The sequence below is a fragment of the Variovorax monticola genome (genome assembly GCF_051216855.1).
In the GTDB taxonomy this organism is placed as follows: Bacteria; Pseudomonadota; Gammaproteobacteria; order Burkholderiales; family Burkholderiaceae_C; genus Variovorax.
In genome coordinates, this window is sequence record NZ_JBPJZP010000004.1 from 616729 (window position 1) to 674399 (window position 57671).

Annotated in this window: 40 protein-coding genes (2 of these 40 only partly in view); 30 read left to right on the forward strand and 10 right to left on the reverse strand. The window is 70.6% G+C overall.

Annotated features, from left to right (window positions below):
- The 6 genes in view from ACSFA5_RS17450 to ACSFA5_RS17475 are tightly spaced (at most 29 nt apart) and all read left to right on the forward strand, a layout consistent with a single transcriptional unit that may run on beyond the window.
- Positions 1-111: the end of a PhzF family phenazine biosynthesis protein gene (locus ACSFA5_RS17450; RefSeq protein WP_435445299.1), read on the forward strand. The gene continues 723 nt to the left of window position 1, outside the view; 111 of the gene's 834 nt are visible here — the last part of the coding sequence; the start codon falls outside the window, past its left edge; it ends in the stop codon at positions 109-111.
- A gap of 29 nt (positions 112-140) precedes the next feature.
- Positions 141-782: a glutathione S-transferase family protein gene (locus ACSFA5_RS17455; protein WP_435445300.1), complete on the forward strand. Its 642-nt coding sequence runs from the start codon at positions 141-143 to the stop codon at positions 780-782.
- Between the two features lie 5 nt (positions 783-787).
- Positions 788-1711, forward strand: a complete 924-nt coding sequence (locus ACSFA5_RS17460) for a PhzF family phenazine biosynthesis protein (protein WP_435445301.1) — start codon at positions 788-790, stop codon at positions 1709-1711.
- Positions 1712-1739: 28 nt separating this feature from the next.
- Complete coding sequence (locus tag ACSFA5_RS17465) at positions 1740-2432, forward strand: VOC family protein (RefSeq protein ID WP_435445302.1); 693 nt, start codon at positions 1740-1742, stop codon at positions 2430-2432.
- Between the two features lie 2 nt (positions 2433-2434).
- Positions 2435-3067 (forward strand): LysE family translocator, encoded by a 633-nt coding sequence (locus tag ACSFA5_RS17470; RefSeq protein ID WP_435445303.1) that lies wholly within the window; start codon positions 2435-2437, stop codon positions 3065-3067.
- 19 nt (positions 3068-3086) lie between these two features.
- Positions 3087-4055, forward strand: a complete 969-nt coding sequence (locus ACSFA5_RS17475) for a threonine dehydratase (RefSeq protein WP_435445304.1) — start codon at positions 3087-3089, stop codon at positions 4053-4055.
- Here ACSFA5_RS17475 and ACSFA5_RS17480 read toward each other — a convergent pair.
- Positions 4052-4879: a creatininase family protein gene (locus tag ACSFA5_RS17480; protein WP_435445305.1), complete on the reverse strand. Its 828-nt coding sequence runs from the start codon at positions 4877-4879 to the stop codon at positions 4052-4054. The two genes, ACSFA5_RS17475 and ACSFA5_RS17480, sit on opposite strands and share 4 nt — an antisense overlap.
- Positions 4880-5141: 262 nt before the next feature.
- On the opposite strand from ACSFA5_RS17480, the gene pgaA reads away from it, so the two are divergent.
- The 5 genes from pgaA (at position 5142) to ACSFA5_RS17505 (ending at position 12595) form a co-directional block, all read left to right on the forward strand.
- The gene (pgaA, locus tag ACSFA5_RS17485) at positions 5142-7769 is read left to right on the forward strand and encodes a poly-beta-1,6 N-acetyl-D-glucosamine export porin PgaA (protein ID WP_435445306.1); all 2628 of its coding nucleotides are present in this window, start codon (positions 5142-5144) and stop codon (positions 7767-7769) included.
- A gap of 8 nt (positions 7770-7777) precedes the next feature.
- Positions 7778-9838, forward strand: a complete 2061-nt coding sequence (gene pgaB / locus ACSFA5_RS17490; protein ID WP_435445307.1) for a poly-beta-1,6-N-acetyl-D-glucosamine N-deacetylase PgaB — start codon at positions 7778-7780, stop codon at positions 9836-9838.
- Complete coding sequence (gene pgaC, locus ACSFA5_RS17495; protein ID WP_435445308.1) at positions 9835-11112, forward strand: poly-beta-1,6-N-acetyl-D-glucosamine synthase; 1278 nt, start codon at positions 9835-9837, stop codon at positions 11110-11112. The genes pgaB and pgaC overlap by 4 nt, the downstream gene beginning before the upstream one ends.
- Complete coding sequence (locus tag ACSFA5_RS17500; protein WP_435445309.1) at positions 11102-11689, forward strand: PgaD family protein; 588 nt, start codon at positions 11102-11104, stop codon at positions 11687-11689. The genes pgaC and ACSFA5_RS17500 overlap by 11 nt, the downstream gene beginning before the upstream one ends.
- Positions 11690-11797: 108 nt before the next feature.
- On the forward strand, positions 11798-12595 hold the full coding sequence (locus ACSFA5_RS17505) for an SDR family oxidoreductase (RefSeq protein ID WP_435445310.1): 798 nt from the start codon (positions 11798-11800) through the stop codon (positions 12593-12595).
- A gap of 415 nt (positions 12596-13010) precedes the next feature.
- Here ACSFA5_RS17505 and ACSFA5_RS17510 read toward each other — a convergent pair whose 3' ends face one another.
- Complete coding sequence (locus ACSFA5_RS17510) at positions 13011-13916, reverse strand: LysR family transcriptional regulator (protein WP_435445311.1); 906 nt, start codon at positions 13914-13916, stop codon at positions 13011-13013.
- Between the two features lie 85 nt (positions 13917-14001).
- Between ACSFA5_RS17510 and ACSFA5_RS17515 the strand changes: the two genes are divergently transcribed.
- Positions 14002-15012: a zinc-binding alcohol dehydrogenase family protein gene (locus ACSFA5_RS17515; protein WP_435445312.1), complete on the forward strand. Its 1011-nt coding sequence runs from the start codon at positions 14002-14004 to the stop codon at positions 15010-15012.
- A 33-nt stretch (positions 15013-15045) separates the two neighbouring features.
- On the opposite strand, the gene ACSFA5_RS17520 is transcribed toward ACSFA5_RS17515, so the two are convergent.
- Positions 15046-16425: a PQQ-dependent sugar dehydrogenase gene (locus ACSFA5_RS17520; RefSeq protein ID WP_435445313.1), complete on the reverse strand. Its 1380-nt coding sequence runs from the start codon at positions 16423-16425 to the stop codon at positions 15046-15048.
- Between the two features lie 132 nt (positions 16426-16557).
- Here ACSFA5_RS17520 and ACSFA5_RS17525 point away from each other — a divergent pair, with 132 nt between their 5' ends.
- The 7 genes from ACSFA5_RS17525 to ACSFA5_RS17555 all read left to right on the forward strand — a co-directional run bounded on the left by ACSFA5_RS17525 (position 16558) and on the right by ACSFA5_RS17555 (position 26515).
- The gene (locus ACSFA5_RS17525) at positions 16558-17325 is read left to right on the forward strand and encodes an alanyl-tRNA editing protein (RefSeq protein WP_435445365.1); all 768 of its coding nucleotides are present in this window, start codon (positions 16558-16560) and stop codon (positions 17323-17325) included.
- Positions 17326-17425: 100 nt separating this feature from the next.
- Complete coding sequence (locus ACSFA5_RS17530; RefSeq protein ID WP_435445314.1) at positions 17426-19606, forward strand: protein-disulfide reductase DsbD family protein; 2181 nt, start codon at positions 17426-17428, stop codon at positions 19604-19606.
- Positions 19607-19701: 95 nt separating this feature from the next.
- Positions 19702-20394, forward strand: a complete 693-nt coding sequence (locus ACSFA5_RS17535; protein ID WP_435445315.1) for a thioredoxin family protein — start codon at positions 19702-19704, stop codon at positions 20392-20394.
- A 133-nt stretch (positions 20395-20527) separates the two neighbouring features.
- A complete protein-coding gene (gene tcuC, locus ACSFA5_RS17540) occupies positions 20528-21880 on the forward strand; it encodes an MFS transporter (RefSeq protein ID WP_435445316.1) in 1353 nt (450 codons plus the stop codon).
- 33 nt (positions 21881-21913) lie between these two features.
- Positions 21914-23023, forward strand: coding sequence for a uroporphyrinogen decarboxylase (gene hemE / locus ACSFA5_RS17545; protein WP_435445317.1), 1110 nt, complete (start codon positions 21914-21916; stop codon positions 23021-23023).
- 452 nt (positions 23024-23475) lie between these two features.
- The gene (priA, locus tag ACSFA5_RS17550) at positions 23476-25575 is read left to right on the forward strand and encodes a replication restart helicase PriA (protein WP_475539809.1); all 2100 of its coding nucleotides are present in this window, start codon (positions 23476-23478) and stop codon (positions 25573-25575) included.
- A gap of 49 nt (positions 25576-25624) precedes the next feature.
- Positions 25625-26515, forward strand: coding sequence for a hypothetical protein (locus ACSFA5_RS17555; protein ID WP_435445318.1), 891 nt, complete (start codon positions 25625-25627; stop codon positions 26513-26515).
- Positions 26516-26550: 35 nt separating this feature from the next.
- Here the strand turns inward: ACSFA5_RS17555 and ACSFA5_RS17560 are convergent, their stop codons facing one another.
- A complete protein-coding gene (locus ACSFA5_RS17560) occupies positions 26551-26760 on the reverse strand; it encodes a hypothetical protein (RefSeq protein WP_435445319.1) in 210 nt (69 codons plus the stop codon).
- 261 nt (positions 26761-27021) lie between these two features.
- Here ACSFA5_RS17560 and ACSFA5_RS17565 point away from each other — a divergent pair, with 261 nt between their 5' ends.
- The gene (locus tag ACSFA5_RS17565; RefSeq protein ID WP_435445320.1) at positions 27022-27732 is read left to right on the forward strand and encodes a hypothetical protein; all 711 of its coding nucleotides are present in this window, start codon (positions 27022-27024) and stop codon (positions 27730-27732) included.
- Positions 27733-27735: 3 nt separating this feature from the next.
- Here the strand turns inward: ACSFA5_RS17565 and ACSFA5_RS17570 are convergent, their stop codons facing one another.
- Complete coding sequence (locus ACSFA5_RS17570; RefSeq protein WP_435445321.1) at positions 27736-28773, reverse strand: AEC family transporter; 1038 nt, start codon at positions 28771-28773, stop codon at positions 27736-27738.
- Between the two features lie 179 nt (positions 28774-28952).
- Between ACSFA5_RS17570 and ACSFA5_RS17575 the strand changes: the two genes are divergently transcribed.
- Genes ACSFA5_RS17575 through ACSFA5_RS17595 form a run of 5 tightly spaced genes read left to right on the forward strand, consistent with a single transcriptional unit; the run spans position 28953 to position 35009 of the window.
- The gene (locus ACSFA5_RS17575; RefSeq protein ID WP_435445322.1) at positions 28953-31049 is read left to right on the forward strand and encodes an ATP-dependent helicase; all 2097 of its coding nucleotides are present in this window, start codon (positions 28953-28955) and stop codon (positions 31047-31049) included.
- Positions 31046-31534: a hypothetical protein gene (locus ACSFA5_RS17580; protein WP_435445323.1), complete on the forward strand. Its 489-nt coding sequence runs from the start codon at positions 31046-31048 to the stop codon at positions 31532-31534. The genes ACSFA5_RS17575 and ACSFA5_RS17580 overlap by 4 nt, the downstream gene beginning before the upstream one ends.
- On the forward strand, positions 31531-32703 hold the full coding sequence (locus ACSFA5_RS17585; protein WP_435445324.1) for a phospholipase A: 1173 nt from the start codon (positions 31531-31533) through the stop codon (positions 32701-32703). The genes ACSFA5_RS17580 and ACSFA5_RS17585 overlap by 4 nt, the downstream gene beginning before the upstream one ends.
- Positions 32704-32737: 34 nt before the next feature.
- Positions 32738-33589: an ammonia-dependent NAD(+) synthetase gene (gene nadE, locus ACSFA5_RS17590; protein WP_435445325.1), complete on the forward strand. Its 852-nt coding sequence runs from the start codon at positions 32738-32740 to the stop codon at positions 33587-33589.
- A gap of 4 nt (positions 33590-33593) precedes the next feature.
- A complete protein-coding gene (locus ACSFA5_RS17595; protein ID WP_435445326.1) occupies positions 33594-35009 on the forward strand; it encodes a coniferyl aldehyde dehydrogenase in 1416 nt (471 codons plus the stop codon).
- A 43-nt stretch (positions 35010-35052) separates the two neighbouring features.
- Here ACSFA5_RS17595 and ACSFA5_RS17600 read toward each other — a convergent pair whose 3' ends face one another.
- From ACSFA5_RS17600 to ACSFA5_RS17610, 3 genes are all read right to left on the reverse strand, one after another.
- On the reverse strand, positions 35053-36417 hold the full coding sequence (locus tag ACSFA5_RS17600) for a sigma-54-dependent transcriptional regulator (protein WP_435445327.1): 1365 nt from the start codon (positions 36415-36417) through the stop codon (positions 35053-35055).
- A gap of 7 nt (positions 36418-36424) precedes the next feature.
- Positions 36425-38254, reverse strand: a complete 1830-nt coding sequence (locus tag ACSFA5_RS17605) for a sensor histidine kinase (RefSeq protein ID WP_435445328.1) — start codon at positions 38252-38254, stop codon at positions 36425-36427.
- A gap of 90 nt (positions 38255-38344) precedes the next feature.
- Positions 38345-39715, reverse strand: a complete 1371-nt coding sequence (locus ACSFA5_RS17610; protein WP_435445329.1) for a dicarboxylate/amino acid:cation symporter — start codon at positions 39713-39715, stop codon at positions 38345-38347.
- 250 nt (positions 39716-39965) lie between these two features.
- On the opposite strand from ACSFA5_RS17610, the gene ACSFA5_RS17615 reads away from it, so the two are divergent.
- From ACSFA5_RS17615 to ACSFA5_RS17625, 3 genes are all read left to right on the forward strand, one after another.
- Positions 39966-41384 (forward strand): MFS transporter, encoded by a 1419-nt coding sequence (locus ACSFA5_RS17615; protein WP_435445330.1) that lies wholly within the window; start codon positions 39966-39968, stop codon positions 41382-41384.
- A gap of 87 nt (positions 41385-41471) precedes the next feature.
- Positions 41472-41729: a hypothetical protein gene (locus ACSFA5_RS17620; RefSeq protein WP_435445331.1), complete on the forward strand. Its 258-nt coding sequence runs from the start codon at positions 41472-41474 to the stop codon at positions 41727-41729.
- A 67-nt stretch (positions 41730-41796) separates the two neighbouring features.
- Complete coding sequence (locus ACSFA5_RS17625; RefSeq protein ID WP_435445332.1) at positions 41797-42489, forward strand: aspartate/glutamate racemase family protein; 693 nt, start codon at positions 41797-41799, stop codon at positions 42487-42489.
- 31 nt (positions 42490-42520) lie between these two features.
- Here ACSFA5_RS17625 and ACSFA5_RS17630 read toward each other — a convergent pair whose 3' ends face one another.
- Together ACSFA5_RS17630 and ACSFA5_RS17635 are read right to left on the reverse strand one after the other, a co-directional pair.
- Entirely contained in the window at positions 42521-46312 is a 3792-nt protein-coding gene (locus tag ACSFA5_RS17630; RefSeq protein ID WP_435445333.1) for a TonB-dependent receptor, read from the reverse strand.
- A 62-nt stretch (positions 46313-46374) separates the two neighbouring features.
- A complete protein-coding gene (locus ACSFA5_RS17635) occupies positions 46375-54477 on the reverse strand; it encodes an SdrD B-like domain-containing protein (RefSeq protein WP_435445334.1) in 8103 nt (2700 codons plus the stop codon).
- 224 nt (positions 54478-54701) lie between these two features.
- Here ACSFA5_RS17635 and ACSFA5_RS17640 point away from each other — a divergent pair, with 224 nt between their 5' ends.
- Together ACSFA5_RS17640 and ACSFA5_RS17645 are read left to right on the forward strand one after the other, a co-directional pair.
- Positions 54702-55562: a helix-turn-helix domain-containing protein gene (locus tag ACSFA5_RS17640; protein ID WP_435445335.1), complete on the forward strand. Its 861-nt coding sequence runs from the start codon at positions 54702-54704 to the stop codon at positions 55560-55562.
- A 7-nt stretch (positions 55563-55569) separates the two neighbouring features.
- Positions 55570-57671 carry the 5' portion of a sensor histidine kinase gene (locus ACSFA5_RS17645; RefSeq protein WP_435445336.1) on the forward strand. The gene runs 220 nt beyond the window's last position, so the window shows 2102 of its 2322 coding nt (coding positions 1-2102); its start codon is at positions 55570-55572; the stop codon falls past the right edge of the window.

The following is a 57671-nucleotide window of genomic DNA, read 5'->3' on the forward strand; positions in this document are numbered from 1 at the left end:
GTGGTGCAGGGCGAAGACATGGGCATGCTGTCGAAGCTGCATGCCGACATCTCGCCCGCCGCGGGCAGCTCGGTCCGCGTGTCGGGCACCGCGCGGCTCATGGCGGCGTGAACCGACGAATCAACGAAAGAAACCCGACCATGCTCAATATCTGGGGCCGCATCAGTTCGATCAACGTCCGCAAAGTGGTGTGGTGCGCGCAGGAGCTCGGCCTGGACTTCCAGCGCACCGAGGCCGGCGGCAAGTTCGGCATCGTGCAGACGCCCGAGTACCTCGCGCTCAACCCGAATGCGACGGTGCCCACCATCGACGACGGCGAAGGCGCCGAGCGCGTGACGCTGTGGGAGTCGAACGTGATCGTGCGCTACCTCTGCGCCAGGCACGCGCACGGCAGCTTCTACCCGAGCGAGCTGCCCGCGCGCTTCGATGCCGAGCGCTGGATGGACTGGCAGCAGACCACGCTCAACCGCGCGAGCCGCGACGCCTTCATCCAGTGGGTGCGCACCCCGCCGTCGGAGCGGCAGCCCGCGCTCATCGACGCGTCGGTGCGCGAGAGCGAGACGCTGTTCGCGATGCTCGACGCGCACCTCGGCACGTACGCTTACATGGGCGGCGACGCCTTCACCATGGCCGACATTCCGCTCGGCTGCGAAGCGCACCGCTGGTTCGGCCTGCCGGCCGCCGAATACCGCCGGCCCACCTGGCCGAACGTCGAGCGCTGGTACGCCGACCTGCTTTCCCGTCCGGGCGCGCGCGGCGTGCTCGATCTGCCCCTCGAATGAATCCGATGAAATCCCGCCCCTTCAAGCAAGTCGACGTCTTCACCGCCACCGCGTACTACGGCAACCCGCTTGCCGTGGTGATCGACGGCCAGGACCTCGGCGACGAGGCCATGCAGCGCTTCGCGCAGTGGACCAACCTGTCCGAGACCACCTTCCTGCTGCCGCCGACCGACCCCGCCGCCGACTACCGCGTGCGCATCTTCACGCCCGGCGGCGAGCTGCCCTTTGCCGGCCACCCGACCATCGGCAGCTGCCATGCGTGGCTGCAGGCCGGCGGCAAGCCCAAGGCGGCCGGCCAGGTGGTGCAGCAGTGCGGCGCCGGTCTGGTGCCGCTGCGGCGCGACGGCGCTCGCCTGGCCTTCGCCGCGCCGCCGCTCAAGCGCAGCGCCCCGAGCCCCGCGCTGCTCGCCAAGGTGGCGGGCGCGCTGGGCCTGAAGGCGCAGCAGATCGTGGCGGCGCAGGTGCTCGACAACGGCCCGGTCTGGTTCGGCCTGCTGGTCGCCGATGCCGACGCCGTGCTGGCGCTGCAGCCCGACCACCGCGCGCTGAAGGAACTGGGCGTGAAGGCCGGCGTGGCGGGCGTGCCCGCGGCGCACGACACCGCGCTGCTCATCGGCCGTTCGAACCGCGAGGCGCGCGCCTTCGGCAACCGGCCCGCCACGCCGAACGAAGACGGCGCCAAGATCGACCTGGAAGTGCGCGCCTTCGCGGAGCCCATCGGCGTGCAGGAAGACCCCGTCACCGGCAGCCTGAACGCGAGCCTGGCCGAATGGCTGATCGCCGACGGCCACATGCCCGAGCGCTACCTGGCCGCGCAGGGCCAGTGCCTGGGCCGCGCGGGGCGCGTGTACATCGAGCGCGACGCCGCCGGAAAGATATGGGTCGGCGGCGACGCCGTGACCTGCGTCGACGGCCACGTCACGCTGTAGCCCCGCACAAGCAAGGAGACCACGCACCATGCACGCGCAACTCGACCACCTCGTGATTGCCGCCGCCTCGCTCGACGAGGGCGTGGCCTGGTGCGAAGCCACGCTCGGCGTCGCGCCCGGGCCGGGCGGCGCGCACCCGCTGATGGGCACGCACAACCGCCTGCTGAACATCGCGAGCGACGCCTTTCCGGCGGCCTACCTCGAAATCATCGCCATCGAGCCGGGCAAGCAGCCGTCGCGCCCCAAGACGCACCGCTGGTTCGACCTGGACGACGCCGCGCTGCAGGCCGGGCTCGCGCAGCGCGGACCGCGGCTGATTCACTTCGTGGCCCGCGTGCCCGACGCACAGGCCGCTGCGCGCGCCCTGGCGCACGAGGAGCATGCGCACATCGACCGCGGCCAGTTGCTCGAGGCCTCGCGCGACACGCCGGCCGGGCGGCTCGAATGGCAGATCACGGTGCGCGACGACGGCCAGCGGCTGTTCTACGGCGCGCTGCCCACGCTCATCCAGTGGGGGCCGGTGCATCCGACCGACGCCATGCCCAGGTCGGGCCTGGCGATGCGTGCGCTGCGCGCGGTGCATCCGCGCGCACCGGCGCTGGCGGCCGCCCTGTCGGCCGTGGGCTTGACCGCCATGCCGGTGGACGCCGGCCCGCCGAACCTCATTGCCGTGCTCGACACGCCGCGCGGCCCCGTCACGCTCGAATCGAAAGGACTCTGACCATGCTGGGCCTCACCGACATCGCCTGGTTCGCCCTCGCCTCGCTGCTGCTGGCGCTCACGCCGGGGCCGAACATGATCTATTGCGTCTCGCGCACGCTGATCCAGGGCCGCCGGGCCGGGCTCATCTCGCTGGGCGGCGTGCTGACGGCCTTCGTGGTGCACCTGTTCGCCGCCGCGCTCGGGCTCACCGCGCTGCTGCTGGCCGTGCCGCTGGCGTTCGACGCCATTCGCCTGGCCGGCGCGGCCTACCTGCTGTGGCTCGCGTGGCAGGCCGTAAAGCCCGGCGGCAATGCGCCGTTCGAGGCGCGCGTGCTGCCGGCCGACCCGCCGGCCAGGCTGTTTCGCATGGGCTTTCTGACGAACCTGCTGAACCCGAAGGTGGCGATGTTCTACCTGTCGTTCTTTCCGCAGTTCATTCACCCCGAGCGCGGCTCGGTGCTTCTGCAGAGCATGCAGCTGGGCGTGGCGCAGATGGCGACCAGCGCCGCGGTCAACACGGTGATGATTTTCGGCGCCGCGAGCATCACGGCCGTGCTGTCGCAGAGCGCGGGCTGGCTGCGCGCGCAGCGCTATGTGATGGGCAGCGTGCTGGCGGCGCTGGCCGTGCGCGTGGCGCTCACCGAACGCAAGTAACCATCGAACAAGGGCACCCGTGAGATTCACCCGCGAAGAAATCGAAGCCGCGCAGCGCACCGTGCACGCAGCCATGCCGCCCACGCCGCAGTACGCATGGCCGCTGCTGTCGCAGCGCCTGGGCGCCACGGTGTGGGCCAAGCACGAGAACCACACGCCGGCCGGCGCCTTCAAGATCCGCGGCGGCCTGACCTACTTCGAAACGCTGGCGCGCGAGCATCCCGAGGTGCGCCATGCCGTCAGCGCCACGCGCGGCAACCACGGCCAGTCGGTCGGCTTCGCCACGCGGCGCCACGGGCTGGCCGCGACCATCGTGGTGCCGCATGGCAACTCGACCGAAAAGAACGGCGCGATGCGCGCGCTGGGCGTGACGCTGGTCGAGCACGGCGACGACTTCCAGGCGGCCTCCGAACATGCGGGCGTGCTGGCCGAGCGCGGCGGGTTGCACCGGGTGCCGTCGTTCCACCGCGAGCTGGTGCGCGGGGTGTCGACGGCGTACGTTGAATTTTTCGATGCGCTGCCGGGCACGCCGCCCGACGTGCTGTTCGTGCCCATCGGCCTGGGTTCGGGCTTTGCCGCTGCGGCGGCGGCGCGCGCGCATTGCGGTGTGTCGACCCGGCTCATCGGCGTGGTGTCGGCCCATGCCACGGCGTACCGCGATTCCTTTCGCGCCGGCAAGCCGGTCGAGTCGCCCGTCAGCACGCGGCTGGCCGACGGCATGGCCTGCCGCACGCCGGTGCCCGAGTCTGTCGCCGTGATCCTGCGCGAAGCCGACGACGTCGTCACGGTCACGGACGACGAGATCGCCAACGCGATGCGCATTCTCTTCAGCGACACGCACAACGTGGCCGAGGGCGCGGGGGCCGCGGCGCTGGCGGCGGCGCTTCAGCAGCAGGAACGCTGGCGCGGCAAGACGGTGGGCGTCAGCGTGAGCGGCGGGAATGTCGACTCGGACATGTTCGCGGGGGTGCTGAGGGGCGCCGCCTAAGGCAGCGGCCCGGTATTGGCCGTGCTCAACGGCAGGCGCGACACCTCCGCCAGCAGCAGCGCCAATTGCTGCGCGGCCGCATCGATCACCGCCTGACCGCTCTCAGCCGTCGCAGCGGCCGCATTGCCCGCGGCGCCGTGCGCGTTGTAGTCCTCCATGGCCCAGCCGAGCTTGGCGCTCTTGCCGTTGCCGAGGATCGCGTAGTCGGCCGCGCGCTGCTGCGACGTCGAACTGAAATCCTTCGCCTCGCCCATGCGCACCAGTTGCGGCGTGAGCGCCAGCATCATCGAGGTCTCGATCTCGCCCGCGTGCACGCCGAAGCGGTGCTCCTGCGCGCTGAATTGCGCGTTCGCGTCCCCCAGCGGCAGGTTGAACCAGCTCACGCTGTAGACGATGAGCCCGTGCGTCGCGCGCAGTTCGCGCGCCACGATGTCCATCGCGCCCACGTGGCCGCCGTGTGCATTGAAAAGCACCAGCTTCTTCACCCCGGCGCGCGCCACGCCCGCGCCGATTTCGTTCCATACACGGATGAGCGTCTCGGCCGACAGCGTGAGCGTGCCCGCGAAGCGCGCGTGCTCCGGGCTCAGCCCGATCTGTTGCGTCGGCAGGAACAGCACCGGCAGTTCGGCCGGCAGCAGCGGCAGCGCGGCCGCGACGATGCCGTCGGCCAGCACCGTGTCCACGCCCAGCGGCAGGTGCGGGCCGTGCTGCTCGGTCGCGCCCAGCGGCAGCACCGCGACCGTGGCCGCCGCGTCGAGCGACGCGAAGTCGCGCGTGGTGAGCTGGGACCAGAAGCGGGGAATGGAGGCCGAAGGAGCGTTCATCGCACGATCTTAGTGGGCTACCCGAACCGGTGGGCCTGTCGCCGTTGTCTGACATGCCACTGCCTTTTTTGAGGCCGGAAACGTAAACATGTTCACGCTTTTCTCTGAAAACTGGCACTAAAGTTTGCATTTGTTGACGTTTGTACCTAGAGTCGTCCGCAGAGTCACTTTCAAGAACTATCGCTTTGCGGCATCGATCCGCGCTTTAGTTCGGCTTTCGTGCAGGCATCTCGCCGCATGAGAGACGGTTCAAGGGAGCAGTGTGAATATCCAGAAAAAAACTGGAGGCACGGTCACGTTCGGGCGCAAATCGACGCTCACGGGGTCGCTGTCTCATCGCCTCGCCAAAGCAGCACGGGGAATCGCCCCCATCGTTTGCGTCCTGGCCCTCGACCCGTCGGCGGCCTTCGCGCAGCTTGGCGTCGTTGCGGCCCCTGCGTCCGACACGGGCACGGCGGCCTACAGCCCGCAACAGCACGATGCGCTGATCGCCGCGCGCCGCGACGGCCGCGTCACGCCGGCACAGGCGTTGCAACAGTTCAAGGCATGGCTCGCGTCGCCGCTGGGCGAGGCCGAGCGGCGGCGCGCCGCGTCCGACGCGGTGGTCGTGGCGGTGGCCGACGGGCAGTTCGCCGAAGCCGTGGCGCTGGCGCGCCGGTTCCGGCCGGCAGGGCTGAACGACTACGCGCTGGGCCCGCTCACGGTGGCCGCCCGGCGCACGAAGGACCTTGCCTTGCAGGGCGAGACCGTCAAGCTCTGGCGCGCACGGCAACCCGATGCCCGCGAGCCGCGCATCCACGAGGCCTACTGGCGGCTCGACAGCGGCGACGTCGCGGGGGCCAAGGCCATCTACGCCGCCCTGTCCGCGCAGCCCTCGAAGCAGATCGACGACCGCGTCTCGCTGCTGGAGCTGCGCGCCGCGGTGGCACGCGCCGACAACGATCCGTTGCAGGCCCTGGCCGCCTACACCGAGGCCGGCGCGCTGCGGCCCGAGCGCGCCGACCTGCGCCGCGAGGCCGACTTTCTGCTTGCGGGCAGCGGCGCCGCATCGAGCGCCTTCGACGACGCCGAGGCGGCGGAGCGCGCCAAGCCGGGCAGCTTCTCGCCGCTGGCGCTTTCCACCCTGCAGCAGGAGGCCCTGGGCCAGCAGTTGCGCTGGGCCATCCAGGAACGCGACCAGCGCCTGGGCGCGGAACGCGTGGTCGCGCTCGACCGCGTGCTGGCCGCGCAAGAAGCCGCACTGGCCCGCGCCGATGCCGCCGCCCTGCAGGCCGACCCCGCGGATGCGCCCGCCTGGCGCGCCCTGCGCGTGCGGCTGCTGTGCGACCGCCTGCTGGCGCTGGTCGAACGCGGCCGCCCCGCCGACGCCATCGCGCTGTACGAGTCGATGCGCGCCGCCGGCACCGAATTGCCGTTCTACGGTCTGGGCGCCGCGGCCCGCGCCTATGCGCAGGAGCGCCGCTCGGCCGAGGCCGTGCCGTTGTTCGAGGCGGCGGTCAGCAAGGGCGGGGACGACGTGCCCATGCCCGACCCGCTCTACTTCGGCTTGGTCTACGCCTACCAGGACACCGGCCGTTTCGACGATGCGCAGGCACTGCTCGCGCGCCTCGAAGGCGCCACCCCGACCTACCTGCGCCTGGCACCCGAAGCGCGCCGCCCCAACGAGCAGTACAGCGACGTGAGCGGCCTGCGCGGCTTGCTCACGCTGTACGGCGACCGGCATGCGCTGGCGCAGCAGCAGTTCGACGTGCTGACGCGCGAGGCGCCGCTGAACGCCGGCTACGCCTACGGCGCGGCGCTGACCGAGCGGATGCGCGAGCACCCCGAGGCCGCCGTGGCGCGCTTCGAGGCGCTGGCGGCCGACCACCCCGACGACATCAGTGCGCGCACCGGCCACGTGGAAGCCCTGCTCGACGCCGACGAATTCGCCGAGGCGCGCCGCCGAGCCGAATCGCTGGTGGCCGATGCGCCCGACACGGCCGAGGTGCGCGAGATGGAGCGCAAGCGGCGCGCCATCACCGGCCCCCGGCTCGATGTCGATGCCGAGGCCTCGCGCGGCGGTGCGGCCATTGCCAGCCGCGAATGGCGCGTCGACAGCCGGCTCAGCTCGGGCCTGATCGACGACGAATGGCGCCTGTTCTACGACCAGTCGCTCGGGCGCGGCAACACCGACATCGGCAACGCCAACTGGGCGCGCGGCGGCCTGGGCCTGGCCTGGCAGCGCGGCCCGTGGCTGGCCGAAGGCGCGCTGCAGCATTCCAACGGCGGCCCCTACCAGAACAGCGTGGCCGGCCGCGTGGACTACCGCGCCAGCGACGCCTGGCGCCTGTCGGCCACCTACGACGGCGACAGCAAGGAGCTGCCGTGGAAGGCCCGCGTGGCTCGCATCGGCGCGCGCGACACCGGCGCCAGCGTGGGCTACGTGGTGAACGAGTCGCGCCGCTTCGACCTGCAGTACCAGCGCCTGGACTTCAGCGACGGCAACGTGCGCAACGGCCTGCAGCTGGGCTGGCGCGAGCGCTGGATCAGCACGCCGGGCTTCCAGCTCGAGACCCAGCTGACCACCGCCGCCGGCCGCGGGCGCGCCGTGGACGCGCCCTACTTCAACCCGTCGAGCGACAGCAGCACCGAGCTCGGTGTGCGCGCGCAATGGCTCAACTGGAAGCGCGACGACCGCCAGTTCTTCCAGGTGGTGGGGCTGAGCGGCGGCACCTACCGGCAGGCCGGCTTCGGCAGCGGGCCGCTGTGGAGCCTGCGCTACGAGCACCGCTGGGAGCTCGGACCCAAGCTCACGCTGCGCTACGGCCTGAGCATTTCCAGCCATCCCTACGACGGCGTGCGCGAGCGACAGCGCGGCGTCTTCCTGAACCTCTCGATGCCCCTGCCGTGATGCGAACGATGAAGAACTTCCTCTCCCTTTGGCGCGCAGCCTTGCTGGGGCTGCTGCTGGCCGTGGCGCTGCCCGCGCCGGCGCAGCCGCTGCCGCCGGCCGACCCCAGCGACGGCCTGACCTTTCGCGTGCTTTCGTTCCACGACGTGCGCACCAACGTGCGTGCCAGCTTTGCGGATTCGCCCGACGAAACCGCCGTGGACGAACGCACCTTCGCCGAGGTGTTCGCCTGGCTCGACCACAGCGGCTACCGGCCGGTGAGCCTGCAGCAGATCGTCGACGCACGCGCCGGCGGCAAGCCGCTGCCGGCCCAGGCCGTGCTGCTGACCTTCGACGACGGCTACCGCAGCGCCTACACCAAGGTGTTCCCGCTGCTCAAGCGCTACAACTACCCGGCGCTGATGGCGCTGGTGACCAGCTGGCTCGATGTTCCGCAAGGGCAACTGGTGCACTGGGGCGACAAGCCCGCGCCGCGCGACAACTTCCTGCTGTGGAGCGAAGCCGCCGAAATGGCGCGCTCGGGCCTGGTCGAGTTCGCGAGCCACACCGATGCGATGCACACAGGCATCGCCGCCAACCCGCAGGGCAACCTGCTGCCTTCGGCCGCCACGCACCGCTACGACAGCGCCACCGGCCGCTACGAAAGCGACGACGCCTACGCACGCCGCGTGGAGACCGACCTGCGCCGCAGCCGCGAGATCATCGAAGCGCGCACCGGCGCCAAGGTGCGCGCCACCGTGTGGCCCTACGGCGCCTACAACACCGCGGCGCTGAAGGCCTCGGAACGCGCGGGCATGCCCATCACCTTCACGCTGGACGACGGCCCCAACACCGGCGCGGTGCCGCTCAGCCGCATCCGCCGCGCGCTGGCCGCCTACGACAACCAGGCGCCCGAATACGCCCGGCTGCTGCGCAGCCCCGTGGGCGGCGAAGTGCGCCCGGTCAACCGCGTGATGCACGTGGACCTGGACTACGTGTACGACCCCGACCCCGCGCAGCAGGAGCGCAACCTGTCGCTGCTGATCGACCGCGTGGCCGCCGTGCGTCCGCGCTCGGTGTTCCTGCAGGCCTATGCCGACCCCGACGGCGACGGCGTGGCCGACGCCCTGTACTTTCCCAACCGCCACCTGCCGATGCGCGCCGACCTGTTCGCGCGCGCCGCCTGGCAGCTGCGCACCCGCACCGGCGTGAAGGTGTACGCGTGGATGCCGGTCACGGCGTTCCGCCTGCCCGCGGCCAACCCGCTCGCCACCCACACGGTGGTGACGCAGGCCGGCACCACGCCCGACGGCCGCTACCACCGTCTCTCGCCCTTCGACCCGGCCGTGCGCGCGCTGGTCGGCGACATCTACGAAGACCTGGGCAGCCATGCCTTCTTCGAGGGCCTGCTGTTCCACGACGACGCCATGCTCGCGGACGACGAGGACGCCAGCCCCGCCGCGCTGGCCACCTACGAACGCTGGGGCCTGCCGCGCGACGTGGCCGCGATCCGCGCCGACCCCGCGCTGATGGCGCGCTGGACCACGGCCAAGACGCGCTACCTGATCGACTTCACGCACGAGCTCGCCGCGCGCGTGGGCGCCTGGCGCCCCGCGCTGGAAACCGCGCGCAACCTGTATGCGCGCCCGCTGCTCGAGCCCCAGGCCGAGCAGTGGTTTGCGCAGAACTACGAGGCCTCGCTCGCCGCCTACGACTACGTGGCGCTGATGGCCATGCCGCGCATGGAAGGCGAAGCCGGGTACCAGGCGTCGCAAGCCTGGCTGTCGCGGCTCGCCAGGCGCGCCGCCGACACGCCGCGCGGCCTGGACGGCACCGTGTTCGAGTTGCAGGCGCGCGACTGGCGCACCGGCGAGCCCGTGCCCGACGCCGAGCTCACGCGCCAGTGGACGCTGCTGCAGCGCGCCGGCGTGCGCCATCTGGGCTATTACCCCGACGACTTCCTGAACGACCAGCCCTCGCTGGACACCGTGCGCCGGGCCATCTCGGTGCGCAGCCTGCTGCCGCGCGCCCTGGGGCCGGCCTCCGCTGAAATTCCCCCGCAGTCCCCGCAAGGAGAACGCTCGCCATGAGCTCCAGCCATTTCCTCGCGCAGACGCTGCCCTCGCTGCTGTTCGGCTTCGTCTTCTACTACCCCTTCTTCATGGCCTACGTGTGGATGGCGGGCGGCCTGTCGCATGCGTGGGTGTTCGAGCGCAAGCGCCACATCGAGGGCAACCCGCTCGAGCGGCTGCCCGCGTTTCCGCTGGTCACGGTAGTGGTGCCCTGCTTCAACGAGGCGCCGCACCTGCGCGAGGTGATCGAACAGCTCATGCGCACGCGCTACCCGAACTACGAGGTCATTGCCGTGAACGACGGCAGCACCGACGGCACCGGCGAGCTGCTCGACGAGATGACGCGCGAGTACAGCCGCCTGCGCGTGGTTCACAACGCCAGCAACCAGGGCAAGGCGGTGGGGCTGAACACCGCCTGCCAGCTGGCGCGCGGCGAGTACATCCTGGGCATCGACGGCGACGCGCTGATCGACGAGAACGCCATTGCGTGGATGCTGCAGCCGATGCTGGCGTCGGAGCGCATCGGCGCGGTCACGGGCAACCCGCGCATCCGCACCCGCACCACGCTGCTGGGGCGCATGCAGGTGGGCGAGTTCTCATCGATCATCGGGCTCATCAAGCGCTCGCAGCAGCTGGTGGGCACGCTGTTCACGGTGTCGGGCGTGATTGCCATGTTCCGCCGCCGCGCGGTGATCGAAGTGGGCTTCTGGAGCCCCGACGTGCTCACCGAAGACATCGACATGAGCTGGAAGCTGCAGCTCGCCGGCTGGAAGCTGCGCTTCGAGCCGCGCGCGCTGTGCTGGATATTGATGCCCGAGACCTTGCGCGGCTTGTGGAAGCAGCGCCTGCGCTGGGCCATGGGCGGCATCCAGACCATGCTGCGCTACACGCCGCGCATCCTGCGCCCGGGCAACTGGCGCATGTGGCTCATCTACGCGGAGTACATGACCAGCGTGGTGTGGGCCTACGCCATGGCCGCGGTGCTGGTGGTGAGCCTGGCGCGCCCATTCCTGCCGGTCGACTCGCTGTGGCACTCGGCGCTGCTGCCGCACTGGCAGGGCACGCTGCTGGCCATGACCTGCATCCTGCAGATGCTGCTGAGCCTGTGGATCGATCGCCGCTACGACCGCGACCTGCTGCGCTATTTCGCCGGAACGATCTGGTACCCGATCGCTTTCTGGACCCTGACGATGGCGACCACCGTCGTCGCCCTTCCCAAGGTCCTGCTACGCCGGCGCGGCAAGCGCGCGGTATGGACCAGCCCTGACCGAGGAGTTTCCGATGCGCAATGAAATCAATGAGATCCTGACCCACAGCCGTTTTCCCGAACACGACGACACGCCGCCGCCGAGCCGCTCGCGCTCTTGGGGCCAGCCCGCCGTGGACGAGCCGATCATCGACGCCGCGCGCATTCCGCTGCGCGCCTTCGGCAGCGGCCGTTCGCCCCGGCGCACGCTGGCCATGTACCTGTGGCTGCGCGTGGCGCGCCCGGCCCTGACCATCGCCATCTGGTTCTGCGCCATCTGGTATGCGTGGCCCTACGTGCTGGGCGCGCGCTCGCAGCCCGAGGTGATGCACCTGCTGGGCCTGTACGCGGTGCTGATCGGCGTGATCGCGGTGGCGATGCTGGTGATGGCGCCGTGGCGCCGCCGCCAGAACAAGCGCGAGGCGCCGCCCGAGAAGGAAGAGTCGTCGCTGTTCGCGCTGGCCTCCTTCATCGACGTGCCGCCGGCACGGCTGTCGGCCTGGCAGCGCACGCGCCAGCTGCTGGCGCACCACGACAACAACGGCCACCTGCGCGACGCCACCGACACCGCGCCGGGCGCGCTCGAACCCGAGCCGCTGCAGCGCGCGGGCGGGCGGCGCTGAGCCGGTAGCGCTGGAGTTCGCGGCGCACAGCCGCGTCCGTGCAGGGGTTTCACGGCGGTGCTTCAATCGCCGGCGCATTCCCCCTTCATCACGGCCAAGGACTTTTTCATGGACCTCCAGCTCCAGGACCAGCACGTTCTCATCACCGGCGGCAGCAAGGGCATCGGCCTGGCCTGCGCGCTGGGCTTCTTGCGCGAGGGCGCGCGCGTGAGCCTCGTCTCGCGCGACATCGCCAACCTGGAGCAGGGCAAGAAGACGCTGCTCGAGGCGTTTGCGCAGGCCGAAGGCCGCGTCTCGGTGCACGCGGCCGACCTCAAGGACCCGGCCAGCGCCGTAGCGGCCCTCGACGCGGCCGAGCAGGCCTTCGGCCCGGTCGACGTGCTCGTCAACTCGGCCGGCGCCGCGCGCCGCACCCCGCCCGACGACCTGACCGCCGCGTCGTGGCACGACGCCATGGACGCGAAGTACTTCACCTACATCCACATGCTCGACCCCGTGGTCAAGCGCATGGGCCAGCGCGGCCGCGGCGCCATCGTCAACGTGATCGGCCAGGGCGGCAAGGTGGCCAGCCCCGTGCACATGGCCGGCGGCGCGGCCAATGCGGCGCTGATGCTGGTGAGCGCCGGCATGGCCGCGGCCTATGCGGGCAAGGGCGTGCGCGTGAACGCGGTGAACCCCGGCCTCACGCTGACCGAGCGGCTGCAGGAAGGCATGAAGGCCGACGCGAAGCTGGCGGGCATCGGCACCGACGAGGCGCTGGCACGCGCCAAGGCGAGGCTGCCGTTGGGGCGCATCGCGACGCCGGAGGAGATTGCGAACACGGTGGTGTTCCTGGCGTCGGCGAAGGCGAGCTATGTGACGGGGGCGATCGTGGCGATGGATGGGGCGGTGACGCCGATGATTTGAGGGCGTGACCAGAGAGGAGCAGCCGTCGACTTGGCCGCGAGAGCGCGGTGTCGGGCGCCGCTGCCCTCACCCCAACCCTCTCCCCGAGGGGAGAGGGAGCCAACCCCGAGGCCGAGTGAAGCGAAGGCCTGTTCGAAACAAAGGGCCGAGCGAAGCGACGGCCCGAGCGGCGCCCGCCCCTCTGGCCGCGCCGAGGAGCGGAGCGTTTCGCGGATCAGGGCTCGCCCTTGTTTGAGCGCAGCGAGTTTGGGCGAGACCCCGCGAAACGTGAGCACCGCAGGTTGCCCGGAGCGAAGCGCAGGGACGCGGGCAGTGGGGTCGCCTTTCTTTTGCCTACTTTTCTTTGGCGAAGCAAAGAAAAGCAGGTCGCCCGCCGGGGCGAGTCCCGGCCAGCGGCGCCAACAAAGCCAGCAGTTCAAGACCTCATCAGCCCCTCGAACTTCCCCCCCAAAAAATCCACGAAAGCCCGAACCCGCGCCGGCACGAACCGCCCACTGGGCAGCAGCGCATGCAGCGGATAAGGCTCGGTGTCCCACTCGGCCAGCAGCCGCACCAGCCGCCCCCCGCGGACGTCGTCGCGCACGTCGAGCGACGACTTCAGCGTGATGCCATGGCCCGCCACCGCCCATTCGCGCGCCAGCGAAGCGTCGTCCACGCTGCGGTTGCCGTTCACGCGCACGTCGGTCCACTGGCCCTTTTGCGCGAAACGCCAGACGCGGTTGGCGCGCCCGCCACGGTTGAAGATCAGGCAGTTGTGCTGCGCCAGGTCTTGCGGCGTCTTCGGCGCGGGATGGCGGCGCAGGTAGTCGGGCGAGGCGATCAACAACGGATTGGTCATGGCGAAGGGCCGCGCCACCAGCCGCGAATCGGCCAGCGCGCCGTAGCGCAGCGCCACGTCGACCTCGTCGCGCATCACGTCCAGCGGGCGGTCGCCCACCGACAGTGACAGTTGCACGCCGGGGTGCAGCGCCAAAAACTCGTCGAACCACGGCAGCAGCGTGCTGCGCGTGAGGTCAGAGGGCGCAGCCACCCGCAAGGTGCCGACCAGTTCGCCCCGGTCGGCCGTGACCAGCGACTCGCCCTCGTCCAGCAGTTCGAAGGCGCGCACCGCGTAGTCGAGCAGCGTCTGGCCCTGCGGCGTGAGGCGCATGGCGCGGGTGGAGCGCTCGAACAGACGGGCGCCGAGCTGCGACTCCAGCCGCTTGAGCGTGGCGCTGGCGGCCGCGGGCGTGATGCCCAGCGCATGCGCCGCCGCGGTGAGCGTGCCGCCGCGCGCGGTGTGCACCAGCACCTGCAGGTCGGAGATATTTTCAATTTTCATTTGAAAGTGTTGCTGTTTTAGACGGGCTTATCAAACCAGCCTTGTCATCCTACAGTCGAGCCATCGTCACTGAAAGGTCCCCGCCATGAAAGCCGTCGGCTACTACCAGCCCCTTCCCATCGACAACCCCGAATCGCTTCAGGACATCGAGCTGCCCGCCCCCGTGGCCGGCCCGCGCGACCTGCTGGTGCGCGTGAAGGCGGTGTCGGTCAACCCGGTGGACACCAAGGTCCGCAAGAACGCCACGCCCGAAGCCGGCCAGGCCAAGGTGCTGGGCTGGGACGCCGTCGGCACGGTCGAGGCCATCGGCAGCGGCGTGAAGCACTTCAAGCTGGGCGACCGCGTGTACTACGCCGGCTCCATCGTTCGCCCCGGTGCCAACGCCGAGCTGCACGCGGTGGACGAGCGCATCGCCGCCCTTGCGCCGAAGAGCCTGGACGACGCGCAGGCCGCCGCGCTGCCGCTGACCACCATCACCGCTTACGAGCTGCTGTTCGACCGCCTGCAGGTGCCCAAGGGCGGCGGCGAAGGCCAGACGCTGCTGATCACCGGCGGTGCCGGCGGCGTGGGCTCGATCCTGATCCAGCTCGCACGCCAGCTCACGCAACTGCGCGTGATCGCCACCGCCTCGCGCCCCGAAACGCGCGAGTGGTGCCTGGCGCTCGGCGCGCACACGGTCATCGACCATTCGAAGCCGCTCGCGGCCGAGCTCAAGGCGGCCGGCATCGGCGAGGTCGACATGGTCGCCAGCCTCACGCAGACCGAGCAGCACTACGCGCAGATCATCGAGAGCCTGAAGCCCCAGGGACAGCTCGCGGTGATCGACGACATGAAGGTGTTCGACGCCATGCCGCTGAAGACCAAGTGCATCTCGCTGCACTGGGAAATGATGTTCGCGCGCTCGCGCTTCGAGACGCCCGACATCGCCGAACAAGGCGCGCTGCTGGCCGAGGTGGCGGCACTGGTCGACGCGGGCCGCATCCGCACCACGGCGAACGCGAGCTTCGGCACCATCAACGCCGCCAACCTTCGGCGCGCGCATGCGCTCATCGAGAGCGGCAAGGCGCAGGGCAAGGTGGTGCTGGCCGGGTTCTGAGCCCACCCGGGGGCAGGCCTTCGCGAGCGGCGGCTACTTGTCCTTCGACACCCGCCACACCGCGTTGCCCACGTCGTCCGCCACGATCAGCGCGCCGCTCTTGTCGAGCGTCACGCCCACCGGGCGGCCCTGGGCCTTTTCGTCGGCGGTGAGAAAGCCGGTCAGCACATCGACCGGCGGGCCGCTCGGCTTGCCGCCGATGAAGGGCACGAACACCACCTTGTAGCCCGACTTGGGCTTGCGGTTCCACGAGCCGTGCTCGCCGACGAAGACGCCGCTGGCGAACTGCTCGGGCATGGCGCCCACGCGCGAGAAGGCCATGCCCAGCGGCGCGACGTGCGAGCCCAGCGCGTAGTCGGGCGCGATGGCCTTGCCCGCCATCTCGGGGTTCTGCGGCGTGACGCGCGCGTCGACGATGCCGCCGTAGTAGGTCCAGGGCCAGCCGTAGAAGGCACCGTCCTTCACCGAGGTGAGGTAGTCGGGCACGAGGTCGCTGCCGATCTCGTCGCGCTCGTTCACCACGGTCCACAGGGCCTTGGTGTCGGGGTCCCAGCCCATGCCGTTGGGGTTGCGCAGGCCGCTGGCGAACAGGCGCTTCTCGCCGCTCTTCGTGTCGACCTCCCAGATGGCGGCGCGGCCTTCTTCGGCGGCCAGGCCGTTCTCGCCGATGTTGCTGTTGGAGCCGACCGTGACATACAGCTTGCTGCCGTCGGCGTTGGCGATGACGTTCTTGGTCCAGTGGTGGTTGATGCCCGCGGGCAGCTGCGTCACCAGCGTGGGGTTCGCGCTGATGGCCGTCTGGCCCTCGGTGTAGGGCACCTTCACCAGCGCGTCGGCGTTGGCGATGAAGAGCTCATTGCCCACCAGCGCCATGCCGTAGGGCGACATCAGGTTGGTCATGAAGACCTGCTTGACCTCGGCCACGCCGTCGCCGTTGGCGTCGCGCAGCAGGGTGATGCGGTTGGCGCTGGGCACGCCGGCACCGGCGCGGCCCATGACCTTGCCCATGACCCAGTTGCGCACCTTGGCCACCACGCCGTCGCCGCCGTCGGTGGCGCTGCCGCCGGGCTTGGGCGGCTTGTTGCTCTCGGCCACCAGGATGTCGCCGTTGGGCAGGGTGTAGACCCAGCGCGGATGGTCCAGCCCGCGCGCCAGCGCCGTGACCTTCAGGCCTTCGGCCGCGGTGGGCATGGCGGTGTCGGTCCAGCCGATGGCGGGGGCGACGTTGACGGTGGGAATCAGCGTCTTGTTGGGTTCAGCCAGCTTCGGGCTGGGGCCGGTGGTGGCCTCGGGCGTGAGCTTGGCCGCCTCGCCGCAGCCGGCGAGGAGCAGCGCGACGGCCACGGCCACGGTCATGGTGGGTGCCTGCCAGGGGAACGCCTTGCGGGCGGAGGCTTGCTGCGGTGTCTTCATGCGGGTCCTTTGCGCGGCCATGGCCGCATAACGGATCGATCATCCATCGCGCCCACGGGGCGGGGTTGTCGGTCGTGGGCGCTTTCTGGCGTGGGCGCACCCGATTCGGGCATCGCCGCTACCATCGCGGGCATGACCGACGACCTGTTCCGCGCCGACGCCTACCTGCGCACCTGCGAAGCCCGCGTGCTGCGCATCGACGAGGCCGGCATCGTGCTCGACCGCACGGTGTTCTATCCGCTGGGCGGCGGACAGGCTGGAGACAGCGGCGTGCTGGCCCTGGCCGACGGGCGCGAAGTGGTCATTGCCGACACCCGCAAGGCGAAGAACGAAGAAGGCCAGCCGACGGACGAATTCGTCCATGTGCCCGCCCCGGAACAGGCCGGACTGCTGGCCGCGCTGAAGCCCGGCGACACCGTGACCGCCCGCATCGACTGGGAGCGCCGCCACCGGCTGATGCGCTTCCACACGGCCACCCACCTGCTGTGCCATCTGGTGCCGCAGCCGGTGAACGGTTGCTCCATCACGCCCGACTATGCGCGGCTCGATTTCCACATGACCGACCCGCTGGACAAGGACGCGCTGACCGCCGGGCTGGCCCGGCTGGTCGAGGCGGCCCATCCGCTGACCGTGGGCGCCATCACCGACGCCGAACTCGACGCCAACCCGGGCCTGGTCAAGAGCATGAGCGTGCAGCCCCCGCGCGGGCTGGGCACGGTGCGCACCATCCGCATCGGCGGCTCCGAAGGCGAGGGCGGCGCGCAGATCGACTTCCAGCCCTGCGGCGGCACGCATGTTGCAAACACCTCGGAGATCGGGGCCATGGTGGTCACCAAGATAGAGAAGAAGAGCGCCAACAGCCGGCGCGTGGTGCTGGGCTGGGCCCCCGTGGCCGCCTGAAACACCTGGAACTTCGCCCCACCCCAAGGCTCCGACAGCAGGCATGATCTTCTCGCGCATCCAATTCGCTACGCTTTTGATAGCGGCATCCGCAGCCAGCATGCCCGCTGTGGCGCAACTGGCCTCCGAAACGGGCGCGGTGGTCACCACCCCCCACGTGCGCGCCGAACTGATCGCGCACGCGCCCGACGGCGTGACGCCCGGCGCCCCGGTGTGGGTCGGCCTGCAGATCACGCACCAGCCCGAGTGGCACACCTACTGGAAGAACGCCGGCGATTCGGGCCTGCCCACCGAAATGACGTGGACGCTGCCGCCCGGCGTGTCCACCGGCGAGATCGCCTGGCCCGTGCCCGAGAAGATCGCGGTGGGCAACCTCGCCAACTACGGCTACGAGAACACCGTGCTGCTGCCGGTGCCGCTGGAGGTGTCCACGCTGTACAAGCCGCCGGTGGCGCTGGGCGCCACGCCGGCCATGGACATCCAGCTCAAGGCTTCCTGGCTGGTGTGCCGCAAGGAATGCATTCCCGAGGAAGGCACCTTCAGCCTGTCTTTGCCGCTGCAGGGCTCGACCGCGCTGCACAAGGCCGATTTCGACACCGCCGCCGCGGCCCAGCCCCAGCCGCTGGCACAACCCGGCACCGTGCAGGTCGACGGCCACACCCTGAAGGTGCGCCTCGAAGGCCTGCCCGCCGCCGTGCAGGGCAAGACGCTGGGCTTCTTTCCCGAGACCCCCGAGGTGATCCGCACCGCGGCCGTCTCCGGCAAGGACTGGACCCAGGCCTGGCAGGACAACGGCACCTGGACCGCGACCATTCCGCTGGCCGACCAGCGCAGCGAGAGCCCCACCGCGATGCCGCTGGTGGTGGCGCTGGCCGAGGCCGACCGGCAGGCCGGCCAGCCGATCGCCTGGCGCGCCGAGCCGCCGGTGTCGGGCACCTGGCCCGCCAATGCCGCGCCGCGCGCCGAGGTGTCGCCGGCGCTGCAGGCAGCACTCACCGCCAACGTCGCCAATTCAGCCGCTGCAGCCGCAGCGGCACCGGCTGCGCTGAACGCACCGTCGGCCACCACCTTCATCGCCGCCCTGTTCGGCGCGCTGCTCGGCGGCCTGATGCTCAACCTGATGCCCTGCGTGTTCCCGATCCTCGCGATCAAGGTGCTGGGCTTCGCGCGGCAGGCGGGCAACGACAGCGCGCACCGCAAGGCCGGGCTGGCGTACACGGGCGGCGTGATGCTGTCCTTCCTTGCACTGGGCGGCGCCATGCTGGCGCTGCGCGCGGCCGGTGCCGGGCTGGGCTGGGGCTTCCAGCTGCAGTCGCCGGGCGTGGTGGCGGCGCTGGCGGCGCTGTTCACGCTGATCGGGCTGAACCTGGTGGGCGTGTTCGAGTTCGGCCGCGCCGCGCCGTCGTCGGTGTGCAGCGCGCAGGCCAAGCATCCGCTGGCCAACGACTTTCTCTCGGGCGTGCTGGCCGTGGTCATCGCCTCGCCGTGCACGGCCCCCTTCATGGGCGTGTCGCTGGGCTTCGCCATCGGCCTGCCGGCCGCGCAGGCCTTGCTGCTGTTCGCGGCGCTGGGCTTCGGGCTGGCGCTGCCCTACCTGGTGGCCGGCTTCGTGCCCGCCATCGCGCGGCTGCTGCCCAAGCCGGGCCCGTGGATGCACACGCTGCGCCGCCTGCTCGCGTTCCCGATGTTCGCCACCGTGGCGTGGCTGGTGTGGGTGCTGGGCCAGCAGAGCGGCATCGACGGCGCGGGCACGCTGCTGGCGCTGCTGGTGTGCATGGCCGCCATCGTCTGGGCGCTCACGCTGCGCGGGCGCACGCGCATGGTGATCGCGGGCGTGCTCATCGCCTTCACCGCCCTGCTCAGCGCGGCCATCGGGCGCAATGTGTTGCAAGTGGTGGAGCCCGCCACGCTCGCATCGGCGAATGCCAAGGGGGCGGCCGGCCAGCGCTGGCAGCCGTGGTCCGCCGAGCGCGTGGCCGAGCTCTCGGGCGCCGGGCAACCGGTGTTCATCGACTTCACCGCCGCCTGGTGCGTGACCTGCCAGTACAACAAGAAGGCCACCCTGGCCGACGCGCAGGTGCTGGCCGACTTCGACGCCAGGAAGGTCGCCATGCTGCGCGCCGACTGGACCCGCCGCGACCCCGCCATCACCGCCGCGCTCACCGCGCTGGGCCGCAGCGGCGTGCCGGTGTACGTGTTGCAGGCACCGGGCAAGCCGCCGGTCGTGCTGACCGAAATCCTGGGCAAGGACGAGGTTCGCGCAGCACTCGCCGCGCTTTGACCACCCCTGTGACATGGGTTGTCACAAGCACTTGAAGAAACCGTTCTAAGCTGCAGTTGTTGTTTGGAATTTTTCTTTTGGAGTTCAAGCTGGCCATGTCTCTTTCGCCAACCGTCGACTCGCGTTCCCTGCGCGCCGCGCGCAACGCCCGCGCCGCCCTGACCCGGGCCTCCCGCCGTGCCGTCGTCGCCGCCGCGGTGGCACTGGGCGCCACTTTCCTGATGGGCACCAACGCCATTGCTGCTCCGGCCGTGGGCCAGCAGGCACCCGATTTCGTGGCCGTGGACACCACCGGCGCCAAGCACAAGCTGTCCGATTTCGCGGGCAAGTTCGTGGTGCTCGAGTGGACCAACCCCGGCTGCCCCTTCGTGCGCAAGCACTACGGCAGCGGCAACATGCCCGCCACGCAAAAAGCCGCGACCGACAAGGGCGTGGTGTGGCTGGCCATCAACTCCACCGAGCGCGCCGCCAGCGACTACCTGAAGGCCGACGCCCTCGACGCCTGGATGAAGTCGCAGAAGGCCGCGCCCACCGCCGTGCTGATGGACGAAGACGGCGTGATCGGCCAGGTCTACGGCGCGCGCACCACGCCGCACATCTTCATCATCGACCCCAAGGGCACGCTGGTGTACGCGGGCGGCATCGACAGCATCGCGTCGGCACGGGCGGACGACATCAAGACCGCCACCAACTACGTGAACCGGGCGCTGGGCGAGGCCTTCGGCGGCAAGCCGATCTCGACGGCCAGCACGCGGCCCTACGGCTGCTCGATCAAGTACAAGACCTGAGCGCGAAACCTCATGCCCCGCGCCGCCGCACCGCTGCGCCGGGGCGTGACAGCTACCTGACCGGCGCAGTCAGGCAGCGGTCGGGAAGCACGGCCTACCCTTGGCAACCACTTACGCCACAGGGGACAACAACATGAAGACCGCGCCCTCCACAGCGCCGCAAGGCGCGCCTGCCCGCGCCAACGCCGGCACCTCCTCCGCATCGTCCTCCTCGAAAGTCGCCACCGTCCTTCGCGTGACCGGCGGCAACTTCATGGAGATGTTCGACTTCTTCCTGTTCGGCTTCTACGCCACCCAGATCTCGAAGGCCTTCTTCCCCGCGGGCAACGAATTCGCCTCGCTGATGCTCACGTTCATGACCTTCGGCGCGGGCTTCCTGATGCGTCCGCTGGGCGCGATCTTCCTGGGCGCGTACGTCGACCGCGTCGGCCGCCGCAAGGGGCTGATCGTCACGCTCGCGCTGATGGCCGTCGGCACGCTGCTGATCGCCTGCGTGCCGGGCTACGCGACCATCGGCCTGGCGGCGCCGCTCCTGGTGCTGATCGGCCGGCTGCTGCAGGGCTTCTCGGCCGGCGTGGAGCTGGGCGGTGTGTCGGTGTACCTGTCGGAGATGGCCACGCCGGGCCACAAGGGCTTCTACGTGAGCTGGCAGTCGGCCAGCCAGCAGGTGGCCATCGTGGTGGCAGCCGCGCTGGGCTACTGGCTCAACGTGACCTTCACCTCGCAGGAAATCGGCGACTTCTACTGGCGCGTGCCGTTCTTCGTGGGCTGCCTGATCGTGCCGGTGCTGTTCATCATTCGCCGCTCGCTGCAGGAGACCGAGGAGTTCATGGCGCGCAAGCACCGCCCGGACGCGCGCGAGATCTTCCAGTCGATGATTGCGAACTGGGGCCTGGTGGTCGCCGGGATGATGCTGGTGTCCATGACCACCGTGTCGTTCTACCTGATCACGGTGTACACGCCGACCTTCGGCAAGTCGGTGCTGCACCTGAGCACCACCGACGCGTTGATCGTCACGCTGTGCGTGGCGGTGTCCAACTTCATCTGGCTGCCGATCATGGGCGCGCTGTCGGACCGCGTGGGGCGCAAGCCGCTGCTGATTCTGTTCACGGTGCTGACCATCCTCACCGCATACCCGTCGCTGAAGTGGCTGGTGGGCGCGCCCAGCTTCGCGCGCATGCTCGAAGTGGAGCTGTGGCTGTCGTTCCTCTATGCGAGCTACAACGGTGCGATGGTGGTGGCGCTGACCGAGGTGATGCCGGTGAACGTGCGCACCGCGGGCTTCTCGCTGGCGTACAGCCTGGCGACAGCGCTGTTCGGCGGGTTCACGCCGGCCATCGCGACGGGGCTGATCGAAATGACGGGCGACAAGGGCGCGCCGGGGCTGTGGATGACGGCAGCGGCCATCTGCGGGCTGATTGCGACGCTGGTGCTCTACCGGCGCAACGTGAGTTCGGCGGATTCCCGGCACGTGCCGGTGGTTTGAGGGCCCGGGACACACCCCTGCGACAATCGCCGGATGCCTTTCGCCCCCCTGCAAAACGACACCTTCCTGCGGGCCTGCTGGCGCCAGGCCACCGACCACACCCCCGTCTGGCTGATGCGCCAGGCCGGGCGCTACCTGCCTGAGTACGTCGCCACGCGCGCCAAGGCGGGCAGCTTCATGGGGCTGGCCACCAACACCGACTACGCCACCGAGGTCACGCTGCAGCCGCTGGCGCGCTACCCGCTCGACGCGGCCATCCTGTTCTCCGACATCCTGACCGTGCCCGACGCCATGGGCCTGGGCCTGTCGTTCGAGGCCGGCGAAGGCCCGCGCTTTGCCCGCCCGGTGCGCGACGAAGCGGCCGTGGCCGCGCTCGAAGTGCCCGACATGGACAAGCTGCGCTACGTGTTCAGCGCCGTGGCCTCGATCCGCAAGGCGCTCGACGGCCGCGTGCCGCTCATCGGCTTCTCGGGCAGCCCGTGGACGCTGGCCTGCTACATGGTGGAAGGCGCGGGCTCCAGCGACTACCGCCTGGTCAAGAGCATGCTGTACAGCCGCCCCGACCTGATGCACCGCATCCTCGCGGTGAATGCCGATTCGGTGGCCACCTACCTCAATGCGCAAATCGATGCAGGCGCGCAGGCCGTGATGGTGTTCGACAGCTGGGGCGGCGTGCTGGCCGACGGCGCGTTCCAGGAGTTCAGCCTGGCCTACACGGCCCGCGTGCTCGCCAGCCTGAAGCGCACCGGCGCCGACGGCCAGCCGGTGCCGCGCATCGTGTTCACCAAGGGCGGCGGCCTGTGGCTGGACGCCATGCGCGAACTCGACTGCGAGGTGCTCGGCGTCGACTGGACGGTGAACCTGGCCAGTGCGCGCAAGCAGGTCGCCGAGGGTGCCGACGACAAGGCCAAGGCGCTGCAAGGCAACATCGACCCCAACGTGCTGTTCGCGCCGCCCGCGCAGATCGAGGCCGAAGTGGCGAAGGTGCTGAGCGCCTTCGGCAAGCCGCACGCCGACCGCAACGCCAAGGGCCCGACCCACATCTTCAACCTGGGCCACGGCATCAGCCAGTTCACGCCGCCGGACCACGTGGCGGCGCTGGTGCAGGCGGTGCACAGCCAGTCGCGCGCCCTGCGAGGTTGAAACTGTGACCTGCGGCGGACAGCGCTGAAGCGCCGGCTGCCCTCGAAAACGCGGTCCGCGGCCGTTTGTCAAGCGCAAAAACGGTATATGGGTACTGACTTATGCACAAAACCCGTGCTGCACTGCGCAAGAACATCCAAGGGGTTCGCCCCTCTGCTCCCAAAGCAATAGCACCGCCAAGTTGTTGATTTATATAGGATTTGAACTTTGCTTTTTTTCCGGGCATTTTGGCCGGAGCCTTGATTCACAAGGCTTGGCGGCGTGTAGCGCCCGGTTGTCAACAAAGTTATCCACAGAAACTCTGGATGAATTCCAAAGCTGTGGAAAATCAACGACTTAAGCGAATTTGCTCAAAGTCGCTTTAACAAACCTTGCCAAGAAGTATTCCCATCGCCGACGCCGCCCACCCCCTCGAGGGGACTGTTCATCCGACGAACGGTAGTCCCGCGGGCCTGCCCTGGCGGCTCGACATCGCGGTGCAGACCCCCGCGCATGCCGCCCTGGGCGACCTGCTGAGCTATGCCGGCGCCGAGCCCCTGCCGCCCGGCACGCTGGTGCGGGTGCCGCTGGGCAAGCGCGAGGTGCTGGGCGTGGTGTGGAACCCGCCCACGGCGCTGGCAGGCGCCGAGCCGGACATGGCCCTGAAGCCCGTGGGCGCCGCGCTCGATGCGCTGGCGCCGCTGGGCGAAGCCTGGCGCGATCTCGTGGCCTTTGCCGCGCGCTACTACCAGCGCTCGATCGGCGAAATCGCCCTGGCGGCCCTGCCGCCGCAGCTGCGCGACCTGAGCACCACGCAACTGGCGCGCCGCCTCAAGCGCAAGACCACGACCGGCCCGGTCGCCGAGACCGCCGAATCGTCGAATTTGATAGCGCTGAGTGCAGAGCAGACGGCCGCATTGGCCCGAATCGATGCCGAAACCGGCACCTTCCTGCTGGTCGGCAGCACCGGCAGCGGCAAGACCGAGGTCTACCTGCGCTGCGTGGCCGACCTGCTGGCGCGCGACCCCGCCGCGCAGGCGCTGGTGATGGTGCCCGAGATCAACCTCACGCCGCAGCTCGAAGCCCGCTTCAAGGCCCGCTTCGGCGACGAGGCCGTGGTGTCGCTGCACAGCGGCATGACCAACCCGCAGCGCTTGGCGAGCTGGCTGGCGGCGCACGGCGGCGCGGCGCGCATCGTGCTGGGCACGCGCATGGCGGTGTTCGCGTCGATTCCGGGGTTGAAGCTCATCGTGGTCGACGAGGAGCACGACCCGAGCTACAAGCAGCAGGAAGGCGCGCGCTACTCGGCGCGCGACCTCGCCGTGTGGCGCGGCCAGCGCGAAAAAGCCAAGGTGATCCTGGGCTCGGCCACGCCTTCGCTCGAAAGCTGGCACCAGAGCCGCCCGCCCGAAGGCGACGACCCGGGCGGGCGCTATGTGCGCCTGGCCATGCCTTCGCGCATCGGAGCGGGCGAGCTGCCCACGGTGCGCCTGGTCGACATGAACCTGCAGCCGCCGAAGACGGTGATCTCGGGCGCGCTGCTCGACGCCATCGGCCAGCGCATCGCGCGCGGCGAGCAGAGCATGATCTTTTTGAACCGGCGCGGCTACGCCCCGGTGCTGGCCTGCGGCGACTGCGGCTGGAAGAGCGAATGCCCGCACTGCAGCGCCTACCGCGTGTTCCACAAGATCGACCGCACGCTGCGCTGCCACCACTGCGGCTTTGCGGAACGCGTGCCGCGCGCCTGCCCGGCCTGCGGCAACCCCGACATCGCGCCCGTGGGCCGCGGCACGGAGCGGCTCGAAGAGCACCTGGGCGAACTCTTCTCGGCAGTAAAGCACCCCGACGGCAGCGCGGTGCGCATTGCGCGCATCGACGCCGACAGCACCAAGGCGCAGGGCGCGCTCGAATCGCAGCTCGCCGCCGTGCACGCGGGCGAGGTCGACGTGCTGGTCGGCACGCAGATGATCGCCAAGGGCCACGACTTCCGCCGCATCACGCTGGTGGCCGCGGTGAACCCCGACGGCGCGCTGTTCTCCAGCGACTTCCGCGCGCCCGAGCGGCTGTTCAGCCTGCTGATGCAGTCGGCCGGCCGCGCGGGCCGCGACGCCGCCTACCTTGCGGCGCAGGGCGCGAAGGCCGAGATGTGGATCCAGACGCACCACGCGCAGCACCCGCTGTTCACGGCGCTGCGCCAGCACGACTACGCCGCCTTCGCGCAGCAGCAGCTCGACGAGCGCCGCGCCGCCGCCATGCCGCCCTTTGCGTACCAGGCGCTCTTGCGGGCCGACGCGCGCGAGCAGGCGGTGGCGCAGGGCTTCCTGAACCTGGCCGCCGACAAGGCCGAGACGCTGCCGGGTGCCGACCTCGTCACGCGCTACCCGGCGGTGCCGCTGGCGATCCAGCGCGTGGCCAACGTGGAGCGCGCGCAGATGCTCATCGAAAGCCCCTCGCGCGCCGCGCTGCAGCGCCTGCTGGCGCTGTGGCAGCCGCTGCTGCATGAACTGCGGCGCACGCCCGAGGGCAAGGGCGTGATCCGCTGGCTGGTCGACGTCGATCCGCACAGCATCTGAGCCGGTTGTCCTGCAAGGTGAAAGCACGCGCGTGGCCAAGGTGAATGGCATGACAAACGATCACACACCCTTGGCGCGTCGCTCGGTCGCGGGACTGCTCCTGGCAGCCGCCGTGGCGCTGTGCTCCTTCTCGGCCGTGGCGCAACAGCCGAGCCCTGCCGACGGCGGCGCTGCGTTGCGCGCCAAGGTCGATGCGCTCAAACCGCAGCTGGCACGCAACGTCTTCAAGCGCCCGCTGACCATCGAGTCGAACGAAACCTCCGACCGGCTGAGCGGCGATGTCTATGCCTTGGTCGACCACCCCTTCAACCAGGTGAGCGGCGCGCTGCGCGAGCCGGCCGCGTGGTGCCAGGTGCTGATGCTGCACCTCAACACCAAGCACTGCGCCGTAAAGAGCGGCGGCGCCGCGCTGGCGGTGGCCGTCGGGCGCAAGTTCGACCAGCCGCTGTCGGACGCGCAGAAGATCGACTTCGCCTACAGCGTCGCCAAGGCCGATGCCAACTACCTGAACGTGCGCCTGAGCGCGGCCACCGGGCCGCTGTCCACGCGCGACTACGCCATCGTGCTGGAGGCCACGCCCGCCGACAACGGCAAGACCGCCGTGCACATGAGCTACGCCTACGCCTACGGCACCTCGGCGCGCCTGGCGATGAAGGGGTATCTGGCGACGCTGGGCAGCGACAAGGTCGGGTTCACCTCGAAGGGCCAGGGCGACTACATCGGCGGCGTGCGCGGCGTGGTGGAGCGCAACACCATGCGCTACTACCTGGCCATCGACAGCTACCTGGACGCGCCGGCCGCGGGCCAGCTGGAACAGCGCCTGGGCGCGTGGTTCGACGCCACCGAGCAGTACGCGCAACAGCTGCACGAGGTGGACCGAAACGACTACATGACCATGAAGCGCCACGAGTTCGAGCGCCTGCAGCAACCGGCGTCCTGAGCCACCGGGCCTTCCCCTTCCCGATACCGCGCTTGTCAGTGGTAGCCGGTCGGCTCCTTGCCCATGTCGACATAACGCAGTTCGTTGTGCCGGCGCCGCACCATGCTGGTCGGCCAGGCGAACACCACGAGGCTCAGCGCGGCCAGCGCGATGGCGGTGCCCGTGCCGAACTTGCCGGCATGCCAGAACCAGCCGACGACAGCGAGCCACGAGAACCACAGCAGGATGCGAACCAGAATTGCCATTGCGCGCCCCTATTCACACCTTTGACGTGAAAGCACTGTAGCAGCGCAAATGCAAACGGAAGCATTCAACTGAAGTTCTAGCGCGGGCTATGCCTTAAGGCCTGCCTCGGCCTACCCGAAAATTTGTGAAAAAAACAGTTGACGCCATCCCCCGGCGTTGCTCAAGCTGTAACCGGCGCGAACCCCTTGCCGGGTTTCGTGTTCCAAGCAAGTTCGCCCGCCGAAAGGGCACAGGTCCCCAGGGTTCTCAAAGGTCTCGCCATGAAGCCGCCGTCCGCACCAGCTTGGGTTTTGTCACTCGCGTCGAGCCTCGCCTGCCTTGCGCTCGCGCCACAGGCGCACGCCGCCGACCTGGCGCTGCAGGGCAGCCGGCTGGTGGTCGCGGGCATGCTCGACGGCACGGCCGTCAAGGAATTCACCGACCAGTTGGCCAGCGGCACGGTGCGCACCGTGGTCTTCGAGGACTCGTTCGGCGGCACCGCCGACGCGGCCGGCGCCTATGCCGAAGCCATCCGCGCGAGCGGCGTGCAGACCGAGGTGCGGGGCCAGTGCATGGCGGCCTGCGCCTATGCGTTCCTGGCGGGCAAGACGCACCGGTTCGGCTACGGCGCGCAGGTCAACGGCATCATGCTGCCGGTGGCGGTGCGGCCCACGGCCGCCGAGCTGGCAACGCGCTGGCGCGGCGACGAGCCCCACAAGACGCTGGCCGACTTCACGCCGGCCGCAGCCGCGAGCGGTGCGGCCGCAGCGGCCACGGCCACCGCCACGCCGGTGGATACCAGCGCCCCCTCGCCCAAGGACACCAGGGACAACTGGCAACCCGAGCACGGCGTGCTCTTCACCGCCAGCCCCACCCTCTTCGGCCGCGTCTACAACACCTACTACTGCGACGGCACGCAGGGCCGCGACTTCTCCAAGTGCGAACGGCTGCCTGACGCCGATCCGTACAAGCTGGGCGTGCTGACCCCGTAGGCTTCAGTTCAGCGCACCGACCAGCAACGGAAAGCTGAAGAACGCCACCACCGTCGTCCACAGGATGATGCGGGCGATGCGGCCGTTGTCGGCACCGAAGCGCTCGGCCAGCATGGCCACGTTGCTCGCGCTCGGCAGCGCCGCGACCAGCACGATCGCCACCAGCGCCGCATGCGACAGCGGCAGCCCCAGCGCCATGGCGCCCCGCCCCAGGCCCCACACCAGCAGCGGATGCACCAGCAGCTTCACCGCCACCACCGGCAGCACGTCGCCCCAGGGTGCCTTGGGTGCGGGCGCGAGGCGCGTGCCCATCGCCTCGGCCACCGCCGCGCTGGCATCGTGCTCGCGCGCCAGCAGCGCCGAACGCGCCAGCACCGCCCCGATGGTGAACAGCGCCACCGGCGACGCCGCGTCCGCCAGCATGGCGACGGTGCGTTCGATGGGGCCCGGCAGCTGCCAGCGCGCGGCCGACAGCAGCACCCCCAGCAGGATCGACCACGGCATCGGGTTGACCAAGATGCCGCGCAGCGCCTTGCGCGCCGCCAGCGAGGCGCCCTGGCGCCCGGCACCTGCTCCTGCGTTGGCGCCCACGGCACCGTCCAGCCGCGAGAGCGCGATGCACAGCGACGAGGTCACCACCAGGTCGAACGCGATCGTGATGATCATCGGCCCCGCCGCCTGCGCCCCCAGCAGGGCCACCAGCAGCGGCACGCCCATGAAGCCGGTGTTCGGAAACGCCGCCACCAGCGCGCCGAAGGCCGCGTCGTTCCAGCCGATGCGCGCATTGCGCGTGAACATCACCACGCCCGCCACCACGGCCAGCGCGCAAATGCCCCAGACCAGTGCCACGCTGCCGTCCAGCAACTGCCCGATGGGCGTGCCCGCGCCGAAGCGCAGCAGCATGCACGGCAGCGCGAAATACAGCACGAAGGCGTTCAGTCCGGGAATCGCGTCCAGCGGCAGGACGCTCGCGCGGGCGGCGGCATAACCGGCCGCGATTAACGCGAAGAAAGGGAAAGTAACAAGGAAGACAGGCAGCACGGGGCCGATTGTCGTTGCCGGCCACGGTGCGTGCCACGATGGCCGCAGGGTCATTGCACAGGGGTGCGCGGCCTACAGCCCCACGCGGGGCCGTCCCCGTATCATTGCCCGCTTTTCTCGGCTTTCACGCTTTTTCGCCCGCGGCTGCGCGCGGCGATTTCCGGTTCTCCCCCATCCCCATGTCCCACGGTCTCAATCTCGCGCAGCAGGAAGCTGTCAACTACATGCACGGTCCCTGCCTGGTGCTTGCAGGCGCAGGCTCGGGCAAGACGCGGGTGATCACGCACAAGATCGGCCGCCTCATCCAGGCCGGCCTGGAGCCCAAGCGCATCGCGGCCATCACATTCACCAACAAGGCCGCGGCGGAAATGCGCGAGCGCGCGAAGGACCTGATCGGCAAGGACGCGCGCAAGGTGGTGGTGTGCACCTTCCACGCGCTGGGCGTGCGCATGATGCGCGAGGACGGCGCGGTGCTCGGGCTGAAGCCCGCGTTCAGCATCCTGGACAGCGACGACGTCACCAAGATCCTGAAGGACGCCGGCGGCAGCACCGACGCGGCCACCGCCCGCATCTGGCAGTGGACCATCAGCAAGTGGAAGAACATGGGCCTGAACGCCGCGCAGGCCGAGGCCGCCGCGGTGGACGACAACGAGCGCATCACCGCCAAAATCATGGGCCGCTACGAAGAGCGCCTGCAGGCCTACCAGAGCGTGGACTTCGACGACCTGATCGGCATGCCGCTGAAGCTGCTGCACGAATTTCCGGAGGTACGCGCCAAGTGGCAGGCCGCGCTGGGCCACATCCTGGTGGACGAATACCAGGACACCAACGCCACCCAGTACGAAGTGCTGAAAGCCCTGGTCGGCGAGCACGGCCAGTTCACCGCGGTGGGCGACGACGACCAGTCGATCTACGGCTGGCGCGGCGCCACGCTGGACAACCTGCGCAAGCTGCCGATCGACTACCCCAAGCTCAAGGTCATCAAGCTGGAGCAGAACTACCGCTCCACCAGCGCCATCCTGCGCGCGGCCAACAACGTGATCGGGCCCAACCCCAAGCTGTTTCCCAAGACGCTGTTCTCCGAGCTCGGCGAAGGCGAGCCGGTGCGCATCGTGGACGCCGACAGCGAGCTGCACGAGGCCGAGCGCGCGGTGGCGCGCATCGTGAGCATCCGCGCGGGCGATGCGATCACGCAGGGCCAGCAGCACAAGGAGTTTCGCGACTTCGCCATCCTGTACCGCGCCAACCACATGGCGCGCGTGTTCGAGCAGGCGCTGCGCAAGGCGCAGATTCCGTACAAGGTGTCGGGCGGCCAGAGCTTCTTCGACCGCGCCGAAATCAAGGACCTGTGCGGCTGGTTCCGCCTGTGGGTCAACAACGACGACGACCCCGCGTTCCTGCGCGCCATCACCACGCCCAAGCGCGGCATCGGCCACACCACGCTCGCGAGCCTGGGCACCTTCGCCAGCCAGTACAAGCTGAGCCTGTTCGAGGCGCTGTTCAGCCCGTCGCTGCCCAGCGTGATGCCCAAGCGCACGCTGGAGGGCATCCACGAGTTCGGCCGCTACATCAACGACCTGGAGTACCGCGCGCGCCGCACCATGGGCGCGGAAGACTCGCGCACCTTCATGCTCGACTGGCTGAAGGAGATCGACTACGAAAAGCACCTGTACGACGGCGAAGACAGCGAAGCCGCCGCGGCCTCGCGCTGGACCAACGTGCTGGAGTTCGTCGACTGGATGTCCCAGCGCGCCGGCGGCACGCTGGACGACACCTCCGGCGCCGACAGCAACATCGAGACCGAGCGCAAGAGCCTGCTGGAGGTGGCGCAGACCATCTCGCTGCTGTCGACCATCAGCGAGCGCGAGCAGGACCAGAACGTGGTCACGCTGTCCACCCTGCACGCCTCCAAGGGCCTGGAGTGGCCGCACGTGATGCTGATCGGCGTGAGCGAGGGCCTGCTGCCCTTCAAGCTCGACGACGACAACGGCCGCCAGCAGGTGATCAGCGACGAGACGCTGCAGCGCCTGCAGGAAGAGCGCCGCCTGATGTACGTGGGCATCACCCGCGCCCAGCGCAGCCTGGCCGTGAGCTGGACCAAGAAGCGCAAGCAGGGCCGCGAGATGGTGCCCTGCGTGCCCAGCCGCTTCATCGCCGAGATGGGCCTGAGCAAGGAAACCATCCGCGAAGACCCGCGCGAAAAGCTCAAGGCGCTGCGCGCCGAGTTCGCGCGCAAGGCGCAGGACAGCGCGGCCAAGGCCGCCGCCACCCCATGACGAAAACCCGAACGCCTTTCACCGCCACGCTCCTGGCCGCCACCTTGCTCGCAACCGCCGCGCTCGCGGGCTGCGCCATCGGCCGCGGGAACCCCGACTGCCCCACCGACGCGCGCGAGCTGCCGCTGCCTTCGCTCTACGGCCGCTGGGAGGCGCGCTTCGACGGCCTGCCCGCCGTGGCCGCCGTGCAGCTGGGCAAGCACCCCGACTACGACGGCGTGCGCGGCACCATCACGCGCAACCCCGACAACCCCGCCAAGGCCACGGTCGCGCAGCTCGCGGGCGACGTGGACGACGAAGGCGCGCTCTCCATCGACGAGTCGCAGGACGGCCGCGCCATCAGCGGCGTGTGGTCCGGCAAGCTGCAGGTCCGCTCGTGCGGCCGCGAATTCAGGGGCACGTGGCGCAACGCCGCCGACGAAAGCACCCACCCGTTCGTGCTCAGCAAGACAGCCGCGCCGGCGGCAGCGCAAGGAAAGCCATGAAGAAACCTCCACCCTCCTTCCAGTTCGGCCGGCTCGCCGCGCTGGCCGCCTGCCTGGGCGGCGCGGCCGCCGCGCAGGCGCAGGCCGTCGACAAGCCGGCCAGCCCGCTGGCCGACGCGCAGCTCACCTGGCAGCAATGCAGCGCGCTGGGCGCCAACAACGAGGCACGCCTGGCCTGCTTCGACCGCTGGGCGCAGCAGCAGACGCTGCCCTCCGCCTTGGTGCCCGCGGCGCCGCCGGTGCTCGCGAGCACGCAGGCGCCACCGGTGGACGGCAGCATTCCGGCCACGCGCGTGGTCTCGGTGGCCACCACCGAGGGCTGCCGCGACCGCCAGTACTCCACGCTGTCGCGCTTCTGGGAGCTGGAGAACGCCACCGACTGCGGCACCTTCGGCTTTCGCGGCTACCGCCCGCTGAGCGTGTCGGTCTCGGCCGCCACCAAGAAGCCCGAAACGCCCACCTCGCCCTCGGCCGACCACACCGGCACGCCGACTGCCTACCAGGCCAACGAAATGCGCATCGGCCTGTCGGTGCGCACCAAGCTCGCGCAGGGCATGCTCACGCAGGACGACCCGACCAAAAAAGACTCGCTGTGGTTCGCCTACACGCAGCAGTCGACCTGGCAGCTGTTCAACGGCGCCATCTCGCGGCCGTTTCGCACCACCGACCACGAGCCCGAGCTGATGTATGTCTACCCGACCGACTTCAAGCTGCCCGGCGGCTGGCGCTGGCGCTATGCGGGGCTGGGCATCGTGCACCAGTCGAACGGCCAGAGCCTGCCGCTGTCGCGCAGCTGGAACCGCGTGTACCTGATGGGCGGCGCCGAGCTGGACGACCGCTTCACCATCACCGGGCGCATCTGGAAGCGCATTGCCGAGAGCGCCGCCAAGGACGACAACCCCGACATCGCCGACTACATCGGCCGCGCCGAGCTCACCGGGCGCTGGAACTTCAACCGCGACAACCAGTTCGGCATCACGGTGCGCAACAACCTGCGCGACAGCGGACGCGGCTCCGTGCGCCTCGAGTGGCTCAAGGCCATCGGCGACCCGACCAAGAGCAACCTGCGCTTCCACACGCAGCTGTTCTCGGGCTACGGCGACACGCTGGTGGACTACAACCGCAAGCGCACGGTGCTGAGCATCGGCCTGAGCCTGGTGGATTTCTGACCCTTCCTTCGTCCTCTCACTTCGACAAAGCCTCATGAGTGCTGACCTCACCCCCGTCGACGCCGCGCAACGCGAGATCATCGCGGCGCTGCATGTCGCCCCCGTGTTCGATGCCGCGCAGGAACTGGTGCGCCGCGTCGACTTTCTCGCCAGCTACCTGCAGCGCACCGGCCTGAAGACGCTGGTGCTGGGCATCAGCGGCGGTGTCGATTCGCTGACCGCCGGCTGCCTCGCGCAGCGCGCCGTCGAGCAACTGCGCGCCGGCGGCCACGACGCCACCTTCATCGCCATGCGCCTGCCCTACGGTGTGCAGAAGGACGAGGCCGAGGCGCAGGCCTCGCTCGCCGTCATCAAGCCCGACCGCACCGTGACGGTGGACATCCGCCCCGCGGCCGACGGCATGCTGGCCGCGCTGAAGGCCGGCGACCTGAAGTTCCGCGACGCGGCGCACGAAGACTTCGTGCTCGGCAACATCAAGGCGCGCGAGCGCATGGTGGCGCAGTTCGCGGTGGCCGGCGCGCACGACGGCATCGTCATCGGCACCGACCATGCGGCCGAGGCGCTGATGGGCTTCTTCACCAAGTTCGGCGACGGCGCGGCCGACATCACGCCGCTCACCGGCCTGAACAAGCGCCGAGTGCGCGCGGTGGCGCAGCTGCTGGGCGCGCCCGACGCGCTGGTCTACAAGGTGCCGACCGCCGACCTCGAGTCGCTGGTGCCGGGCAAGCCCGACGAAGACGCCTTCGGCGTCACCTACGAGCAGATCGACGACTTCCTCGAAGGCAAGCCGGTATCGGCCCAGGCGCGCGAGATCATTCTCTCGACGCACCGCAAGAGCGCCCACAAGCGCGCGCTGCCGGTCGAGCCCGCACCCGCCGAAAGCTGATGCCATGGCCCCCGAAGCCCTGACGCAGCAAGACATGCGGCAGCGCTTCGACGCCCTGCGCGCCGCAAGCCTGCGCGCACAGACGCCGCCCTGGCGCGAGCGTGCCGACCGGCTCAAGCGCCTGCGCGCGCTGGTCGTCGGCCACCGCGACGACATTGCCGCGGCCATCAGCGCCGACTTCCATCACCGCGCCGCGCAGGAGACCGAGCTGGCCGAGGTGTTTCCCAGCGTGGAGGGCATCGACCACGCGCTGCGCCACGGCCCGCGCTGGATGCGCGTGAAGCGCCGCGCCACCGGCCTGTGGTTCAAGCCCGCGTCGTCGCGCGTCATGCCGCAGCCGCTGGGCGTGGTCGGCATCGTGGTGCCGTGGAACTACCCGCTGTACCTGGCGGTGGGCCCGATGACCGCGGCGCTGGCGGCGGGCAACCGCGTGATGGTGAAGCAGTCGGAGTTCACGCCGCGCTTCGCCGCGCTGTTCGCCACGCTGGTAGGCAAGGCCTTCGCGCCCGACGAGATCCACATCGTCAACGGCGACGCCGACACGGCGCGCGCGTTTTCCGCCCTGCCCTTCGACCACCTGCTGTTCACCGGCTCCACCGCCGTGGGCCACCAGGTGATGCGCGCCGCGAGCGAGAACCTCACGCCGGTGACGCTGGAGCTCGGCGGCAAGTCGCCCGCGATCATCGGGCCCGGTGCCAACTTCGAAAAAGCCGTGGAGCGCATCCTCGTGGGCAAGACGCTGAACGCAGGCCAGACCTGCATCGCGCCCGACTACGTGCTGTTGCCCGAAGGCCAACGCCAGCACTTCATCGATGCGGCACGGCGCGTGTTTTCACAGATGTACCCGCGGCTGGAAACCAGCACCGACTACACCAGTATCGTGAGCCCGCGCCACTTCGCGCGGCTGCAGGAACTGTGCGCAGCGGCGCAGCAGGAAGGCGCCACCGCCGTGACTTTGTGCGGCACGCCGCCCGACGAAGCAACGCGTCGCTTTCCGCCCGTGCTGCTGACCGGCGTGCACGACGGGATGCGCGTGATGCGCGAGGAAATCTTCGGCCCCCTGCTGCCGCTGATGACGTACCGCACCCTCGACGAAGCCATTGCCTACGTCAACGCGCACCCGCGCCCGCTGGCGCTCTACCTGTTCGAGAAAGACCGCGCCACCATCGATCGCGTGATGCACGAGACGGTGGCCGGCGGCGTGTCGATCAACGAGACCCTGATGCACGTGGCACAAGACGACCTGCCCTTCGGCGGCGTCGGCGCGAGCGGCATGGGGGCGTACCACGGCGAGCACGGCTTCCAGACCTTCTCGAAGATGAAGCCGATCTTTCACCAGTCGGCGTTCAACGGCGTGGGCCTGTTCCGGCCGCCCTACGGCAAGACCTTCGCGCGGATGATGAAGCTGCTGCTGCGCTGAGCACGCGGCGCCCGGCCCCACGACGCAAGCCGCAGTCTGCGGGCTACTTGAACTCGTCCACCGCCACGCCCAGCTTGCGCAGCTTGTCGTGCAGCGTCTGGCGCGCAATGCCCAGCGCGGTGGCCGTGGCCGGCTGGTCGCCGCGCTGGCGGCGCAGCTCCTCGACGATCACCGCGCGCTCGAACGACTCCACCTGCTGCGGCAGCCCGCGCGGCAAGGCCGGCACGCCCTCGGCGCTGCCGCCGCGCGCCAGCGTGAGCCGCTCGCCGAGCAGGCCCAGCACGAAGCGGTCGGCCACGTTGCGCAGCTCGCGCACGTTGCCGGGCCAGGCATAGGCCATCAGGTCGGCCAGTTGCGCATGGCTGGGCAGCGGCGCGGCGCGCTCGTAGCGGGTGGCGGCCTGCAGGGTGAAGTGCTCGAACAGCAGCGGAATGTCTTCGCGCCGCTCGCGCAGCGGCGGCAGCTCGATGAAGGCCACGCCCAGGCGGTAGTACAGGTCGGCCCTGAACTTCTTCTGGTCGCTCATGTCCTTCAGGTCGTCCTTGCTCGCGGCCACCACGCGGCAGTCGAAGGGAATGGTCTTGTTGGAGCCGATGCGCTCGATGCTGCGCTCCTGCAGCGCGCGCAGCAGCTTGATCTGCACGGCCATGGGCATGCTTTCGATCTCGTCGAGAAACAGCGTGCCGCCGCTGGCGTACTCGAACTTGCCCACGCGCACGCGGGCGGCACCGGTGAAGGCGCCGGCCTCGTGGCCGAACAGCTCGCTCTCGGCCAGCGCCTCGGGCAGGCCGCCGCAGTTGAGCGGCACGAAATGCTGGCGCCGGCGCGCGCTGTGGTCGTGCAGGCAGCGCGCCACCAGCTCCTTGCCGGTGCCGGTCTCGCCGTAGACCAGCACGTCGGCCGAGGTGTCGGCCAGCGTCTTCACGGTCTGGCGCACCTGCTGCATCTGCGCCGAGCGCCCGATCAGCACCGACTGGATGCCCTGCCAGTTCTCCAGCGCGTCGCGCAGCGCGCGCACCTGCAGCGTGAGCTGGCGGCGCTCGATGGCGTGGCGCACGATGGCCACCAGCCGCTCGGAGCTGAAGGGCTTCTCGATGAAGTCGTAGGCGCCCTCGCGCATGGCCTGCACGGCCATGGCGATGTGGCCGTGGCCGGTGACCAGGATCACCGGCAGCTCGGCATCGGTGTGGCGCAGCTCGGGCAGCCATTCGGTGCCGCTCATGCCCGGCAGGCGCACGTCGCTGATGACGATGGCAGGCACGCCGAAATCGATGTGCGCACGCGCGCGCTCGACGCTGGGAAAGGCGTCGACGTCGAAACCGGCCAGGGTCAGCACCTGGGTCGTGCTGACGCGGACGTCTTCGTCGTCCTCGACCAGCAGCACCCGGATGGCAGGGGCTTCGCTCACGGGGGGGTCACTCCTGTTGTGCAAGGGGGGAAAGAAGGTCCGCGGCCATTGCCGCGGGCAGGTCGACCACGAAGCATGCCCCGCCGCCGTTCAGGTTGGTGGCGCGCAGCGTGCCGTCCATGGCCCGCACCAATTGTGCCGAGATGACGAGCCCCAGGCCCAACCCCGACCCCGCCGGCTTGCGGGTCACGAAGGGCTCGAACAGGCGCGGCAGCACGTCGGGGTGGATGCCGGGGCCGGTGTCGCTCACGCTCAGCACCGCGCGGCCTTCCTTCGCCCGCGCTTCCAGGCGCAGCGTGCGCACGGGCGCGTCCTGCATGGCGTCGATGGCGTTGCGCATCAGGTTGGCGAGCACGCTGCCCAGGGCGGCCTCCTCGGCCATGACGCTCAGCGAGGCGGGCTGCACGTCGACCTCGAGCGTCACGCGCTGCTTCTTCGAGGCCTCGGCCACGATCACCTGCGCGTCGGCAATGGCCTGCGACAGCCGCAGCGGCGCCAGCGGCAGGTCGCTCTTGTGCGCGAAGGTCTTCAGCTGCGTGGTAAGGCGCGCGAGCCGGTCGACCATGTGGCGGATGCGCTCCAGGTTGCCGCGCACGTCGTCCAGCCGGTTCCTGTCGAGCAGGATGCCCGCGCTCTCCGACAGCGTGCGCATGGCCGTGAGCGGCTGGTTGAGCTCGTGCACCACGCCGGCCGACATCTGGCCCAGCGCGGCCATCTTTCCCGCGTGCACCAGCTCGCCCTGCGCGGCGCGCAGCTGCGCGGTGCGCGCCACCACGGTCGATTCGAGCGTGTCGTGCGCCGCCTGCAGCGCGGCCTGGCTGGCCAGCTTCTGGCGCACCGCGCGGCGGCGCAGCCACAGTGCCACGGCCACCAGCAACAGCACCGCCATCGCCAGGCTGGCCGTGATGGCCGCGTTGCGCGCCGCCACGCGCACGGGCGCCAGGTCGTCCAGCACCACCAGCTGCCAGGGCGCGCCGCGCAGGGTGCGGGCGGTGGCGAGCTGTTCGCGCCCGTCCAGAGAGATCACCTGCACGTCGCGGTCCAGCGCCTCCTTGGGCGTCCACTGCAGCGGCTGCAGGCCGGCATCGCCGTAGGGGCGCGAGCGCAGCACTTCGGCGCGCTGCAGCGCGTCGAGCGGCAGCAGCGGCCTGAACTTCAGCGCCTCGCGCGTGGCCAGGATGACCACGCCGCGCTGGTCTATCAGCGCCACGTCGCCGGGCAGCTTGCGCCAGGCGCGCTCGGCCTCCTCGAGGTTGACCTTCACCGCCACCACGCCGCGCTGCGGCTGGCCACGCCGCAGCGCATACGACAGGTAGTAGCCTGGCCGCTTGCTGGTGATGCCCACGCCGTAGAAGCGGCCCCGGCCCTGGCCCAGCGCGTCGATCACGTAGGGGCGGAACGACAGGTCCTGGCCCAGCGTGGTGCCGGGCTTGTCCCAGTCGGAGGCGGCCAGCGAGGTGCCCGAGGCGTCGAGCACGTAGAGCATCTCGGCGCCCGCGGTGGCGTTGACGCCGTCCAGGTAGCGGTTGACGGCGTCGCGCAGGTGCGTGTCGGTGGGCGTGCCGAGCAGCGCCGGCACGATGGGCGTCATCTCCAGCAGCGCGGGCAGGTAGTCGAAGCGGGCCAGGTCGGCGTCCAGGCCGGTGGCGAGCATGTCCAGGCGGTGGTCGGCCGCCTCGCGCAGGCGCGCCAGGCCGGCCTGCATGGCGAACTGGTGGCCGGCGAAGGCGGCCACCGCCACCAGGGCCAGCGCGCCGCACCAGCGCGGCAATGTGTGCCAGCGCCGGGCACTGTCGGCGGGCAGGTCGATGCGGCGAACGGGCTCCCTTGAAATCATGGGAGCGTTATTGCACAAGGGCGCACCGCCCGCATCGGTGGCAGCCCCATGACCCCAGGCCCCCTGCCGCGGGGGCCGGGGCTTCGGGGCTCAGGCCCGGCGCGGCGTGCCGGCAGGCATGTGCGTGTCGGTGGCGTCGAGCACGCGCTCGGGCGCGTCGGCCTCTGCCGCGGTTTCCTGGTTCAGGTGCTGGTGCATGCGCACGGTGTCCAGGTCGCCGGTCCACTTGGCGACCACCAGGGTGGCCACGCCGTTGCCGATCAGGTTGGTCAGCGCACGCGCCTCCGACATGAAGCGGTCGATACCCAGGATGAGCGCCAGCCCCGCCACCGGCACGTGGCCCACCGCCGACAGCGTGGCCGCCAGCACGATGAAGCCGCTGCCGGTGACGCCCGCCGCGCCCTTCGAGGTGAGCAGCAGCACGGCCAGCAGCGTGAGCTGCTGCGTGAGCGTCATGTCGGTGTTGGTCGCCTGCGCGATGAACACCGCCGCCATCGTCAGGTAGATCGAGGTGCCGTCGAGGTTGAACGAGTAGCCCGTGGGCACCACCAGGCCGACCACCGACTTCTTCGCGCCCAGGTTCTCCAGCTTGGCCATCATGCGCGGCAGCACCGACTCGCTGGACGAGGTGCCCAGCACGATGAGCAGCTCTTCCTTGATGTACTTGATGAACTTCCAGATGCTGAACCCGTGGAACCGGGCAATGCCCCCCAGCACCACGAAGATGAACAGCAGGCAGGTCAGGTAGAAGGTGGCCATCAGCTGGCCCAGCTGCAGCAGCGAGCTCACGCCGTACTTGCCGATGGTGAAGGCCATGGCCCCGAAGGCACCGATGGGCGCGAGCTTCATGATGTAGCCCACGATCACGAACAGCACGTGCGAGCCCTTCTCGATCACGTCGAACACCAGCGTGCCGCGCCCGCCGAACTTGTGCAGCGCAAAGCCGAACATCACCGCGATCAGCAGCACCTGCAGGATCTCGCCCTTGGCGAAGGCATCCACCAGCGTGTTGGGAATGATGTTGAGCACGAAGTCGGTGGTGCTCTGCATCTTGCCGGGGCCGGTGTAGGCCGCGATGCCCTTGGTGTCGAGCTGGCTCACGTCCACGTTCATGCCCACGCCGGGGCGCACGATGTTGATGATGACCAGGCCCACGACCAGCGCGATGCTGCTGACCACCTCGAAGTACAAGAGCGCCAGGCCGCCGGTCTTGCCGACCTTCTTCATGTCTTCCATGCCGGCGATGCCCACCACCACCGTGCAGAAGATGATGGGCGCGATGATCATCTTGATCAGCTTGATGAAGCCGTCGCCCAGCGGCTTCATCGAGGCGCCGGTGTCGGGCCAGAAATGCCCCAGCAGCACCCCCAGCACGATGGCCGTGATGACCTGGAAGTACAGGGACTTGTACAGGGGTTGGGAGGTTCTGGCTCGGGGTGGGTGTTCCACGGGGGTGCTCATCGGTGTGTCTCCAGTCGCAAGGCGGCGCGCCGCATCGGGCGATGCGGTCGGCCCTTTGACTGAGCAATCGATATGCCACGCGCTGCGAGGCATGCCGCGCGCGCCAAGTCGTTGATTTCATGGGCATTCGCACGAGGGCGCCTGCAACGGCGCGCCGACGATCCGGATGGCGTCCACCCTGCCCGTCCGATCCACCGGACCGATACCCGAGGGCAAACCCTAGCTAAGACAGCGATGTCAGACTTCAAGCATGACCGACACCCCAGCACCGGCACAGGCGAGCGACACCGCCTCCAGGCGCATCGCGCTCACCGTGGCCGCCGCCTTCTTCATGGAGACGCTGGACGCCACCGTCATCGTCACGGCGCTGCCGGCCATCGGCGCGGGCTTCGGCATCGGCGCGCTGGACGCGAGCCTGGGCGTGACCATCTACCTGATCGCCATGGCGGCGCTGGTGCCGGCGGCGGGCTGGTGCGCCGGGCGCTTCGGCGCGCGGCGGGTGTTCGCGCTGGCGGTCGGCACCTTCACCGTGGCGTCGCTACTGTGCGGGCTCGCGCCGACCTTCGAGGCCTTCGTGGCGGCCCGCGTGCTGCAGGGGGCGGCGGCGGCCTTCATGTCGCCGGTGGGGCGGCTGGTGGTGCTGCGCGAGACGCCCCGGCACCGGCTGATCGAGGCCATCGGCACCATCACCTGGCCCGGCCTCATTGCGCCGGTGCTCGGGCCGCCGCTGGGCGGGCTCATCGCCACGCATGCGTCGTGGCGCTGGATCTTCCTGCTGAACGTGCCGCTGGGGCTGGTGGGGCTGCTGCTGATCCTGCGGCTGTTTCCGCGCCGCACCGACGTGGCGCCCACGCGCTTCGACGCGCCCGGCTTCGTGCTGACCGCCGTGGCGCTGGCCGCGCTGGTCGAAGGCCTCACGCGCCTGGGCGGGCCGCACCCGGGCTCGGCCACCACGCTGGGCCTGCTGGCCGTGGGCGCCATCGCCGCCGCGGCCGCGGTGCGCCATGCACGTCGGGCCGCCGCGCCCATGCTCGACCTGCGCGCGCTGGCCGTGCCGACCTATGCCATCGCCACCGCCACGGCGGGCTTCGTCTCGCGCGTGGCCATCAACGCCTCGCCCTTCCTGCTGCCGCTGATGTTCCAGATCGGCTTCGGCATGACGGCGTTCCAGGCCGGCTCGATGCTGCTGGTGTACATGGGCGGCAACCTCGTGATGAAGAGCGCCACCACCGCGGTGCTGCGCCGCTTCGGCTTTCGCCGGGTGCTGACGGTGAACGGCGCGATCTGCGCCGCCACGCTGTTCGCCTGCGGCTTCCTCGCGCCCGGCGACCCGCTGCCGTGGGTGTGCGTGCTGCTGTTCGTGGCCGGCATGGCGCGCTCGATGAACTACACCGCCATCAACACCCTGGCCTTCGCCGACGTGCCCGACACCGCGCGCGCCGGTGCCAGCACGCTCGGCACGATGCTGCAGCAGGTGTCGCTGGCGCTGGGCGTGGCGCTGGGCGCGATGGTGCTGGGCGCGTCGAAGGCGCTGCGCGAAGCGCCGGCGGTGCAGCTGGTGGACTTTCACCATGCCTGGTACGTGGTGGCCGCGCTGATGGCGGCGGCCACGCTGATGTCGCTGCGGCTGGACCGCGAGGCGGGCATGGCGGTGTCGAGCAGGCGCTGAGGCCGAACGCCGCACAAGACGGTGCGACACAGCGGGCCCTGCACGGTCTATGCTGGCCGCTTCTGCCACCGCACCGCAAAGGCCCCCTTGGACACAGATCTCGCAGCGGAATGCAACCCGCTGCTGCCGGCCGGATGGACCTTCGAACTGCAGCTGAGCCGGCGTGCCGAAGGCGGGTTCAGCGGCGTGGGCGTGCTGCTGCGCCGGGGCTTGCCGATGTGCCACCTGACCCTGCCCGGCCTGCGCGGCGACCGCGCGCAAGCGCTGGGCTCGGTGAAGCGGCGCGTGGAAGCATGGCTGGCCGAATGGCAGTCGCGCGACTTGTCACCGGCACTGCCGGCCTAGCCGTTCACCTGTGCCGCGCCGGCAAACCCGGCCCACCGTTCTTTACTGACCTTCCGGAGAAATTGTCATGTCCCTGCACATCGGTGTGGTCGGCTGCTCGGCCGAAGGTGCCGCGCTCTGCTGCCGCACGCTCTGCGTGGAAGGCGCCTCGTACCTGGGCACGCCCCACGCGCACCCCGAGGTGTCGATGCACACCCATTCGCTGGCCGCCTATGTCGAGTGCCTGGAGCGCAAAGACTTGGAAGGCGTGGCGCGGCTGATGCTGTCGTCGGCAGGCAAGCTGGCCGCGGCCGGCGCCGATTTTCTGGTCTGCCCCGACAACACCATCCACCAGGCGATGCACCTCGTGCGGCCGCGCTCGCCGCTGCCGTGGCTGCACATCGCCGAGGTGGTCGCGGCCGAAGCGGCGGCGCGCGGGTTTCGCCGGGTGGGCGTGCTGGGCACGCGCTGGCTGGTCGACAGCGAGGTCTATCCGCAGGCGCTCGCCGCGGCGGGCCTGCAGGCCGTGAAGCCCGATGCGCAGGAGCGCGCCGTGCTGGGCCGGATCATCATGGACGAGCTGGTGCGCGGTGTGCCGCGCCCCGAATCCACCGTGGTGCTGCAACGCATGATCGACGGCCTGGAGGCACGCGGCTGCGACGCCGTGGCGCTGGGCTGCACCGAGCTGCCGCTGGTGCTGAACGACGGCAACTCGGCGCTGCCCACGCTGGACTCCACGCGCCTGCTGGCGCGCGCGGCGCTGCGGCACGCCACGGCCTGAGCGCGGCGGACCCGCACCGCATTCGCACCGGTCAGAACTTGCCGAGCACGTTCAGGAACCACCCCTTGCTGCGATAGCTCATGTCGGTGAGGTTGTCGGAGTAGTCGGTGAAGTTGTAGCCCACGCCCACCTTCAGGTTCTCGTTGACGTGGTAGTACGCGGCGGTGACCCAGCCGCTCTTGCGGTCCTGGAGCTCGCGCGCGCGCAGCGTGCGCCACTCGACCATCCAGTCCCAGTTGCGCACCAGCTTCCAGTCCACGCGCAGCACCGCGAGTTCGGCAGAGCTCTTGAACCACGGCGCGCTGCTGTCGCGGCTGGCGCGCAGCTCGCCGCGGCGCCAGGCGTACTTGCCGCCCAGCGTCCAGCGCTCGTTCAGGTCCCAGGTGGCGTCGATGGCGAACACGTGGCTGCGCTGCTGGTAGTCGATGCCGGTGGTCGAGACGGTGCCCAGGCTCGAATCGACCCCGCCCGACACCACCTGGCCCGGCGACGACAGGTCGTACAGGTAGGTGTACTTGAACAGCAGGTTCAGCCGGTCGTCGAAGGCCGGGCGCAGCGCGTAGCCGAGCATGGCTTCGGTGTACTTGGCCGCGGCCAGCGTGCCGGTGGTGCTGTCGCTGTCGGCCCAGTTGAACTTGCCGACCCAGCGCGCGTCGTCGTCCACCTTCCAGCTCAGCGAGTTCTTCACCAGCCAGCTGGTGCGCGTCTCCGCCGTGGTGCGGTCCTTGCGGTACTCCAGGCCGCCGCTGTACTTGAGCCGCTCGCTCGAATAGCCGGTGGTGAAGGCCACGGCCTCGCGGCGCGTGGCGCCCAGCGTCTCGGCGCCGACCCAGCCGTTCTCGAAGTTGACGCCGAAGGTCCAGCGCGTGTCGGGGGCGTACTGCACGCCGTAGGCATGCGTGAGGCCCGGCTGCGCGCCGGTGGCCTGGCGGTGCTCGGTGAACATGGTGAGGCCGTCGCCCACGCGCGAGCGCACACCCGTCACCAGGCTGCCGCCGCGGCCGATGAGGTTCTCGTCGGTGCGCCCGGTGTCGGCCGCGTAGGTCATGTACAGGTTGGAGCGGTCGTCGTACTGGTAGTCGACGCCGGCCTTGCCGGCCACCCCGCCGTCGCCGGTGGACAGTTCGCCGCGCAGCGCGAGCTTGTCGCTCACGCGGTAGCGCCCGCCCAGGCCCAGCCGGTCGTTCTCCAGCCGCGTGCCGGTGCGCCGCAGGGTTTTCTGCGCGAAGCCGTAGGCGCTCCATGTGTCGTTGCCGGTGTACTCCAGCTGCACCACGGCGTCGGCGCGCTCGCCCGACACGGCCTGCGTGGTCGGCAGCGACGGGCTGGTGATGAGCGCGTCGCCGGTCTTGTCGTCGTAGCGCATGCCCAGGCCGAGCTTCCACGCGGGCGACAGGGCCAGGGCGTACTGCGCGTCGAGCACGCTGGCGTTGTAGCCGTTGCGCTCGTCGCGGCGGTCGGCCTTCAGGCGCAGCTCGCCGAGCTCGGCCTTCTCGCCGAAGGGCACGGTGGCCTGCATGCCGACCTGGCGCGTGGCATTGCTCGCGTACTGCCCCGGCGCGGAAAAGCCCGCGTCGCGCGACTGCGCATAGGCGCTCACGCGCCCGCCGCCGCGGATGTCGTAGTCGCCCAGGTCGGCCTGGCCTTCCAGGCGCCAGGCGCTGGCGTTGCCGGTGGGTCCGTTGCCGAGGCGGTTGCCCAGCGCGCCGTTGCGCCCGGTGAAGCTGAACCCGCCGTCCATCGAGTCGAGCTGGCCGGTGCCCGGGCCCTTGCTGCGCGCGAACTCGCCCTTGGCGTAGGTGTTCTCGGTCTTGCGCAGCGTGAGGTCGGCGCCGGCCAGGCGCTGGTCGCCGCCGATCTGGTCCTGGCGCGATGCGGTCACGCCCACGCCCACGTGGTCGTTGGCCCACCACGACACGCGCCCGCCCACGGCGAGCGTGTCCAGCGAGGTCGCCAGCGGCGTGTATTCGTAGTCCACCACCAGGTAGGCCGGCATGCCGGTGAGGCCGCCGGCGCGCACCAGCGCACCGTCGTCCGACAGGCTGGGCAACGGCGCGGACAGCAGCACGCGGCCCTGCAGGTAGTCGATCTCGTAGTCGGAGCTGGGCACGAGCTGCGTGCGCTTGACCACGAAGCCCGAGTCGCGGTCGCGAATTTCCAGCGTCACGCGCTCGGCGCCGCGCGTGATGTCCTGGTTGCGCAGGTAGTACAGCGAGCCGCCGGTGCCGCGAAATTCCTCGCGCGCGGCCAGCGTGCCGGGCTCGGCCGCGAAGGCGTCGACCTTCAGGCGCGCCTCGCCGAAGGCGGTGGCGTCTTCGCCCAGGTAGCGGCCATGAAAGCCGTACAGGCCGCGGCTCACGCGGGTGAGTTCGGTGTCGCCGAAGTTGAGCTTGAAGTTGCCCCACATGGCCTGCGAGCGGCCGTCGTCCACGCGCAGGTAGAAGCGGCCTTGCGTGGGCGCGTCCTCGATGGTGGTGGAGTCGTCGCCGAAGGTGCTCCACGAGTCCTCGGGGTCGAAGCGGCGAAACAGCGAGGTCGGGTCCTTGCGCTCGAGGTTGCGAAACAGCTCCTTCAGCGGGCGCTCTTCGGTGTCCACGCTGGCCGTGAGCGTCCAGCGGTCGTTCAGCTGGCCCTTGGCGTAGCCGGCGATGCGGCCTTCGCTCCAGCCGCCACCGCCGTAGCGGTTCTTGTCGTTGGTCATGATCGCGGCCGGCCCGCTCACGCTGTTGCTGCCCACGGTGAGGTCGGCCTGGCCCACGAAGAACCAGTCGCTGGCGGGCAGGTCGAAGTCGCGGCGGTAGGCGCGTGTGGCACCCTGTGCGTCGGTGACGGCGATCTCCCCGGTCTGCACGCGGCGCGGCACCAGCTGCTGGAACACGAAGCGCCCGTTCTCGTCCACCGGCACCGCGAAGCCGAGCGCGCGCACGCTCTCGCCCGGGCGGATGGCCGCGCCGCTGGCGGTGACGGTGCCGGCGGTGAGCGGAATGTTGGCGATGGCGATGTTGTTGTTGCCGTACCCGCGCAGCAGCTCGCGCGCGGGGTCGGGCGGCAGGCCGGTCTCGGGCCGGTGGCGCTGGGCCAGCGTGAGCGACAGGTCGTCGGTTTCGTCGAAGCGGCCCTGGCGGTCGTACACGCGCACGCGGTAGTACAGCTTTCCGGTGGCACCTTCCGCCAGGCGCTCCCGCAGGCTGTCGGGCACCTGCCACTCGCCGCGCAGGCCGGCGTCCAGCGGCACGGTGGCCAGCAGGCGGCGCTGCATCACGTCGTTGGCGGTGAACACGTGCAGCTCGGCCTTGGCGGTGAACAGCAGGTAGTTGCTGTAGCCGGCGAAGCGCACGGTGTCGCCGGCCACCACGGTGGTGGGCCAGGCGCTGGCGCTCAGGCGGCGCGGCTGCGAGAGGTTGTCGTACTGCAGGCGCAGCTGGTTGCGCTCCAGCTGCACGTCGACGCAGCGCTGGCGGTCGGCGCTGGTGGTGCCCTCGCCCGACGGCAGCACGCCGTCGGCGGGCCGCAACTGGCCGTCGACGCTCAGGCGCAGCGGCGCATCGTCGGTGCCGAAGGCTGTGAAGGTACGGCACACGCCCGGGTCGGCGGGGTTGGCCAGTTCGGCAGCGGGCAAGGGGGCGGCCTGCGGCAGTTCGCGTTCGCTGCTGCGCGGCAGGCGGCGCGCGCCGTCGATGTCCGCCGCGCGCGTGTCGGGGCCGGCCTGGTCGAGCATGCGCCCGCGCACCGCGCTGTCCTGCGCGACGGCGAGCCCCATGCCCAGGCACGCGGCGGTGACGGCGCCCGCAAGGGCCATGCGCTTCGGAAGCTGTCTTCTCATGTCGGCTCGCTGGATCGGGTTCGGTGTGGAGGGGCGGGCAATGGCGGTACGGGGTGCGCGCGTCATGGCTTCACCGCTTCCAGCGCCGCGGTGGGGGCGGTGGGGGTGGCGGTGGCGGGCACCCGCTCGACCTCGATGTCCAGGTTGAACAGCGGCGGCGCGGTGTCCGTGCCGCGCTGGCGGGCGCGTTGCTCGCCCAGCTGCTTCCAGCGCGCGAGCACCGCGGCCTTCACCGCGTCCACGCGCTCGCGGCCCAGCGACTCGGCCTCGCCGGGGGCGGCCTTGTAGGCCAGCCGCAGCACCGAGGTCTTCTCGGCCAGCACGTTCACCGTGCGGTCGAGCTCGCCCGCGAAGCCGGCGCGCAGCGCGGCGGCACCTTCTTCGAAGGCCGCGCCCTGCAGCGCGAGGCGCACCACGCGGTGCACGGTGGCGCCGAAGTTCACCTTCAGCACCTTGCCGCGCGTGGCGCGCTCGGCCGCCGGGTTCTCGCTGGTGGTGCGGTAACCCGAGGGCAGCGTGCGCTCGTCGAGCTTGAGCACCAGGTTGCTGCCGGTGCCTTCCTTCGGAACGGCGGCGCAGGCGATGTGGTAGCGGCCCTGCGCGTCGGTGGTCGCCAGCACGCCGTTGACGGTGGCGATGCGCACGTTGGCCAGGCCCGGTTCGCCCTCGTCCTGGTAGCCGTTGGCGTTCCTGTCGTCGTAGACCTTGCCGATCACGTCGGTGCAGTCGAACAGCGCGTCGGGCACCACGCGCACGGTGGCGGTGGCCAGGTTGGACAGCGCGCGGCCGCCCACGCCCTGCAGCGCGATGACCTGGTTGACGAACTCGCCCTCGCCCACGCCGACACCCACGCCCGCGACCATCAGGTACTCCTTGGTCTCGTTGGGTGCGAAGTTCTGCCCGGGCACCACCACCTGGCGCCCGCTGATCTGCGGCACCACCGGCAGCGCAGCGCCGCCGGGCAGCGTGCGCACGGTGAGCGAGCCCTGGATGTAGCGAAAGCCCGGCGGCAGCGTGTCGGTCACGGCCACGCCCGGCACCGGGTTGCCGCGCGTGTTGCGCGCCGTGATGCGGTACGGCAGCAGCTCGGCCTTCTTCACCGTGAGCTTCGAGGTGGTCTTGCGCAGCTCGATGAGCGTGGCGTCCGACGGGTCGAGCGGAATGTTGTTGGCCACCACGTGCTGGCCGCCGCCGCCCGGCATCATGAACACCAGGTAGTAGCCGGCGCCGGCCTTCAGGGCCGCGCCCGGGCTCACGACGCAGGGGTTGGTCTGCGCGGGCGCGGGGCCGTTGGCGGGCGCCGCGCACGACTGCGTGCCCAGCGCGCCGGCCGCGGCCGGGTAGATGGACGACGGCAGGTAGGCGCCCGGCGGCGTGACGGCCAGGCGGTACTCGCCGGCCGGCGCGCCCGGCAGCACGAAGAAGTCGTAGTAGCCGTTGGGACCGGTGGTGTAGGTGTCGCGCCCGTCCAGCAGGTGCTGCGCGGGGTCGAAGCCCGGCGGGCCGACCAGGCGCACCACGGCGCCGGCCACGGGGGTGCCGCTCACGCTGTCGTACACCACGCCACCCGGGTCGTACGGCAGGTCCTGCTTCTGCACGTTGGCGCCGGCGCTCACGCGCACCTTGATGCTGAAGCGCGGATCGCTCGCCGGCGGCGTGGGGTACGGGCCGCTGGCGCCGTTCTGCGCCGCGTCGGTCGGCCACACGCCGCCCACCACGCGCCCGTCGGGCGAGCGGAAGCGCACGCGGTACTCGCCGGGCGTGAGGTCGCCGAAGCGGTAGCTGCCGTCGGCGCCGGTGGTCACGGTGTAGAGCACGGTGGCGGCGGTTTCGGGGCAGGCGCCGGCGCCGTCGGCGCAGCGCAGCAGCTCGACCGTCCAGCCTTCGCCGTTGCCTTCGCCCGACTCGCGGGTGCGGTTGTGGTTCTGGTCGAACCACACGGTGCCGGTGAGCGAGGCGGGCTGGTTGCTGTGCTCGCTGAAGTCGTAGCCGGTGCCGTGCGCGTCCAGGCCGGTGAAGTTCACGCGGATCTGGTTCGGGCCGTGCGCGGTGCCGCCCAGGGTGCCGGGCACGGCCGCGCCTTCGTCGTAGCCGGAGGGCTGCGTCTCGGTGACGGTGTAGCCCCCGCTGCCGGGCAAGGGCAGGCCGGGCAGCTCGTAGCGGCCGTTGGCGTCGGTGACGGCGCTGCGCGTCACGGGCAGGCCCGCGGCGTCGGTGCCGGTGAGCGTGACGGTGACGCCGGCGATCGGCAGGTCTTGCGGCTCGCGCGTGCCGTTGCGGTTGGCGTCGTTGTAGACGGTGCCCGCCAGCGACGCGCCGCGCTCGCCGAAGTTGTAGTTGTCGCCGTTGCCGCCGCGGTAGGCGATGGCACCGAGCACGTCGTTGCCCAGCGTGCCGCTGGGCACGCCGTCCAGCGTGCCCACGGCGTCGATGCCGTCGGCATAGGTCGCGGGCTGCGTCTCGCGCAGGGTGTAGCCCGCGGCGTCGGCCGGCAGCAGGCCGGTGAACACGTAGCGCCCGCTGGCGTCGGTGACCAGGGTGGCGTTCACCGCCAGGCCGCTGGCCGAGCGGCCGGTGAGCGTGACGGTGACGCCGGCAATGCCGGCCTCGCCGGGCTGGCGGATGCCGTCGTTGTTGGTGTCCACGTACACCCAGCCGGCGATCTGCCCGCCGCGCTCGCCAAAGTTGTAGTCGATGCCCACCTCTTCCGACACCAGCGCGAGCCCGCCGAAGCGGTCGTTCACCGCGCCGGGGTTCACGGTGCCGCGCGGCGCGCCGCCCACGGTGCCGAGCGACTCGGGGCCGTCGGCCACGCCGGCGGGCTGGGTCTCGTCGATCTGCCAGGTGCCGGGGGTCAGGGTGTCGACCAGGTAGCGGCCGTCGGCGGCGGTCTGCACCGTGTGCGAGACGGCGTTGCCCAGGAAGTCGGTGCCGCTGACGCGCACCGTGGTGCCGCCGATGCCGGGCTCGGCGGCGTCGCGCGTGCCGTTGGACGGCGCCACGTCGGCGTACACGTAGCCCGACAGGCTGGCCGGCTTCACGGCCGAGAAGTTGTTGCCGGCCGAGCCCGCGCCCGCGGCGCCGAGCACGATGTTCTGGATGACGTTGGCGCTCGAGCCGTTGGGCCCGCTGGCCCCGCCGCCGCCGCTGGCCGCCACGGTGCCGGGCGTGCTGCCGGCGCCGCTGACGTTGCCGGCATGCGTGAGGCCCGGCAGGTAGCCCGCGGGCCGCGTCTCGGTCACGGCATAGCTGCCGGGCGCGAGGTTGGGAAAGCTGTAGTCGCCGGCGGCGTCGGTGGCGGTGGTGCGCGTCACCGGCTGGCCGTTGACGTCGGTGCCCGTGAGCGTGACGGTCACGCCGGCCAGGCCCGGCTCGGTGGCCGTGGCGCCCTGCGCGCCGTTGCCGTCGCGGTCGTAGTACACGCGCCCCGAGATGCCGCCCGGCAGCAGCTCGCCGAAGTAGTACTCGCCCTGCACGAGCGGCACGGCGGTGCCCGACACGGTGACGCCGGTGATGGTGTTGCCGCCGCCCTGCGGCGTGCCGGGCAGGCCGTTGTTGCTGGCCTTGCCCGGCGCGTAGGTGGCCGGCTGGGTTTCGGTGAGGGTGTAGCCGCCCGGGCCCGACGGGGGCACGTTGCGAAACTCGTAGCTGCCGGCCGGGCCGGTGGGCACGGCCAGGATGTTCACCGGGTTGCCCGCCGCGTCGGTGCCCGTGAGGCGCACCTCCACACCCGCGATGCCGCTGTCGCCGGCCTGCGGAATGCCGTCGTTGTTGGCGTCGACGAACACGCGCACCGACACGCGGGTGAGCAGTTCGCCGAAGTCGTAGCCGGTGCCGGTCTTGCCGGAGGCCAGCGCGATGGCGCTGACCACGTCGTTGGCCAGGGTGCCGCCTTCGGTGCCGGCCGCGTCGCTGCCGTCGGCAAAGGCCGCGGGCTGCGTTTCGCTCAGCGTGTAGCTGCCGGGCGTGAGCGCGGCGAAGCTGTAGTTGCCGGTGCCGGCCGCGGTGGTGGTGGCGCGGGAGACCGGGTTGCCGAACATGTCGGTGCCGGTGAGCGTGACGGTGACGCCCGCGATACCGGGGTCGCCCGCGCTCGCGGCGCCGTTGTAGTCGGCGTCCTGGTACACGCGCCCGGCCAGGCTGGACGCGCGCACTTCGCCGAAGTTGTTGGCGCTCGACGTACCGCCCGTGCCCAGCACGATGGCATTGATGCTGTTGGCGTTGGAGCCGTTCGGCCCGTTAAACGCACCCGCCGGCACCGTGCCGGGCGTGCTGCCGACACCGCTCACGGTGCCGGCCCTGGTGATGCCGGGCTGGTAGGCCGCGGGCTGGTCTTCAGCCACGCTGTAGGTGCCCGCGGGCACGGTGAAGCCCCAGTTGCCGTTGGCGTCGGTGGTGGTGGTCTGCGACACCGGGTTGCCCACGCTGTCGGTGCCGGTCAGGCGCAGGGTGACGCCCGCGATGCCGGGCTCGCCGGCGTCGACGGCGCCGCTGCCGTTGAGGTCTTCGAACACGCGCCCGGACAGCGCGCTGTTCTGCACCGTGACCTTGCCCTCGTTGAAGTTGTTGCCGGCGTTGGGGTTGGCGCCGCCGTTGGTGTCGCCCGAACCGGTGGTGACGATGGTCGCGCGGTTGGTGATGTCGGTGCCGTTGGCCGGCGCCGCGCCGCTGAAGCGCACCGGAATGCGCACGGTGGCGTCGGCGTTGGCCGGCATCGAGGTGATGGCGCAGCTCACGGCCGAGCCGCCGGCCGCGCCGGTGCACGACGGTGCGGCGGGCACGAAGGTGCCGCTGTTCACGGTGAACACCGGCATGCCGGCCAGCACCAGGGAGGCGGGCAGCGTGTCGGCGAAGGTGGTGGTCTCGGCGCTGTCGGGTCCGTTGTTGCGCACGTGCACCAGCCAGTCGAAGGTCTGCGCCGTCGACACGGTCGTCAGCGGCGTGCTGCCGCCTGCCGACACGGCGGCCTTGGAGACCACCTGCACGTCGGCCTTGAAGCGGAAGGTGGTGTTCTCGGCCACCGTGTTGTTGCCCTGCACGGCGTCGTAGACGTTGCGCGCGGCGTCCAGAAAGTCGACCTTGGCGTTGTTCTGGAAGGTGCCGCGCGAGGTGCCCTTGAGCACGACCTGGAACTGCAGCGAATTGGGCTCGCCGGTCGCGGCGGCGCCGGCGCCGCCGAGCGTGGGAATGCTGAACACGACCTGCCCACCGGCCGCACCGATGGCCGCGCCGCCGCTCAGCGCAAAGCTGGTGCCCGCCGGCGTGCTGACCGACACCAGCGTGGGCGGCGTCTCGCCGCCCGGCAGCGCCAGCGGCAGCAGCTCGGTCATGCGCACGTCTTCGGCGGTCGACGCGCTGTTGTTCGACACGGTGATGGTGTAGGTGACGTTGTCGCCCACGTTCACGGGGTCGACGTCGTCGCGCTTGGTCACCACCAAGTCGTACTCCGGCGCGGTGATGCTGGCCGGGGCGCTCGCGTCGTTGTTGCTGGTGTCGACCTCGGGCGTGGCGGTGCTCGCGTGCACGTTGTTGGTCACCGTGGTGCCGTTCAGGGCGTACAGCGGGCGCACGCGCACCGTCACGGTCTGCTGCACGGTGCGGCCGAGCGAGCTCCAGCCGCAGGCGAGCTGGTTGTTGGTGGTGCCGGTGCCGGTGGGCTGGGTGGTGCTGGGCTGCGTGGTGCAGCTGCCGCCGCCCGAGGCGGTGGCCGAGATGAACATCAGGTTGGCCGGCAGCGTGTCGAGCACGCGCACGTCGTAGGCACGGCTGAAGCTGCCCTGCGGCACGTCGCGGTTCAAAGCCGTCAGCGTGTAGGTGAGCAGCTGGCCGACCGGCACCGAGGCCGGGCTGGCGCTCTTGGTCACCCGCACGTCGGTGCGCGCGGTGTACCAGGCGGTGGCGCTGGCGTCGTTGTTGGCCAGGTTCGGGTCGGCCGGCGTCGCGCCCACGGCGCGCGCGGTGTTGTCGATCTGGAAGCCGTGGTCGGTGGCCGAGGCGCCGTCGCCATAGTGCGAAGCCACGACGCGCACCACCGGGCACAGCGGCAAGGCGCTGGCGGCGTCGTTGCTGGCGCGGCAGACCGGGAGCACCGACAGCGTGCAGCCGCCGAGCGTGGCCGTGCCGAAGCCGCTGCCGTTGGCCGGCAGCGCGCAGGTACCCGAGAAGGTGCCGCCGTTGGCCACCTGGGTGACGGCGCCGGCGCCGACCACCTGCGCGAAGCTGTCGCTCACGACCACGTTCTGCGCCTCGCGCGGGCCGGTGTTGACCACCTCGATTTCCCAGGTGACGGCCTGGCCCGCGGTCTGGCGGTTGACCGCGCTGTCGCCGATGCCCACCACACGCTTGAGCGTCCTGACGTCGGCGGCGTCGCCTGCTTCGTTCACGCCGGTGCCCAGGCTCATGCAGTCGTTGCCGGTCTGCACGTCGGGGTCTGTGCCCGAGGCCAGCGCCACGTTCACGCACATGTTGTTGACGATCTGGTCGCCCGGGGCCAGCGCCGCGGGAATGGTGGCGTTCACCACCACGTAGCCGGCATTGCGCGAGGTGGCGCCGTTGGACGTGTCCACGCCGATGTCGGCGGTGAGCACGCGCGAGCAGTTCACCGTGGCGGGGCCGTCCACCGGCGCGGCAACGGTGGCGCCGCCCTTGACGATGGTGCAGCTGTAGCCGTCGGGCGACGACACGCTGTTGATGCGCACGCCGGCCGGCATGCTGTCGACCAGGCTGACGGTGCTGCCCGCCAGCAGGCGCGTGGGGCCCAGGTTGGTGGCGCCCACCTGGTAGTCGAAGGCCTGGCCCACGGGCACGTTGCTCTGCGGCCAGCCGCGGCGCTTGTCGGCGCGAAAGTCGGTCTCGGACACCGCCACGTCGGCTGGCACGCTGCCCGTGGCCGAGCCGACCACCGGGCCGGTGGCGCTGACGGTGGCTTCGTTGACCACGCCCAGGCCGGGCGCCACGGCGATCACCGGGATCACGATGTCGCCGAGCGCCACGCCGGCGCCGCCGGTGCCGATGTCGGCGCGGGTGCAGCTGACCGTCTGGCCGGCGGCCGAGCAGCTCCAGCCGGCGGCCGCGCCGATGGGGGTCTGCACCTGGAAGTTGGCGGGCAGCGTGTCGCTCAGCGTGACGCCGGTGGGCGCGCTGCCGCTGAAGCTGGGCCGCAGCCTGAAGTTGAAGCGCTGGCCCACCAGCAGCTGTCCGCCGTCGTGGGTCTTGACGAGCTGCAGCACGGAGCCGGGCGTGACCGTGGTGTTGGCGGTGGCGCTGTTGTTGACGGACACGCCGTCGCCGATGCCGCCGGCCGGCGCCACGGCCGGCTGGTGCGTGATGGTCGAGCCCGAGCCTGCGGTGACCACGCCGTTCACGTTGAGGGTGCGCGAGCCGTTCAGGGCAATGGCCCCCACGTTGCAGGTCAGCGTGCTGCCGGCCACCGAGCAGCCCGAAGGCAGGCCGCTGCCCGAGACCGACAGGCCGGTGGGAATGGGGTAGGTCAGCGTGGAGCCCGAGCTGGTGTCGGGGCCGTTGTTGGTGAGCGTGAAGGCGATCACCACCGTCGAGCCGCTCGGGGCGCTGCCCGGCACGGCGACGGCCACGGCCATGTCGGCGCCCTGGTTCACGGTGATGGCCTTGGTCTCGATGGAGCCGCCGCCGCTGGGCGTGGCAGTGACGCTCAAGGTGCCCTGGGTGCGGGTGCGCAGCAGCACCTCGAAGTCGCGCAGCTGGTTGGCCGCCAGCGTGATGCCCGAGCAGGTCAGCGTGCCCGGGCCGACGGCGCCCACGGCCACGGTGGACGCGCAACTGCCCACGGGCACCGCGCCGGTGCCCATGTAGATCGTGTCGCCGGGAATGGAGTAGGTGAACGAGGCGCCCGGCGCGTCGATCGGCTGGCTGTCGGACTCCGCGATGGAGACGGTGCTGGTCACCGTGCCCCCGGCGGGGAGGATATCGGGCGCATGCACCAGGCTCGACACCTGCGGCACCGCATGGGCCCCCACGGCGAACAGCAGGCCGGCCAGCAAAGCCGTGAACGGTGCAGCCAGGCCCGCAAGGCCGCGCAGGCCCGCCATCGGACCTTGCCCGCTGCGATGCCGCGCCGGCGCTGCGTTGGAAGACACGTCGCGGCGCGCGCAAGCGGCGGCCGACAGATTCGTTGGGGTGCTGGACATCCTGTCCCTCGCGATGGCTCTGATGGACCGGGCACCGTGGGTGGGGTGGCGCCGCTGCATGCGGCGGGGTGCTCCGGAAAGAGGGCGAGTCTTGGGCTGTTGCCCTGCCTGGACCTTTGGGATTCAGGACAAAACGTTTGCTTTAACTGACATTTGTTTACGAATGCAACGGAATGTGAATTTATTCACACGAGGTTCAGGGGCGGTGCGCCTACCCTCGCGGCATGTCTTACTGGTCGACCACACCGCCCCGGCGCGCACACATCCTTCTCATCGACGACAACATCGAAGAACTGCAGTTGCTGCTGGGCGCGCTGCGCGAGGCGGGCCACCGCATCAGCCTGGCGTTCGACGCCATGCAGGGCTACCGCCGCGTGACGGCGCTGCAGCCCGACCTGGTGCTGCTGGACGTGCGCATGGGCGCCGTCGACGGCTACGCCACCTGCCGGCTGCTGAAGGCCGACCCGGCCACGGCGCACATTCCGGTGATCTTCGTGACCTCTTCGGGCTCGGTGCAAGAGCGGCTGACGGGGCTGCGCGAGGGCGCCGTCGACTACATCCTGAAGCCCTTCGAGCCGGCCGAAGTGCTGGCGCGCGTGGCGGTGCACCTGGCGCTCGCGGGCAGCCGCCAGCAGGCGCAGGCCTGCATGGCCGAGGCCGCGAGCGTGCTGGACAACGCCCGCGGCGAGCGTGCGAGTGCCGGCGTGAACCCCGACAGCCTCGACCGGGTGCTCGTGCAAGCCGCCGAACGCGTGGTGCGCGCCGACCTGGCGCAGGTGCCCGCCCTGCCCGAACTCGCGGCGCGCGTGGGCACGCACGAAAAGCGCCTGTCGCGCGTGTTCCGCGAACAGACCGGCCGCTCGGTATTCGAATTCGTGCGCCAGGCGCGGCTGGGCGAAGCGCAGCGCCTGCTGGGCGGGTCCGCGCTCAGCGTGGAGGAGGTGGCGCAGGCGGTGGGGTTCTCGAACGCGGCGAACTTCTCGACGGCGTTTCGCGAGTGCTTCGGCTGCACGCCCACGGCGTTTCGCAACGCGCCTGCGGCCGCACACGAAGCACCGTTGTCGTCGCCGGCGCCCCTGGCATGAGCCGGCGGTGAGCGTCGCGCGCGGGCTCGCCGCCCTGCTGCTGTGCGCGGCCTTCTGGCTGGCCGGCCCGCCCGCGGCGCAGGCCGGCACGCTGCGCCTGGACGGCACGGCGCAGTGGCCGATGGCCATCGACACCGCGCTGGAGCTGTTCGAGGACACGAGCACCCGGCTGTCGCTCGAAGAGGTCGACGCGCTGGGCAGCGACACGCCCGGCGGCTTCCAGCCCGGCAGCCCCGCGGGCATGCGGCAGGGGTTTTCGAAGTCGGCCTTCTGGCTGCGGCTCAGGCTGTCGAACGACAGCGGCACGCCGCAGTCGCTGCGGCTGGTGCTCAACGCCACCTGGCTGCAGCACGTGGACTTTCATGTGCTGCACGGCACCACGGCACGCGCCGCCTGGGCCCATGAAGAGGCCGGCGTGTCGGTGCCGCTGCACGGCGGGCGCGACCGCGTACCGACGCTGTCGCTCGACCTGCGGCCCGGCGAGCAGGCGCGCGTGCTGGTGCGGGTGCAATCGCACAGCAGCGTGAAGCTGGCGCCCGAACTGCACACCGCCGACAGCTGGCGCGAGGCCGAGAGCAGCCATGCGCTGCTCGACGGCCTGCTGATCGGCGGGCTGCTGGTGCTGGCGGTGTATTCGCTGGCGCTGTGGTTCATCTCTCGCAGCCTGCCGATGGCGCTGCAGAGCCTGGGCTTCGCATTGGTGGCGCTCTACGAGAGCGTCTACCGCGGCCATGCGCGGCTGGCCCTGTGGCCCGACAGCTTCGAGTGGAGCTACCGCGCGGCCGGCGTCACCGCCGGCTGCTGCGTGCTGAACCTGATGTGCCACCTGTACGCGATGTCGCGGCGCGGCCCGGTGCGCGCGCCGGGCCTGCCGGTGCTGCTGGCGCTGGCGGCGCTGCAGTGCGTGGTGGTGGCGGGCATGGCGTGGGGCCCGTACGCGCCGGCCGCCAAGCTCGGCACGCTGAGCGGGCCGCTGGCGGTGATGGCGCTCACGGTCAGCACCTTTCTCTACATGCGGCGCGCGGGCCCCGGCGGCCAGCTGGCCTTCGTGATGATGTGCATCATCACCCTGGGCATGGGCCTGCGGCTCACCGAGCTGGTGCTGCCGGCGCACACCATTCCCGGCTTCGACGCCTACGCCCTCGGCTTTCCGGGCATGCTGTTCGGCCTGGTGGCGCTGGCCGCGTGGACGCACCACCTCTCGCGCCAACGCCTCCTGGCGCAGCGTGCGCTGTCGCAATGGCAGGCCGACGAACAACTGCGCCTGCGCGAAGAAGTGGCGCGCAAGACGCACGCGCTGAACGCCGCGCTCGAGCAGGCCGAGCACCAGGCGCGCGAGCAGACGCGGCTCATGGCGTACGTCAGCCACGACCTGCGCGCGCCGCTGGCCACCATCATCGGCAACGTGCGCCTGCTGCGCGACGAAAGCCTGCCGCCGGCCGAGCGGCTGCTGGCCATCGAGCGCAGCGCCACCTACCAGCTCACGCTGATCGACGACCTGCTCGACTATGCCAAGGGCGAGCTGCTGCCCTTCGCCTTCGAGCCCCAACCGGTGCACCTGCGCGGGCTGATCGACGACATCGCGCAACACGCCGACACGCTCGCGCAGCGCCAGCGCAACCGGTTCGAACTGGAGGTGAAGGGTGCGCTGCCGATCGGCGTGCAGCTGGACAGCAAGCGTTTTCTGCAGCTGCTGCTCAACCTGCTGTCGAACGCCGCCAGGTTCACGCGCGACGGCAAGATCGGGCTGCGCGTGCAGGCGCGGCCGCGCGCGGACTCATGGCGGCTCCAGTTCGAGGTGTGGGACAGCGGCGTGGGCATCGACAAGGCCGACCAGGCGCGCATCTTCCAGGCCTTTGCGCAAGGCGCACCGAGCGCGGACGGCAACGGGCTGGGGCTGATGATTGCGCGGCGCATCGTCCAGCACATGGGCGGGCGACTGCTGCTGGAGAGCCGCCGCGATCTCGGCACGCGCGTTCGCTTCTCGGTGATCGTGAAGGACGCGCCCAAAGAGCTGCTGCCGGTCGCGTTCACCATCCCCAACCCGAACGCCAACGCCAGGCCGCAGCCTCCGCGCCCGGCCCCCGAGGTCCCGAGCCGCAGGCGCCG

Bases quoted from the DNA above. Each gene is read 5' to 3' on its own strand.
- ACSFA5_RS17455 (WP_435445300.1), top strand. From the start codon at position 141: ATGCTCAATATCTGGGGCCGCATCAGTTCGATCAACGTCCGCAAAGTG.
- ACSFA5_RS17460 (WP_435445301.1), top strand. From the start codon at position 788: ATGAAATCCCGCCCCTTCAAGCAAGTCGACGTCTTCACCGCCACCGCG.
- ACSFA5_RS17465 (WP_435445302.1), top strand. From the start codon at position 1,740: ATGCACGCGCAACTCGACCACCTCGTGATTGCCGCCGCCTCGCTCGAC.
- ACSFA5_RS17470 (WP_435445303.1), top strand. From the start codon at position 2,435: ATGCTGGGCCTCACCGACATCGCCTGGTTCGCCCTCGCCTCGCTGCTG.
- ACSFA5_RS17480 (WP_435445305.1), bottom strand. From the start codon at position 4,879: ATGAACGCTCCTTCGGCCTCCATTCCCCGCTTCTGGTCCCAGCTCACC.
- pgaB (WP_435445307.1), top strand. From the start codon at position 7,778: ATGAAGAACTTCCTCTCCCTTTGGCGCGCAGCCTTGCTGGGGCTGCTG.
- pgaC (WP_435445308.1), top strand. From the start codon at position 9,835: ATGAGCTCCAGCCATTTCCTCGCGCAGACGCTGCCCTCGCTGCTGTTC.
- ACSFA5_RS17500 (WP_435445309.1), top strand. From the start codon at position 11,102: ATGCGCAATGAAATCAATGAGATCCTGACCCACAGCCGTTTTCCCGAA.
- ACSFA5_RS17505 (WP_435445310.1), top strand. From the start codon at position 11,798: ATGGACCTCCAGCTCCAGGACCAGCACGTTCTCATCACCGGCGGCAGC.
- ACSFA5_RS17510 (WP_435445311.1), bottom strand. From the start codon at position 13,916: ATGAAAATTGAAAATATCTCCGACCTGCAGGTGCTGGTGCACACCGCG.
- ACSFA5_RS17515 (WP_435445312.1), top strand. From the start codon at position 14,002: ATGAAAGCCGTCGGCTACTACCAGCCCCTTCCCATCGACAACCCCGAA.
- ACSFA5_RS17520 (WP_435445313.1), bottom strand. From the start codon at position 16,425: ATGAAGACACCGCAGCAAGCCTCCGCCCGCAAGGCGTTCCCCTGGCAG.
- ACSFA5_RS17525 (WP_435445365.1), top strand. From the start codon at position 16,558: ATGACCGACGACCTGTTCCGCGCCGACGCCTACCTGCGCACCTGCGAA.
- ACSFA5_RS17530 (WP_435445314.1), top strand. From the start codon at position 17,426: ATGCCCGCTGTGGCGCAACTGGCCTCCGAAACGGGCGCGGTGGTCACC.
- ACSFA5_RS17535 (WP_435445315.1), top strand. From the start codon at position 19,702: ATGTCTCTTTCGCCAACCGTCGACTCGCGTTCCCTGCGCGCCGCGCGC.
- tcuC (WP_435445316.1), top strand. From the start codon at position 20,528: ATGAAGACCGCGCCCTCCACAGCGCCGCAAGGCGCGCCTGCCCGCGCC.
- hemE (WP_435445317.1), top strand. From the start codon at position 21,914: ATGCCTTTCGCCCCCCTGCAAAACGACACCTTCCTGCGGGCCTGCTGG.
- ACSFA5_RS17555 (WP_435445318.1), top strand. From the start codon at position 25,625: ATGACAAACGATCACACACCCTTGGCGCGTCGCTCGGTCGCGGGACTG.
- ACSFA5_RS17560 (WP_435445319.1), bottom strand. From the start codon at position 26,760: ATGGCAATTCTGGTTCGCATCCTGCTGTGGTTCTCGTGGCTCGCTGTC.
- ACSFA5_RS17565 (WP_435445320.1), top strand. From the start codon at position 27,022: ATGAAGCCGCCGTCCGCACCAGCTTGGGTTTTGTCACTCGCGTCGAGC.
- ACSFA5_RS17575 (WP_435445322.1), top strand. From the start codon at position 28,953: ATGTCCCACGGTCTCAATCTCGCGCAGCAGGAAGCTGTCAACTACATG.
- ACSFA5_RS17580 (WP_435445323.1), top strand. From the start codon at position 31,046: ATGACGAAAACCCGAACGCCTTTCACCGCCACGCTCCTGGCCGCCACC.
- ACSFA5_RS17585 (WP_435445324.1), top strand. From the start codon at position 31,531: ATGAAGAAACCTCCACCCTCCTTCCAGTTCGGCCGGCTCGCCGCGCTG.
- nadE (WP_435445325.1), top strand. From the start codon at position 32,738: ATGAGTGCTGACCTCACCCCCGTCGACGCCGCGCAACGCGAGATCATC.
- ACSFA5_RS17595 (WP_435445326.1), top strand. From the start codon at position 33,594: ATGGCCCCCGAAGCCCTGACGCAGCAAGACATGCGGCAGCGCTTCGAC.
- ACSFA5_RS17605 (WP_435445328.1), bottom strand. From the start codon at position 38,254: ATGATTTCAAGGGAGCCCGTTCGCCGCATCGACCTGCCCGCCGACAGT.
- ACSFA5_RS17610 (WP_435445329.1), bottom strand. From the start codon at position 39,715: ATGAGCACCCCCGTGGAACACCCACCCCGAGCCAGAACCTCCCAACCC.
- ACSFA5_RS17615 (WP_435445330.1), top strand. From the start codon at position 39,966: ATGACCGACACCCCAGCACCGGCACAGGCGAGCGACACCGCCTCCAGG.
- ACSFA5_RS17625 (WP_435445332.1), top strand. From the start codon at position 41,797: ATGTCCCTGCACATCGGTGTGGTCGGCTGCTCGGCCGAAGGTGCCGCG.
- ACSFA5_RS17630 (WP_435445333.1), bottom strand. From the start codon at position 46,312: ATGAGAAGACAGCTTCCGAAGCGCATGGCCCTTGCGGGCGCCGTCACC.
- ACSFA5_RS17635 (WP_435445334.1), bottom strand. From the start codon at position 54,477: ATGTCCAGCACCCCAACGAATCTGTCGGCCGCCGCTTGCGCGCGCCGC.
- ACSFA5_RS17640 (WP_435445335.1), top strand. From the start codon at position 54,702: ATGTCTTACTGGTCGACCACACCGCCCCGGCGCGCACACATCCTTCTC.